Raw genomic sequence first — 54,924 nt, forward strand, 5'->3', positions numbered from 1 at the left:
CACTACCAAAGTGTTGGAAAAACATGTCTATTTGTCAAACCTCAAAAAACCAGTATCTGGTTAATCAACAGGCGTGATCATTTATATCACCTCAAGCTAATTGTACCTTATTTCTTTATTCAATGAATGTTAATCTATACAGATCACACCAGCTTCGCGCAATTCATTTAGCATCGCATCGTCTTTGTCATCATCATGACCAATTTCCTCCGGCAGATGAGCCAGTTCCCAATCAATCGTTTTTTTCAATCCTTCCTGAAAGGAGAACATTTCTCGGTAGCCCAGTTCCTCCCGAATTCGCTTGGATTCGACGATGATATTTTGTTCTGTGCGCAAGGGGATACCTAGCTCATCTGGAAGGTGACCGGGAGGAACTTGGATGACTTTACCTTGCCAATTCAGCTGGTCGCCAATAGCCTGAATGAAATCTAGCATCGTTCTCGTCTGAAGCTCTGCTATGTTGTAGAGGCGTCCTGCTGCACGCTCATTTGTTATCGCTAATGCAATGCCATAAGCGACATCCTCCACATATCCGTGAGTCCAGAGCCAATTTGAATAACCTTCATCCAGCAAAATAACTGGTCTGCCATCATGCAATGGCTTCAATTTGAAATAATGAAATAGTCTATGCTGTGGATCATTTGGTCCGTAAACCGCGGGCAGGCGTACAACAGTTGCTGTTAGGTAAGGGTCGTTCATGACCATCTCTTCCAGAGGAATTTTGTCATAACGATTGCACCAATCATCGGGATGCTTGGCGGGGTCTTGGTAAGGGTAACGATTGTTTCTAACCGCAGAAGCTTCCGAAATCGGCAATGGCTCTAACGGCCCGTTGTCAGCCCGTCGTACGACACCATAGGCGCGATAAACATCGTGACTGCTGATCATCACAAGCCGATTTGTAATGCCGCGGAATGTATGCAATACGGGCACGATGTCTGTTTCTGTGTATGCAATCATATCCACTACAACGTCGGGAGACAAGGATTGAAATGCCGCCTTGTGTTGCTCCAAGTGCATTTTGTCCCCGTATATGTGCTTTACGGTGGAAGGCAAGTCGATTTCAGTCTTGCCACGATGGAACAAGGTAATATCATGATAGCCCATGGCATGAAGATGGCGAATCACGTATGGTCCGATAAAGTTAGTTCCTCCAATAATGAGAATTTTCATTCTGGACACCTTCCAATGATTTTTTTATTAGAACGTTTTCGCAGAACGCTGAGCTTACGGCATCGTGCGGCCCCGTGAGGCGACGTAGAGCGTGTACCATTCTTCCCTCGTAAGCGTGACCCGCTCCGCTTCGCCGCAAGCCCGGATGCGATCGGGACGCACGGTGCCGATCACCGGCTGGATGCCTGCGGGGTGGCGCAGCAGAAATGCGAGCACGATCGCTTCCGGCGATACGTCCTTCTGCTCGGCCATACGGCTGACCAAGGCTGCGGTGGCCCGGACGGATTCCGGCTGCCCCGACAAGTCGCCGCCTGTGAACAGGCCCCGCGCGAGCGGACTCCATGACTGGATCTGGATATGTTCCATCTGGCAAAATTCCATCGTCCCTTCCGGGAACGAGACGCCGGTGCCCTGCGGCTGGTTTAAATGTACGCCTGCATCCAGCCAGTCCAGCTTGAGCAGACTCATTTCCAGTTGATTCGCGATGAGCGGTCGCCGGATCGTAGACTGCAGGAAGCGGATTTGCGCCGCGCTCATGTTCGAAACGCCGAACGCTCTCACTTTCCCCGCTTCGTGCAGCCGCTGGAACGCTTCCGCCACTTCTTCCGGTTCCATCAGCGGATCGGGCCGGTGCAGCAGCAAAATATCCAGCGTCTCGATGCCGAGCCGGCTTAAAATCCCGTCGACACTCGCTTCAATATGCTCCTTCGAGAAATCGTACCGCCCCGGAACCCCCTCTTCCTCGAAGCGGATGCCGCATTTGGATTGAATGATGATCCGCTCCCGCAGTTCGGGACGCTCCTTCAACACTTGACCGAACACTTGCTCGGCCTTGCCTTTGGTGTAAATATTCGCGTGATCGAACATATTGATGCCTGCGGAGAGCGCCGCCTCGACCGCTTCGTGCGCCTGCTTGACGTGTTCCGCCGTGTACGGCTCCCGGTCCCAGCTTCCGCCAAGCCCCATGCAGCCGAGCACAATCCGGCTGGCGGGAAATCCGTGTTTATGTAATGGAATGGGTTTGTTCATTGGTAGTTACGCTCCTCTGTCTTGTTCTCGCGAGTCTGTCGTTATTATATGTCATGCTCGTGAACCGCTGCAATGGTGCGCCGGACTTAGGGAGCAAGAAACCGTTCCAGGATGTCGTCGATGCGGCCGGCTTCGATTGTCTCTTTGGTTTTAGTCGGGCCGTCGACCACGGTCAAGGAATGATCGAACAGCGTCATCCGGCCTGCCTCCGTCACTTTCATCAAAAAATACACTTTGTTGAACGGCGATTCCGGGGCGTACTGCGTCACGTCGCACACCTCGGCAAAATCCTCGAGCTGCTTCGGTTCCAGATCAAACCTGTACAGGATGTTCCAATCCCGCTCCTCCTTCTTTTCCAAAATATATCCGTTCCGCAGCTCGGGATACGGACTGATCCGATAGAAGCCGTCTGCGTCCTGAATCTCCTCCCCGGTTATGGGCACCGGACGGCGCGGGGAGTTGCCGCCAAAGCCGACGTCAACCAAATAGGGTCGCCCTTCCAAACGAACGAGATTGGTGGCATGCGAGCCTTCCGTCCCCCATTTCCCTTCTCCCTGATAGACGGTTGCGGCAATCATATGAGTCTCGAACCCGGTCCGGCGCAGCAGCTCGCTGAACAGCCCGTTTAACTCGTAGCAGACGCCTCCCCTGCGCCGGTTAACCAGTTTATCGAAGAGGTCGCCGGTCCGAAGCGCGATCGGAATGCCGTGCAAAATATCTAAATTTTCAAAAGGAACCCGGGTCACATGCCGCTTTTGCAGCTGCGTCAAGCCTTCCAAGGTCTGTTGAACAGGCTCTGCTACTTCGATGCGCTGCAAGTAAAGACGTGTATCCATGTTCATTATCCCCCTTTTCTTATTTTTGGAATCCATGCTGCGTTCGTCGCGACGCACGCGGGAAGTATCGTGTCGAACCTATCGTTTCGATCTAGTATATGTCGAAGCGCCGATCGGTTCAACCACGAAAATGCGGCTCCAAACCGCGGCGCATGAAAAAACAGCCGCCCGCAAACAGCTGTTTTCCTACACTTGGCTATGTCCCTACCGGCTGTCCCGATTCCACGTGCTTTAACAGCCGCTCCAGCAGTGCCGGCTCTCTTTCCTTAAACGCCTCCAGCTTGGCGGGCATCTTCGCGAAAATCCGCTCATCGCCCTTCGTTTCCGCGATAGCCAGCTGATCGCGCAGCAGCTTCGCCTTGTTCGCAAGCTCTTCGAACGAACGCAGCAGTTCTTCGTCCTGTTCGATGATGCCGTGCTGCGCAAAGTACCGGATTCGGTCCGCCATCACCTTTTTGTGCTCCCAGAGCAAATGCAGATGCCTTACGCCGTTGGGCGACACCAACGAAGGATACTGCTCCGCTGCGGCTCTGAAGTACATCTGGAGATACTCGTATGTCGCCAGACCGAACACTTCGCCGTCCGGGTTATAGTTGATCCGGTTCAAATGAGTCTCGCTGTTCAAATAATCGCGCAGCTGATCCGCGACCGCCACCGGATCGAACGCAAAGGGATGCTCCCCGTTGAACCGGTAAAAAAACGTATGGTGATCCGCCGTAAGCCCGCTTTCGATAAGCCGCTTCATCGATTCGCAGGCGCTTATGAAATCCTCGAACGGAATTTTGAGGGTCCGGTACACCAGATGGCCATCGAACATCGAGACGTCGAACGTTTGTTCCTTTAGATCGTATCCGGAGAGCATCAGATGATGGGGAAAGGCGTCGCCCCCATAGGCGGGGCCGATCGTAATTTTCGATTCGTCGATGAAGACGATCGCATAATAGCCTTGGCGAATGCGCCCAACCATAAACTCGACAAGCTCATCCGGCCGAAAGCCGGACAGCAGCTCATAATTGACCGCGCAGGTCAAAAGAAACGGATTGTTGAAATTCAGCTCGTTCGGCTTGCCCCGGAAAAAATCGAAAAAAAACTGCTGCCGTTTCTCAAGAAAATGCTTCGTGCACGATATTTGGATGAAATTGGTATAGTACCAAGGCAGCGTCTCCGCGTAATTGTGCGTAATCGATAACGTGTACGCCCAACGCAAGAAGCCTTTGATCGGCGGCGGCTGCAGCGGCAATTGATACCGACTCATAACATAAACTCCCCCCTTGCCTTCCTCAAGTAGATGCGGTTGTTTTCGCTTGCGGGGTTATCCGGTAGCTGCTTCTTTGCCGTACAGCTTGGCAATGCTTTCTTCAAGCGGGAGGTCCGCCACCGTGAAATCGACGACCGGAAACCGGTCGAGCAGCATCCGGGATACCGGCTTCAACTGCTCCTTCGGCAGCTCGATGACCGCATGATACGAGTCGCGCTTCGTGACGCGGCCGAGCGTTCTCAGATTTTCTTCCGGCACCGGCTCGGAAAACTGAACGTTCAGCACCTTGACTTCGTTGAACATCTCGTTGATTTTCTTGAAATCGCCGTCGTACAAAATACGGCCTTCGTTAATGACAATCGTACGCTTGCAGACGTCCTCGATATCCTTCATATAATGGCTGGTCAACATCAAGGTTGCCTTGAATTGTTCGTTGTAATAGGTCAGAAACTCCCGGATCTTCTTCTGCGAGATCAGATCGAGGCCGATTGTCGGCTCGTCCAGAAACAACAATTTGGGACTGTGGATGAGCGCAGCGATCAGCTCCATCTTCATCCGTTCGCCGAGCGACAGCCGCCGGACCTGCACATGCAGCAAATGCTTCACATCCAGCATCTCCGACAGCTCGGCAAGCATCCGCTCGTAGGCGTCATCCGGAATCTGGTAAATGCATTTGTTCAGGTAAATCGACTCGATGGCGGGCAAATCGACCCACAGCTGATTTTTTTGCCCCATCACGAGCGAGAAGATGCGCTTGAATTCTTTTTTGCGCTCCCATGGCGTATGCCCGAATACCGAGGCTTCCCCGCCGGTCGGATGAAGAATCCCGGAAAGCATCTTCAGCGTCGTCGTCTTCCCGGCTCCATTCGGCCCGATGAAGCCGACGCATTCCCCGGAAGCGATCTCGAACGAAATGGACTTGACCGCTTCCTTCGTCAATGTTTTGCGGGCAAACAAATTTTTCAAGGAATGCCGGAGCCCCGCTTCCTTCGTGTAATAATCGTAGGCTTTGTGCAGTCCGCTCACCCGGATCATCCGTTCCATGGCGTCCTCCTGATTGTAGAATGGTTTAGACATAACGCTCGTTTGGAGCCGTATCCCATTCCCTTCCGTAGTGGCAGGCTGTACTGCGCTGCTTTCGCAGCCGTTCGTGGCAGGCCTGCAAAGACGCGGCCGGAAATCCGGCCTCCTCCCAATCGTCATAGCCGATGCCGAATCCGCACCGCTTCCAAAAGGCGGCATTGCTCTCCTCGTGATATCCGAACGGCTCCAGCAGCAGCAGCGGCGTGGCGTATCCCAGCGAATCGTTCAAGGTAGCGCCCCCCGGCTTGCTGATAATCGCCCGGCTTAAGCGAACGAGCTCCAAATAGGAAGCGTAGTCCGGCAGCCTGCGCCGTTCGATCGTCCCCTGCCGCCTCACAAGCTCCAGCATCGGGGGATACGTGTATGCTCCCCCCGTTTCCTTGATCCACGGACTCCACTCGGAATCCACCATAAAATAGCGGGTTTCCCCGTCATCCTCCTGTACTTCGCTCTCATCATACGCAATGATATCCAGCCGGCAGCCGCCGCTCCGCAGCCGCTCGATTTTGTCCCGGTAGGTACCGATCCCCCAGCCGCCGCCATGAATCAGAAACCGGTCGTTCCGTTCCTCGAAGGACGCGGCCTCTGCGTCCGGCGGCGCGATCCAATAACTGGGGCTGCCGAGCCCGGGATCGTAAAACTGCACATGGCGGTACGCTTGGTAGGAAGACTTATACACCTTATACGAAGGGGTATCGCAAGCATCCATATGAATCCATTCGATATGGACGGGAAAGCCCACAACCTCCTTGTAGGCTTCCAGAATAGGCAGCCAAAACCCCGTAAATGCAATAAACATCGCGCAGCCCGTTTGCCGCCAATACGCGTGAAGCCCGCGGACCTCCGAATCGTCGAGATTCGGACTGATGTCCTTGGCCATCCGATGCCCGGTCAAGGCGACGGAAAAATTGTTGTGAAACGCTTTTTTATACCCGTTGATTTTGCTGCGGGTCTCCTCGCGATAGAGCGTTTCAAGCACCTGTACTTCCGCCCGGATATGTTGGCGCGCAAGGGTTTCCCGAAGATGTATCGCAGGAATATAGGCGCCGAGCGAATTGCCCGAGGCCAACAGCGTGATCGTGTCCTTGGTCATGGACAGCCCCCTGTCCTTCCGTTAATGGAATACTGTCACCGAGAGGTCATGCAGCACTTGCTTCAACCGCTCCAACGCCACTTCCCGGGTCTCCTCCGTCTGTTTGATCACCGACACGTACAACCGCCCTTTCGGCTTCGCCGAAGACCGCCCGCCCGGGCCGCCGTTCACAGTTAACGTCCCGGAGGATAGCGGCATGATGCCGCTTGGCCGCAGCGGGGTAAACAATAGCTGCTCATCCTCCAGCGCTTGAAGCAGCCGGTCGAAGCGGAATCCATCCGGCAGAGCGACGGACAGATAGGTAAGCCAGCCCTTGAGGCTCCAGCCTGCAAGCAGCCGGTCCAGATGCGCATTGATGAGCCCCATCGACATCCGGGCGTTAACCTCGACGATCGGGACAAGCTCTCCGTCCTCCAGCACCATCGAATCGAAGCAAACGTAGCCGAAATAGCCGTCGAGATGCAGCTCGCGCAGCGCCGCCTCCAGCATCCGGAAGTACCCTTTTTGTTCGAGGGAGTTCACAAAGGCGGCTTCCGTCGTGACGGAGCCGCCGTAATTTTGCTGGCGGTTTATCATCCGCTGCACAGAAATCAGTTCTCGGGAGCCGTCCGGCTCAAGCAGCCATTGACTGGAGAAGTCGGCTGCCTTGGGCAACAGCGGTTCGAGCAAAAAGAGCGTCTGAGAGCCGGCTTCTTCTTGCTTCCGCAAGTGCGAAACGATCCGTTTCAGCAGCGACGGGCTTTCGATCAGCAAATTGCCTTTGCCAGATACGCCGAACGGGTCCTTGATCAGAAAAGCGCCTTTACGCAGCAGCTCGGTGCCGTATTGCTCCACTTCCTCCGCACTCATGGCCGGTGTACCGTAAGCGTGCAGTCCCGTGTCCTCCAGCAGCCGATGGTGGTACAGCTTGGAGTTCACACGCTTCACCACAGCCAAATCCGGCAGAGGGTTGGCGAAAACCACCTTTCCCGCATACTCTTGCGCCTCCTCGGTTATCGCGTACGGCGCAAGCGCATACGGCTTGTCCGCATTGCAGCCGGGGATTCCGTCTTGGGGAGCGAGCTTAAAGATGCACGACGCGAAATCCTGCGAGCGCAGCGCTTCTTCGGCTTCCGGCGAAGTCAAGTCCACGACGCCGCGGTGGTGAAACGAAACGCCCAGCCTGGCGAAATAATCCAGCAGCGCTTCGTCGATCCGGCAGCGGGTATACAATATATCGTTAGGTCCGCACAGCGGAAAAAGCAGTTCATCCATACAAAGAACGATCCGGTCCCTTTCCGGGTCGGGAATCCGGGGCAGCATCGACAGCAAAGGATCTCTCCAACGCGTTTCCGGGTCAAATGTGCCCATGACCGTTTTGCGCACAGCGACGGCAGATTTACTCGACAGCATGATTAATGCCCGCCACCGGAACACACCGGTTTAAGAAATCGATAAACATGCCGATGGAACGAAGACGAAAATCGTTGTTCAAATCCGTAAACACATCAATTCCCTCCTCTTGGCATATAAGGTACTTTAGGCTCATTCCTTTTCATTATGGCATACCGGTACGGCGATGACGAGGGATAAATTTCCACTATTATGGGATACAATCCATTTTGTTTTACGGGTTAAGGGGGAATCATTTGCACGAAGGATGTTGCAAGTGAGAGGCGTATAGGCCGAAAGACCTCGTTGATTTTCGTCCATCCTCCCAAGGGACGGGGACCGTGCCCGTACCAAAGCGAGCCGGGGCAAAGCTTCTTTTGTCATGGTATACACGGGTATGGTATAATTCAATCGAATATAGCGAATGCGACGAGGTGAACCCATTGTTTCGACGTACAACAGTAATTCTGGCTTTAACCGCCCTTCTGCTGATCCTGAGCGCTTGCGGCGGCTCCAAGGCGGCGAAGGAGTCTCATGTTCTGCATAAGACGCCAAGCGGCGATTTGCAAGAGAAGACGGCTTCGCTGACCACGCTGCCCTCCTTCTTGGACAAGCAGCCGGAGCAGATGAAGAAAGTGTATATGATCGCGGCCCAAACGAAGGACCTGCTGCGCAATATTCCCTGTTATTGCGGCTGCGGCGAGAACGCAGGGCATCAAAGCAACACGAACTGCTTCATTAAAGAAACCGCCTCCGACGGTTCGGTCGTGTGGGACGATCACGCCACCCGCTGCGGCGTATGTCTGGAAACTGCCGTCAAATCGGCGCAGTTGCAGCAGCAGGGCCAATCGGCCAAACACATCCGCGAGCAGATCGACAAGCAGTATCAAAAAGGCTTCGCCAAACCGACGCCGACTCCCCTGCCCTCCTAAATTGCACGCAAGTCAGAAAAACGCCGCTGCTTGAACTTGAAATTCAAGCAGACGGCGTTTTTTGCATCGGCGATTGCCGGGAAGAAAAAACATCCCGCCAAATTGACAGACCTGTTCCTGCTCTCCCATAATAAATTAAGAACCCGGAAATATTCAGGATCTCGCTCAATAAGTTTACATAATTTTTATTATGTAAACAAAATGCGTAGTGTCGACTATTCCTTGGACAATTTCATTACATAATATTTATTATGTAAACTAATATGCATATGGAGGCGGTTCGCATGAATATTATTAAAATCAAAGACCGCAGCGAGCTGGAGAAAAAATTGCCCTCCATGCCGTGGTATGTAGAGAAATTCATCAACTATAAGCTGCCCGACCTCTCCCCTTCCTCGCTGCTCGAATATGTGCGGGACTACGATACCTTCTTATCCTGGCTGCTTGCGGAAGGCTTGTCGTCCGCGCCAACGGTAAAGGACGTGCCGCTCATCGACCTGGAACGGCTGCATATGGACAGCATCGACAATTTCAAAATGTTCCTCGCCACGCGCAAAGAAAATTCGAACGGCAAGACGACGATTGCCCGCAAGCTATCCTCGCTGCGGTCGCTGTTCCATTACTTGAGCCAAATTGCCGAGGACGAGAACTTCTATCCGCTGCTGAAGCGCAACGTGATGGCCAAAGTCGAGATCAAGCGCACGCACAAGCCGAAGGATACCGCGGCCAAGCTGGAGGGGAAGCTGCTGCAGGAGTCGGAAATTGCGGAGTTTATCGAGTACGTACAAACCGGCTATCCGGTCGATGTCGCCAAAAACAAGCAAGCGCTGTACTCCTACGAGCTCAACAAGGTTCGCGACGTCTGCATCATCAGCCTTATTCTTAATTCAGGCCTCCGCGTATCCGAGGTTTTTAATCTCAATGTCGAAGACATCGACTTGAAGAAAAAGCTGACGTATGTATACCGTAAAGGTAAAAACGACGATACGTTCAAGACGCCGGTTTATTTCCGGCAGGAAGCCGTCGATTCCTTGTCCGCGTATTTGGAGCAGCGCCAGCTGAGATACAAAGCGCCCAAACGGGAAAAAGCCCTCTTCCTTGCCGTCGCCAACGGCAAAAAAGAAGGCGAACGCATGACCAAGCGCGCCATGCAAGAGATGGTGATCAAATACGCCAAACGGTTCGGCAAGCCTTATTTGTCCGTGCATAAGCTGCGCCACTCGTTCGCGACCGACTATTATCTGCGCAACGATCTGTACAAAACGCAGGAGCAATTGGGACACGCGTCACCGGAAACGACGCAGCTCTACGCCCACCTGACCGATAAAACGATGGCCGTAGCGATCGACAAGCCTTCGGAATAACGCCTGCAAGCCGGTCCCCGTCTCGCTCGGGGCCGGCTTGTTTATTGCTGCTTTCCTTTGCTTACCCAATATTTGATCTCGGTGCCTTTGGGGACCTGCGTATGGGCATCCGGCTCCTGCTTGAACACCGTGCCTTCCCCGCGTTCGTTTACCACGATGGCGAATTCGAACCGCAGTCCGGCCGCTATGGCCTGCTTGCCGGCTGTATCGTTCTGCAGCCCGATCAAATTAGGCACGATCACCATTTTGTCATCCGCTTGTTTTTGATTTGGGTCACTTACAACTTCAGGCCCGGCCGGCTTGTCGTAGGTATGATGCGACGGCTGCACGGGAGCGCGATGCTCGGTTTGGACCGGCGAGACGCCTTTGCCCGAAGGCTCCTCTTGATCCTTCCCCAGCCATACAAAAGCTGCGGCCCCTCCCAAGCAGGCAATGGCCGTTCCGACCAGAAGCTTACTGCCTGCCCGCCCCAAGCTTCTCCTTGGCGGTGCCTCCTCCTCTTCGGCCGGATCTTCCTCTTCATACGCTCTCTCCGGTTCTGTCTTTTCCCGGACTTGTCTATCCCGCACCGGCTCGGACACCTCCTGCCTGATGGCCGTGTCCTGCCGCAAGCTCTGCAGCACGAGCATAAACGAAGCCAGCGTCTCCTGATCGTTCCACACCCGGCGCAGCGTGGCAATCAGCAGCTCCTGTTCTACGCTCGGAATCGCCGCAAGCGCCTCGCGAAGGCCGTGCTCTATCGTATCGAACGAAGCCGGGATTGATTCGGAACGGGTCAGGATCTGGTACAGCAGGCAGCCGAGACCTTGAACGCCGCGCTGCGCGTCTGTCCCTTTTTCCCAATAATTAATGATCTTGAGTTGACCGTCATCGTTGAGCCACAGGTTCGCCGCATGTACGGAACAGCCCGATATCCCTTCCTCTAACGCATCCATCAGGCCTTTGCCAAGATCGAGCACGTTGGAGACCGCTTCCTCCGGGGTAAAACGATGCCCCTTCAGCTCTTGGATAAACGGCTTGCCGTCGAACGTCTTCAGCACGGCAAAAATATAATTTGGCTCCATCCCTACATCAAGAATATGTAAAAAACGATTGTCGCTAAGCGGCGCAACCTCCCGCAGTTTGCGGATATACGCCTCTTTGGCGGCTTCGTCCGTGCTTTCCACGACGAAAAAAACGACGTCTCTTCGTAAAGGCAAATCTTTCCCACTGTATAGCATTCCGCTTAACATCGGTAGAATCGGCTCGGTAAGCACGTAACGTTGATTGATGGATTTCTCCATGGAAACCTCCTTCAAACGTTATCATTATAGTATTCGGTGGCCGAATGATTTTTTCGAGGCATTTTTATGACAAAGAGCATAAACGTGTCGAAATTTATTATAAATGCAACTAAATATTAATGACATTTATAATCAATCAGATTAATTGTCAGTGTTGCCCGTTATGCAGATCAATCCTCTTCTCATTCTTCCGCCGTGACGACAAGCATGGCCTCCGCCCCCCACGGTTTTTAAATTTCCTGCTATTATAACATATTTGACCAGCAACTTGCTTGTACCTTTGAAGTAAACATAATATTTATTATGTAAACCAAATCCGCCCGAAAGTTAATGTCATTAAAAAAGCGGCTGCAACCCCGTATTTCAACCGGAACGCGAAGCAGTACCAGAAGAAAGCGGATTATGTCACCTCTTCTCTTGTCAATGTCAAAAGAAAAAGCATCCCTAACCACAATCGCGGTTAGAAATGCTCCTTCGCGAGCCCCAAAAGCCCATAAACGCGGGAGTGTAAACTCCCCGCGTTCATCGGGTCCCGTTCTCTCTAGCGCGGACGGAGGACAAGTGTCCCTTTCGTATGAGCCGTGACATCCGCCTCATCGAAATACATCGTTTTGTAGCGGCCGGCGAGCCACATGGAGGTTTGATCCGCATAATGCGCGCTGCCGAGCTGACCGGAGGCTCCCATAATCATGATTTCCTCCGATGCGTTTATATTGGAAAGATCGGCCGTGAAGCGCCACGGAGCCCCGGCAACCACCTTATAAGGCCATTGCTTTCGCGAAAAAGAAGCGGCGCCAACGGTAACGTTGCTTCCTCCGTACGGGTGCGGACCGTCGTTAAGCATCAGATTGAGCGGTTTTATGGCTCCGAGCGGATGCTCAAACGTCACCGTATGCATGGCCCCCCACAGCCATTTTTCCTGCCTGTCGCCAAACTGCTGCTTCAAGAGGCGAAGAGCCTCCTCAAAGCCGTCGAGCAGCGCCTGCTCCACCGTGCCGCCGGTGCCCTCCAGCCATTTCTTGTTTTTGCCCGTGAACAGTTCGTTTACCGAGGTAAGGCTCAGTCCGGTTGTCTGGAAATCGGCATAGAGATCCGGTCCAAGCTGAGGCTCAAACAGCTTCTGCATCGTCTTGTCCAGCGTTATGTGGAATATGGACGGACCGACCAGATCGGGGGCGTCGACCGGATGATCCCGCATCCATTCCTCCAACGTGTGCAGCGCCTGCTGCTGAGCTGCGTTCCAGGAGCCGCGTTTCAAAATGGGCAGCCAGATATCCCGATATTGGACGGCCTGCAAATTTTTCCAATCCCCTTGCATGCGCTGCATGTCTTGGAGCGTCAACTTCGCTTTCTCCCGCAGCATCTCCTGAATCCGATCGGCGCGGTACGATTCCGACCAGTTGTAGGTGATAAAGTGCGGGTACTTGTCATCGACCACACGGTTGTTGGCGGTAGCGATGTAACCTTCCGGAGGATTCCAAGCGTGCGGCAGCTCCTCCCATGGAATATACGACTTCCACTCGTATTCGTCGGTCCAGCCGGGCACCGGCTGCATGCCGTTGCCCTTGCTGCGGATCGGAATCCGTCCGTTTGCCCGCCAGCCAATGTTCCCCTGATCGTCCGCATAGACAATGTTCTGGGCGGGCGCGGCAAATTGACGCATCGCTAGTTCAAACTCGTCGCGGTTTTTGGCTTTGTTCATCATGAGCCAAGCCGTGATTTCGTTGCCGTGTCCGGTGTCATAGGCGGTCCATCGGAGGGCCAAAGGCTGGTCGGACTGTTCCGACAAACCGATCTCCTTGACGATGTCCGTAATAATGGGGCCGTGCCGGGTAATTACCGTCTCGCCCCGAACGGGCTCGGCCCTTCCCTTGACGCGAAACGTTTCCTTAATGACGGTGGCGTCCTCGTAACGGCCCGCATATTCGAACTGGTGCGGATTATTAGGATTCGGCTTCTCCATGTACAGGTCCTGCACGTCAGGGTTCAAATTGGTAAAGCCCCAGGCGATATGCTCGTTATGTCCGGCTACGACACCGGGCAGTCCCGGGAAGATCACGCCGGTTACGCTGTACTGCCCGGAGACGCTCAGGTGGTTTTGGTAGAAAATCGAAGGCGCGCCCAACTGCAGATGCATATCGTTGGCGAGCAGCGGCTTGCCGGTTGCGCTCTTGCTTCCCGCCACGACCCAGTTGTTGCTGCCGAGCCCCTCGCCGGGAATGCCGTATCGGCGCGACGCGTGCATCAGGTCGGCAAGCTTCCGCGCGTCCCCGTCCTTCAGCGAGACGGTTCCCCCTTCCACCAGCTTGACCCCCGGGACGAGCGATTCCGTTTTTTCGACACCGAGCTTCTTCAAGGACGAAGCCATGAACAGCTCGGTGATCGCGTTATCGCCCAGATACCATGCCATGTTCTTGCCGACGGCGATCGAATCGTTGATCTGCCATGGCTCGAAAGGAGCGCCGGTCAGCGTATACTCGATCGGCAGCGGACCCGTTTCCCGAAACGCATTGACACCGTCCGCATAAGACTGCAGCGCTTCCTTGGTTCGTTCATCCAGCTTCGCAACCAGTTGATCGGCCATTCGCTTGAAACCGATCGTACGGTTAAACCGGTCTCGCGGCAGCAAGGCTTCTCCGAACACTTCGGCCAGCGTTCCGCTGACGGAACGACGCGCCAGCTCCATTTGCCAGAGGCGGTCCTGAGCATGGACATACCCTTGCGCAAACATTAAATCGCGCTCGTTCGAAGCGTAAATGTGCGGAATCCCATAATCGTCCCGCACGATGGACACCGGCTTGGATACGCCCAAGATCAGTTCGCCGTCGGTCTTCGCGAGCGAATGGCGGACAAACCAATAGCTGCCTCCGCTTGCGATGACCCCTAACGCCAAAACACCGGATAAAGAGAACAGCAGTATTTTTTTAGCTTTGGACAAGGTAACCTCCCCCTTTAATGATGAATGATCAGTCCTCCAAATAGGCCGACACAAATACTATATATTCCCATTAGATGTGTATATTTCCTCCTTTCTCTGTGCATTTTCTTTTTTTCTTTTCATTGCAATACGCAACCTTAACGATAAATACTTTGCCAACCCTCCGTTCATACTAAATTTCAAACGCTGGAAAAAAGAAGACGATTGGCATGATTTCGCTGCCTTGATAGCAAGGAGTACGAAAACACAACGTCGAATAAAAAGAATAGGTTAGTCTCTTCATACCTGATTTTCTGTCTAAGATACGAATGTTCTTGATTGTCAGCTGACGAAAAATTGAAGAGGAGTGTTTCTTGATGACAACTAGTAGAATGAATCCTAAAGTTGACGAATTTTTAAGCAAAGCTAAAAAGTGGAAGGAAGAATATGAGAAGTTGAGACAGATCGTTCTTGACTGCGAGTTGACCGAAGAATTTAAGTGGATGCATCCTTGTTACACGTTTGAGGAAAAAAACATCGTTTTAATCCATGGATTTAAAGACTATTGTGCGCTTCTGTTTCACAAAGGCGCCTTGTTGCAGGATACCCATGGGTTTCTAATCCAACAAACGGAGAATGTACAGGCGGCGCGCCAGATTCGGTTCACCCATGTTCAAGAAATCGTTGAAATGGAGCCCATCTTGAAAGCCTATATTCATAAAGCCATTGAAGTTGAAAAAGCCGGTTTGGAAGTGAATTTTAAACAGAATGCAGAATTAGTCATTCCTGAGGAACTTCAAAATAAATTCGAAGAAAACCCTGCCTTGAAAAATGCTTTTGAAGCATTGACGCCGGGACGGCAAAGAGCATACCTTCTTTATTTTTCTCAACCCAAACAATCCAAAACCAGAGAGTCAAGGATTGATAAATACATGCAGCAAATTCTCGATGGAAAGGGATTAAATGACTAATATATTGATTTAGAACTCCTTTTTGGATCGCGGCAATCTTATGAAAGTGCGCCGTGATCGCGCACGCAAAAAAGCCGGGGATGAATCGTCCGTTAAGGACGCCCCGGCTCCTCTTACGTTTTGCCCTCCCCAACAGATCGGCACGCCGTCACAGGCTCGCCCCCTCCCGGTCTTACCGTCTGAGGAGCGCATACTTGGCGGGCCCCGCTTCTTCGACGCATTCCTCCGACTCCACAAGAGGGTCCGCTACCCGAAGAGAGACCGGGTACGCATGCATGCGCTCGGGCGCGTAAGGCCGGAGCAGCGATTGCAGCCTGTCCGTTTCTCCGTTCATGGCCGGATCGAGCCACGTCTCGACGTCCCGTTCGTCCAAAATGACCGGCATCCGTTCGTCGTAATCGAACACCAACCGGTTCGACCTCGTCGTCATGACCGTGCAGGTGCGGGTTTCTCCGCCCCGTGAATCCTTCCAAATCTCATACAGCCCGGCCATGGCGAAAGCGCCCCGGTCCTTCATGACGATGCGAATCGGCCGTCTTGTTTTACCCTCCGTTTGCCAGACATAAAAGCCGTTGCCAGGGATAATGCAGCGCTGCCTGCCGAACAGCTTGCGATACGCCGGTTTTTCGTGCACAACTGCGCTGTCGGCATTCACGGCGTCCTTCCCCCAGAACGGGATGAGCCCCCACCGGTGCTCCTCCAGCATCCGGCTTTCCGCCCCCCGGACAATTACGGCCACCTGCTGTGTCGGCGCGATGTTATATCGCGGCTTGTAAGCGCAGGTCACCCGGCCGATCCGATAACGCTCCGACAGCTCCGGCAGCTCAGCCGTCAACGAAAAACGTTCGCACATAAAGAACACCTCTTGTTTTTTAATTCCAGTATCTTCATGTGTGGAATTATTATGCATGACGGAACGGCGACTTGCCGGTAATTTCGGATTTTCGTCATGTGCGCAAAGCGTCCTCGTAGAACAAACGCCGATCGTTATGGTAAAATAAGGGGAGACAAGAAAGGAGACGGACCATGAAACCATACGAAATCCGAACTTACCAAGATTCCTGCGAGATTTACGAGTTGATCGAGCACAGCACCCGTTCGTGGTTCAAAATCGCCCCGGAACGCGGCGGAATTGTCATCAGCTTCGGGACCAAAGGTCAGGAATTGCTTTACTTGGACAAAGCGACGTTCGACGATCCGAACGCCAATATCCGCGGCGGCATTCCGGTGCTGTTCCCGATTTCCGGGCAGCTCGCGGAAGGCGCCTATGAATGGAACGGACAGCGCTATAGCATGAAAAATCACGGCGTCGCCCGCGTCCGCCCTTGGCGTGTCGAATCGACGGATACCAGCGACGGCGCCGCCATTACGTTGACGCTCGCCAGCGACGCGGAAACGCGGGAATCGTACCCGTTCGACTTCGAGCTTCGCTTTACCTACCGGTTGCGAGACGGTCAATTGACCATTGAGCAGGAATACCGGAACGGCTCGGCAGAACCGATGCCGATGTACCCCGGATTTCATCCGTATTTTGTCGCCGACCGCAAAGCGCTCGCATACGAAACCGACGCGACGAAATACTTCGACTACAACGACGGTACGGAAAAAAGCTATGACGGCCGGGTCATTGATCTCGATAAGCTGCCGGAATCGGTCGTTTTCCTGAACGCGCAGCGACGGGACATTACCTTCAGCCCGGCGGAGCGCTTGGTCGTGCGGATGACGTACGGCGAGCCGTTCAAATATGTCGTGCTGTGGTCCGTAAGCGGCAAAAGCTTCGTCTGCGTCGAGCCGTGGATGGCCAAGACCGACGAGTTGAACCGGAAACAAGAGCTGGTGGAAGTGCCGGCGGGCGACGTGCATCGGACGTTCTTGACCATCAGCCGTGTGTCCGTATAACAGATAAAAAAGCGGGTATCCCCATCCATGCGACCTTCCTATGGAATGTCGATGATGACGGCGTTACCCGCTTTTTCTGCAATACAACTGTCGAAAAAGTCTGAAAAATCGAAAAACGAATCGAGTTGTGCGCTTACCCGGGAAATATGCCGTTCATTTCCCAGCTCTGCTTCATTTCCCAATTGTCTGTTATTGCCCCACTCCCCCACTCTTGGTCATCCGAATGCGGATGGGCGCTCCAGGATCAAAGAGCGGATTGTCCAATCCGGTCTATCGCCTTCAGCACCAGCTCATAATAAGCCCCCGGATGCGGAACGAAATCCGCAGGTCCGACCGTCCGCTCGACCGGCACCAGCACACCGTTCTCATCCGGTGCGATGCCTTCGATCCGGATCGGCTCCGATAATGTGCCTTGAGCCAGCTTCCGTACTTGCTCAAGCGGAACCTGGTATAAGCCCGTGACCTCCTCCGGCTGTAAGCGATACCGGGTGAGCGGCTGCCGATTCACATGTACAAACACATGGCAGAACTCGCGGTCGATGCACGCTGCGGAGATGACGTCCTCCTCGGCAAACAAGCCGCAGGGAACCAATGTATCGAACGGAATGCTTAGTCCAAGCTCTTCTTCCAGTTCCCGCACACCGTCTTCGACTCCTTCGCCTGACAACAGATGACCGGCGCAGGACGTATCGAGCAATGACGGAAACGTATCTTTGCCCGGGTGCCGCTCTTGAAACAGCAGTACCGCGCCCCCATCCGCAGGGTCCACAATCCAGCAATGAAACGTTTGGTGCCACAGCCCCCAAGCATGAACCTCGGAGCGGGAAGCCCGTCCCAACGGATTCATACGTTCGTCAAAAATGTCAAAGATTTCTTCGCTTGGCGTCATACGTTGTTCCTCCTCAGCGGGCTAAAACTCGTTGCATCCTTCCGTATCACGGCAACCGATTCCTACCCACGTACCGGGTCCACCCGATTCGCAAGCTCCCGTTCTTATTTTCAAATAACGTTTCTATCATAACCGCTCGGCGAAAGTGCTGTAAATCGCTGTGCAGTGCCTATTTTTTCCACTTGCCTCCTCCGCTCTGTGAAGAGTGGCGCAAAATGCCGTTCCTCCCGTCTCTATTAAGCCTGCTTGCCGGATACGTGGAAGTACATCGTCATTTGTTTTTGCGGCATTGTCACGCCAAGCCCCTTATAGTATCATAAATTTTATCCAATTCCGGTCTGCTAAAGGAGCTGCTAATCTTGAAGAATGTCCATGAAGCCATCACAAACCATACCCGTAAACAAAACGCGCACTTGGAACGTTTTCTTGAACTGGAAAACGAACGGGAAACTGCGATTGAAGAAGCGATCGCCTTGTGCATCGCCGGCGAACCGTTCAACGTCGATGCCATTAACGCGGCGACGGACCGCATCAACCGGCACGCCCGGAACGGCATTTCCCCGACCCGGGTTCATGTCACCCCGGATATGGTGCGCGAAGCCGCCCGTAAACAGATGAAATAATATCAACAAGTCGCCTGCAAAGCCCGGAACCTTTCGATGAATCGATAGGTATTCGGGCTTTTTGTGACCAGTTTTTTCCTTGTCTTGACATGAAACCTTTTGGTTTCATATAATACGGATGTTCGCACCCACTCACATCGGAGGAATGAATCATATGGAAAACAATATGCAAAATACGCTGCCGGAAATTCGCAGAACCGCCCTGCTCAAAGCGCCGATTCAAAAAGTATGGGACGCCGTCGCCACGTCGGAAGGCATTGCCGCGTGGTTCATGCCCAACGATTTTCAGCCTGTCCTCGGTTATGAATTCCAATTGAACGCCGGCCCGTTCGGCATGTCCCCCTGCAAAGTAACGGAGCTCGATCCTCCGAACCGCCTTTCGTTCCGTTGGGGGAAAGATTGGACAATTGTGTTCGAGCTGACGGAGAAGGACGGACAGACGGAATTTACGCTCATTCACTCCGGCTGGGACGCCGACAAGGTTACCGAATTCGGGCAACCGCATCAAGCCGTACGCGACACAATGGACAAAGGCTGGGGCGGCATTGTGCAGAAGCTCGTTACCTTCGTCGAGGGCTGACATGGCTGACCCTTCGCGCAAGCCTGATGTCTTTCAGGCGATAGCCGACCCGACGCGCCGCCAGCTGCTCAGCATGCTGGGAGAGCGGGAAATGCCCGTTACCGTGATCAGCGGCCACTTTCCGATGAGCCGGACGGCCGTATCCAAGCATCTGCGCATTTTGGCTGATGCCGGACTGGTCAAAGAAAGAAAAGTCGGCCGCGAAACGCGGTACCGGCTGGAGCCCGAGCCGCTGCTCGAATTGAAGCGGTGGCTGGCCTATTACGAAAGATACTGGGACAACAAGCTGCTGGCGCTGCAGCGTTTTGTCGAAGGCGACGAAACGGATGGCACGATCGCCCTCGTTGCTCCGGAAGAAGACGGTACCCGCACGGCAGAATAAGGTTTCACGAGAAAGAGAGGCGCTTCCGCAGCCTCTCTTTGCTTTTTCGCAATGCCGTGTAAACTAGACTTATGATGTTGCATGTTCATCAAAACGTTCAGAAACTTGCGGGTCATACAAAGGACAACCATATTTCAGTAAAATATCTATTAGTTTATTCATATCGTCGCCAGATACACCATAACAATCAACTCTCACAAATTGTTCTGTTGTGAATAGTTGAAATGCACCTTTACCGTCTTTTTCAAAATCATGGTTAGTGATTGTCCAATCGCTAAACTCTTCTTTAATATCCTTAATAATTTGAGATATTGGCAAAATCTCTAATCCATCAACAAAGTCGCCATCGCTTAATTTTTCGTATACTTGTTGATTATCGAGATAAATACCTTCTTTGTATTTCCAAAAGTCTAAATCATAACTCATATCCACGCCTCCAGATATTTAAAGTTGCTACGATAAATAATAGCCCTTACCTCCACCAATTTAAAAAATTTAGCATAGCCACATGAAACTAAGAAAATTTAATCGTTTTTTAGGTAATCCCAATAAACTGCATTATTGATTGCCTCATCACATGCAATGCCTTGCTCAGCCAAATCAAATATAAATTCTTTAAAATTGCTTGCAATGATTTCTAAATCATCAATAGTCTCCACATAAGAATCATGTGGCAAAATAGCAATTTTACCAGTTTTTTTTATGATGCAAACTGTACTCCCGTCACCTAACCCGCCGATAGGAAAAACATTATCTTCTGAAATATTGATTTCTTCTTCATCTGAATACTCTGCTATAAATCCAGGATATGCCCATGTTAATTCCTCTAAAGTGTAAACCCAGGGGTCAACAAAATGACAGCCACCAAACTCCTTTAATAAATAGCGATAATCCGCAGGGATTAGATTAAATTTATTTTCAAAATCAGTTAATTCCTTTTCAGATTCAGGGCGATACTTATGGTGAGGGTCAATAATAGTGCCGTATGCTTTTTTTAATAAATTTATCTCGTCTATTGATAATTCCATTAGTGCTACTCCTGTTCAAACTATAAATTTTCCCTAAATATAACATAGTTTTGCTTTTGCGTACAAAACAATTCTAATGAACAATTGCTTATAGCAGCCGTATTCGACTGGTTTGACGGCGAATGTCTGCATTCGCATTGGTCCTTTCCCCCGCCGCAAAAATATACGCATCCGGATTCTCCGTTTTTCCGTTTCCGGCAGCTGTCTGTCGAAGAACGGCTACGTTCGCTGGATTGTATCTTTTCGTTCCACGTAGATGTGGAAGCGAGCGGTTATGTCGCTGTCGATTTTTATGACGGCAGCATCTTGTACGATTTCAAAAATAACGTGACGAAAATTTGCGATATTGACTTTTACCAGAAAAAGCCTTTTATCAATACGATGGGCCGGTTATGGGGCTCCTCCCGCTTCATGTCGCCCGAGGAATTTGAGCTCGGCGCAGACATTGACAAACGAACCAATGTTTTTAACATGGGAGCGATCGCGTTCGGCCTGCTTGGCGGGGAACGGGATCGCTCCTATTCGAAATGGGAAGCGGGCGAGAAGCTGTACGAAACGGCTCTGCGCGCCGTTCGTCCGGACCGGAACGAACGCTACGCTTCGGTTGCCGAGTTTTACGCCGCTTGGAATGCTGCTCGGGTATAGGCGGAAAATGTTAAGGAAACCCTAACCGTGTTCAAGCAACCGGAGGTGATTCCCCATGACCAAACTAACGTTGGCTCCGCATGAAATGATGGAGGTTCACGAGTTGTTTAATTTTAAAACGATCTGTCTGGCCAAATCGAAAATGATGCAGGGACTCGTTTTTGACCAAGAGCTGAAAGCCTTAATGCAAAAGGACGTCGAGCATTCCGTCAAAGCGCTCCAGGATCTGCAAAGCCTTTATCCTGCAACCCCAATTCAATAAAACGGCGGTGAACGATACGATGAATAAAGACGACTTGGACCCGATCAATGCCGAAGGCATGCCGAACTTGGCCGACTCCGCGCTTGCGCTCGATTTCTTAATGTCGGCGAAGACCGGCGTTCGCAACTGCGCGATCGCCTTGTCCGAAACGGCAACAGCCGAGGTAAGAACGCTGCTGCGCCGTCTTTTATCCGAAGCTCTGGATTTGCATGAAGAAATTTCGCAGCTGATGATCCGCAAAAAATGGCTGTACCCCAATCGGGTTAACGAACAGTTCAAGCTGGATCTGACATCAGCGAAGACGACGATGCAGATCGCGGAAATGCAGCTTTTCCCGAAAGATACTTCCCGCTTAGGCTTGTTCGCGACCCCGGAAAAATAATCTTTGGAGGAGCCCACACCATGAAAGCCGTTACGTATCAAGGCATCAAGAACGTGCAGGTCAAGCAGGTACAAGACCCGAAGCTCGAAAAAGCGGACGACATTATCGTCAAGCTGACCACCACGGCGGTCTGCGGATCGGACCTGCACCTCATCCATGGCATGATTCCCAATCTCCCCACGGATTATATCATCGGCCATGAGCCGATGGGCATTGTGGAAGAGGTCGGTCCCGAAGTGACGAAGGTAAAAAAAGGCGACCGGGTCGTCATCCCGTTTAATGTAAGTTGCGGCGAATGCTACTATTGTAAAAATCAACTGGAAAGCCAATGCGACAATTCGAATCCGAATGGGGACATGGGCGGCTTTTTTGGCTACTCCGAAACGACCGGCGGTTACCCCGGAGGGCAAGCCGAATATATGCGGGTTCCTTATGCCAACTTCGTCCCCTTCCGTCTTCCGGAAAACTGCGAAGTAGAAGACGAGAAGCTGTGTCTGATCGCCGATGCCATGCCAACGGCCTTTTGGAGCGTCGACAATGCCGGAGTGAAGAGCGGGGATACGGTCATCGTGCTGGGGTGCGGCCCGGTCGGGCTCCTGGCGCAAAAATTCGCTTGGCTCAAAGGAGCGAAACGCGTCATCGCCGTCGATTACGTGGATTACCGGCTGGAGCATGCGAAACGGCACAATCAAGCGGAAACCGTCAATTTCGAGCAGGAGGAACATATCGGCAGCCATTTGAAAGAAATAACCCACGGCGGAGCCGATGTCGTCATCGACTGCGTAGGGATGGACGGAAAGATGACCCCGCTGGAGTTTCTAGCGTCTGGCCTCAAGCTTCAAGGCGGTTCGCTGGGAGCCGTCGTCATCGCCTCCCAAGCCGTTCGCAAAGGCGGAATGATCCAAATTACCGGCGTTTACGGAGCCCGCTACAACGCTTTCCCGCTGGGGGACATTTTCCAACGGAACGTAAACATTCGTTCGGGTCAAGCGCCGGTCATCCATTATATGCCGCATATGTACAATTTAATTGCGGAAGGTAAGGTCGATCCCGGGGACCTAATTACTCACGTGCTGCCGCTGGATCAAGCGAAGGACGGCTACGAGGTATTCGACACGAAGACGGACGGCTGCATCAAAGTCGTTCTGAAGCCCTGAATCATTCCGAACTGAACGTGGAGGGGAACCCATCATGAAAAAAACGTACGGCCTGCACGAAACGTTGGATCTGCACGAAATCGCGGCCTTCAAGACGATTTGCATGACCAAATCGGCGACGATGCGGGGTCTTGTTTCGGACGAAGACTTGAGGCAGCTTTTGGAGCAGGACGTCCAGCTGTCGACCCGGCAGCTGCAAGAGCTGGACGCATTGCTGGCCAATGTCAACGTATAGAAAAGGAGCGGACGCATGAACACGCTGATCAAAAATTTAACCGGCATGGGCACGATGACTGATCAGGTTATTGCTATGGATTTCTTAATCGCCGCCAAAACCGGCATTCAAAATTACGCCATCGCGCTGACGGAAACCGCCAGTCCGGACATCAAAACGGTCCTGCGCAGGCAGCTGGACGAGGCGATCTCGACCCACGAGCAGATCACGAACTACATGATGCGCAAAGAGTATTACCGTCCGTATCATATTCCGGAACAAATCGAGCTGGATCGGAAAAATATTCAAACGGCGTTAAATCTGCCGACTTAATCTCCTTACCGCTAACAAAAAGAGGATTCCCATGGGACTTCACGGGTATCCTCTTTCACCTTCTTTGTAGCAATCTTGGCAGATCAGCGCGCCAAGGCCGAAGACGCTTCGCGTTTCATACGACAGCGGTTACTTGTTTTCGAGCAGCTCCCGCAGCTCCGGCACGACATTCGGCGGATGCCCGCCGGTCAGCGCGGCGACGAGATTGCGCGCGGCGAGCATCGCCATATCGAGCCTGGTCTTGGCTGTGGCCGAGCCGATATGCGGCAGTGTGACCACGTTCGGCATATGCAGCAGCGGATTGTCCGGGCTCGGCGGCTCCGGATCGAACACATCTAGTCCCGCGCCCCGGATGAGTCCGGTTTGCAGAGCTTGAATCAGCGCCGGCTCGTCCACCGTCTGCCCGCGGGAAGCATTGATGAAGAACGCCGTCGGCTTCATCATTTCGAAGTGCTCCAGACGGATCATGCGCTCCGTTTCCGGCGTCAGCGGCGTCATCATCACGACGAAGTCCGACTCCCGCAGCAGCTCGTCCAAGCTGCAATAGCGGGCGCCAAACCGCTCTTCCGCCTCCGGCTTCCGGCTGCGGTTATGATAAAGCAGGCTCATGTCGAAGCCGTCCACCGCTCGCTTGGCAATCGCTTCGCCGATCCGGCCCATCCCGATGATGCCGAGCGTCTGATGGTGCACGTCCATGCCGAAGAAATATTCGTCGGTCAGCCCTTTGCCCCGCTGCCAGCGTCCCTGCTTCACGAACGCATCCAGCTCCGGGATACGCCGTGCCGCGGACAGCATAAGCGACAGCACCAGGTCCGCTACCGTCTCGTCCAGCACGTGCGGCGTATTCGTTCCGATAACCCGGCGGGCTTTCATCGCTTCCAGATCGAAGTGATTGTACCCGACCGAAATGCTGCTGACCGCCCGCAGTTTAGGGGCATGGTCCAGCAGCTCCCGGTTGACCGGACCTCCGGTCGTTAGCAGCCCCTCCACATCGTGAAGCTCTGCGAGAAGCCCTTGTCGGGATGCGGCGCCTTGTCCGTCCCACATCCGGCACTCGCAATGCTGCTCCAGATAAGCAAACGCCGGTTCCGGGATCGCTTTGGAAATATAAATTTTCGGTTTGCTCATCGAATCGGCTCCTCTCCAAACCTACGCCTGCGCTGCCGCTTGAACCGACTGCTCCTGCGGCGCAAGCACTTCGTTCAAGCTGCCCGAACGGTACCCTTTCAAGTCCATCGTCACGTAGGCATAGCCGATCTCCTTCAGCTTTGCATGAACCGTCTCGGCGACGGCCAGCACGTCGGCCAGCTCCGATGCGGGCACCTCGATCCGGGCCAGCAAATCATGCTGACGCACGCGCACCTGGCGGAAACCGAGCTGAATCAGGAAATCTTCCGCCCGGTCGATCATGGACAGCTTTTCCGCCGTGATCGCTTCCCCGTACGGAATACGCGAAGACAAACAGGCGAACGACGGCTTATCCCACGTGGCCAGCCCGAATTTGCGGGACAGATGGCGTATTTCCGATTTCTTGATACCTGCTTCCAGAAGCGGCGCGCGAACGCCCCGTTCATGGGCGGCCTGTAGCCCCGGGCGGTGCTCCCCGAGGTCGTCGGCGATGGCGCCGAACACGACATGCTCGAAGCCGCGCGCATGGGCGATCGGAATCAAATGATCGAACAGCGAGTTTTTGCAAAAATAACACCGGTTCGTCGGATTTTCCGCATACCCGGGAATATCCAGCTCGCTCGTGTGAATGACCTCATGCGGTGCGCCTAAGCTCGCGGCAAGCGCGATCGCCTCCAGCTTTTCCCGTTCGGGATACGTCTCCGAATCGGCCGTAAGGGCAAGCACCCGGTCCTTGCCCATAAATTCAAGCGCCGCCTTGAGCAGAAAAGCGCTGTCCACCCCGCCGGAGAACGCGACGACGACTTTGTTCATCGACTGCAAAATTTCCCCCAGCTTGGCGTACTTGTGATCTATCACTTGCTCTATCGTTGCCATAGGTCCAGCCTCCCTTTTGCGCAAGCCACGGCGTCCGTAGATCTGGTTGCACACGTTTGCAATCTACGGCTATGTACCGCTTGATACCAGTCTATTATAGACCTTTTTTCCTTTCGGAAAAAGGGCTCAAAACCGAAATCAATTCTTCACGAACTAAGCTGGGGCTAAAAAAATGAATGCAATCGCCATCGAATGTCCAATTAACTGTCAAGCACTGATCTTAAGAAGCCTAGAACTTCCCATAGATCATCTCCAGCAGATGTTTAATAGGAAGATGGATCTTAATGATCCACTCCAGCGGATTCGGAACTGGAAGATGGCGCGCCTGGGCTATGCCGAGGGTGAGGCCGATTAGTAAAAATAAGAAATAAACGGTCATTTCCTTCCATTCCTTGCGTTTCCATATACCGGGAAAATCAATCGCCATGACCGCGGCAGCCGCCGCTATGACCGTCAGTCCAAAAAGCATCGGAGGCAGCCGCCTTTCCTAGGAATGATTGGGCTTCATCCACTTTGTTCGAAGCCAGCCGGCGAGCAGCAGGAAGACGGGAATGCCAATCCCGAAAGGAATGGAATAGGGCAGCCAATATTTCATGCTCCACTCGTCCATAAACGTTCTGTTCGGGTTGATGACCCGCCCCAGCAGGACCATTGCGAAGCCAATCGGCAGCACAATCACCCTGTGGTCCCTGATACGACATAGCTTCGCAAAACCTTGGGTCGTTGCTGTCAAGAAGAGATAAGCTTTGAAATACAAGGTCGTGAGCCAGATGACGGTCACAACGATTTCAAAGCGCTCAAAGATGTTGACGATGCTGATTTTCTTGGCTAGCCTATAGGTCGGATAAGCATTCCTTAAGACCGTATCCGCGCCGAGAACGAGGATAGCTATCGTAGAGATCAGAATGATGCAGCCTCCTCCTATGACCGTTCCTGCATACAAGGACCGTACGGCAGCTTTCGGCTCCTGCACAAGCGGGAAGAACAACAGCAGCACGAATGCATCAAGATAAAAAGCCACCAGTACCCGGCTCGCCTTGACGACGGGAAAAAAACCGCGGGCCAGCACTGGCTGGACATGATCCAAGTCGATATTCGGACTAAGAGCAACTATCATAAGTAGAAACAACACGACGATGCCGGGAAAGACGATTTCCGATGTACGGGCGGTCGCCTCTACTCCCAAACGCACAGCGATTACCAGAATGAACATGAACAGCGCGAGGATCACGTACACCGGAGTCCGGGGAAATACCTGACTGCTCATAAAATCTCCGACCTCCATCAGCAGCAAGCATACATCGATAAAGCAAAAGGCTGCGAAATAAAGAAGCAGCGCCTTGCCAACCCAGCGACCAGGCACACTTTCCATATAATCCAGAAATGGAACCCCGGGGTACCGGACAGCCAGCCTGGCGTACAGGAAGGCAACGGCTAGCATCTGGATGACGGATAAGATCGAGGCTATCCAGACATCGCGCTCGGCATCCACGGTAAAATGAGCCGGCAGATATAAAATAGCGTCGCCTATCGTATACAAAGCGACAAGAATGGTAAACTGTCGGGGGGATATTTGTTCCTTCCTATGCATCGTCTCATCTCCATGTGACAACATGACTGTCGGCGTTCCTACTTATTCCAAATTATCCAGGTAGCTCTTGTTCGTTTGGCCGCTGCTTCGGAGCTTGACCTTGACGCTGACCTCTACCGGCATACGGGGGAATAATTCATCCCACTGCTTCTGAATGGCTTTCCACTTTTTCGGAGCGGAGCGGTGGATTGCCTCACCGAATCCAAATACATCGGCGTTCAGATCTTTTTGGCTCTTCATTAGAGCGCTGGTCAAGTATTGCTTGATTTTCTGCCCGGTCGCTTCCTCCAGTGACGCCAAGACATCAGACTTTGAGACGTCTTTTGGGCACGCCAGTTCCTCGATATTTCCTTCTGCTTTCAGGTCGATAGAACCGCGGGGCTTGCCGGCATCGAGCTGCCCTTGGATACTAGCTTTGGCGTGCAGTATATTCACGGCCATCTCCCGCCTATTCCCGCAAGGCACATGGACCGCCGTATTCTTAATCTCATTGACCGCGAAGGCAAAGCCGATGCTTTCCTTCTCATTCAGCCAGCCCCTCAGCTTGTCCTTCTTGAAAACCGCCATACCATTCAGTTCGATTTGCGCGGGAGCCAGACTGTTCTGGATATTCACGAGGCCTCGACCGACTTCACCGTCTCCGGCCAACCGGAGGCCGGGCAGCACTGCCGAAGTCGTCTTGCTCTGCATTTTCGAAATAAATTCGTCAATGGAGATCTCCTGAAAAGCTCCCCAGTTCTTAGCCGCAGAGCGAATAGAGGAATAGATGCTGTTGCCGGGGATTTTCTCGATCTGTGTCAGGGTACTTAACAGATTTACAATATCGCTGTCACGCGAGACCAAGATATTGAAGTCTGTCCGGAACCCTGCTGAACGGGAAAAAAGCTCTAGCGCTTCGCCAACCCCCTCCCTCGCCAGCGACTCGCTCAGGACGATGAACCGCAGGTGGGAGATGTAAATTTCCCTCGGCGAGACGGCGGTCATTTTTTTGAGCGCTTCAAAGACCGTCACGCCACTGGACTGGAAGACGGCCATCGGGGCGATGGCGCCTGGGGCGCCTTTTTTGCCTATTTCCCCTGCGTTCTCGATCTGTACGGTGATGACATACCGTCCGTCCGACTTCGCGATCCCGATACCGGAGGCAATCGCCAAATTATTCAGTTCCTTATGGTCCCAGCAACCTGTAAGCGGAAGCAGCAGGGCTGCTAGCAGAGGCAGCATCAGCACGGCTTTGAGGTTCATCATCTCACCTTTTGGGTTGTTGTGTCGTGGATCGCCGCGACCAGAGAGGGAGGCGGATCAGGCTATCCTTGATATCCTCTCGGCGAAGCGGAGCAATCGGCGACATATAAGGTACGCCGAAGGAGCGAAGACCGGACAAGTGAAGCAGCATCGCCATGACGGCCACATACAAGCCATACATGCCCATGAAAGCGGCAGCAGCCATAAAGGCGTACCGCAGCAGCCGGATAGGCACCGCAGCCTCAATGGAAGGAATGACAAAGTTGGAGATCGCAGTGCTTGATACAATAATGACCATGGCCGCCGACACGAATCCGGCTTCGACCGCCGCCTGACCCAATACGATTGCGCCGACGATCGAGATGGCCGATCCGATGGCCCGTGGCATTCGAACGCCGGCCTCATTCAGCAGCTCGAAAGCCGCGATCATGATTAGCGCTTCGAAAAAAGCGGGAAACGGAACCCCTTCGCGCTGAGCCGACAGGCTGATCAGCAAGGGCGGGGGCAGCACTTCGTGATGAAAGGTCGTGATGGCAATATACAAAGCTGGGGCCAGCAAGGAATAGTAATAAGAGACAAAACGCATCGGCCTCGTCAATACATAAGTCCACCGCTGGTAATGATCCTCTGCCGAATGCAGGAACGTATTGAACAGGCACGGAACCATCAGCACAAACGGACTGCCATCCACAAGAATGACGACCTTTCCTTCCAGCAGCCCGGCTACCGTCGTGTCAGGACGCTCCGTATTTGATACGGTGGGAAAAGGAGAATACTTGGAATCCTGTATAAACTCTTCAATATAGGCTCCTTCCAGCACCCCGTCCAGATCAATCCGCCCGAGCCGCCGGTACACTTCTTGAACCACATCGCAGTCCGCCGTATCCTTTAGATAAACAACTGCCGCCTTTGTCTTGGTAACATGGCCCAGCTCCTGCTTGGTGACGATCAAATCTGCACTAGACAACCGTTTCCGGATCAGGGCAAGATTCGTCTGCAACGTTTCAGTGAAGCCTTCCTGGGGACCGCGGATCACCGTCTGGCTGGTCGGCTTCTCAATCCCTCGGTCCTCGATATCCCCCGTATCTGCGGCGAAGCCGGTTTGCCAGCCGTCCAGCAATATGACCGCTTGACCTCTGAGGATTGAACCTGTCAGGGTCTGAATATCTTGGACTAGCAGCAAGGAGGCTACAGGTAGCGGAAGCTGGGGGCAGTTGGATGAATCCGTCCAAGTGACATTCTCATAGTCGGCCATTCGGAACATAAGCGTATGTATAATACGTTCGTTAATCTCGGCGATATTGACAAGTCCTTCGATAAATAGGACGGCTACACGCTTTTTTTCTCCCATATCAGCAGCGAATTGTCGGACGATCAGATCGGCGCTGTGATGAAGAGCGGCTAGTACAGCTTGCACATTTTCCTCTAAGTTCGATGAAAGAGGTTTTTGGGAGTGGTTCACCGCCAGCATACCTCCCTTAGGTTGTTAGTACAAATAGTGCCCCACAGACTCATTCTTTACTCTTCTCCCCCCGCATGAACGACAAAAACAGCCTGTCCCGGTGCGGAACAGACTGCTCGCTCTACGTTTTATTCACTTAACAGCTTTTGTATGTCTTCCTCGATGGCCGCCGGTTCCGTGCGCGCAGCGTACTGCTTGACGACCTCGCCTTGGCGGTTGACCAGAAACTTCACGAAGTTCCATTCGATATCCCCGGTCCGGTAAGGCTCGGGTACGTTGGAGACCAAGTATTGGTAAAGCGGATGCGCGTGCTCTCCCTTGACGTCGATTTTGGCAAACAGCGGGAACGTCACGTTATAACGCGTTTCGCAGAACTGTGCGATCTCGGCCTCCGTCCCGGGCTCCTGTCCGGCAAATTGGTTGCACGGAAAGCCGAGCACGACCAGACCTTGGTCCTTATACGTTTCGTACAGCTTCTGAAGTCCTTCGTAATGCGGCGTTAAGCCGCAGGCGCTCGCCGTGTTGACGATCAGCAGCACGTTGCCCCGGTAGTCCGACAGCGGCTTGTCCGCCCCTTGAATTGTTGTGGCCGAAAAATCGTAAACCGACATATCCCATCGCTCCTTTTTTTTCCACGAATGCCCTGATCTTTATTGTAGCACGAAGCGGTTTGGATTGAAAAATCCATGCCAATTATTAGAGAATAGGGGTAGGGGGAAATTCCCCCTACCCCTATTGCTTAACGTGCCGCTTCGGTCGCCTGCTTGGCCTTGCTTTGATCGATGGCGATATCTCCCTTCCAGCTCCCCTTTGTTTTGCCGATGCGGTCGATATCTACATTGAGCTTAATCGTTTGAGGCAATGAAGCGCCGCTCGTCACGAAGGCGATTACCCCTTCCGGCTTATCCTTGTCCGCAATGCCTGTATTGATTTCTTTGCCCGCCGCATCGGTCAGGCGAAACGGAAGATGGTCTTTCCGTCCTGTACCGATAAAGCTCAGCTGGCTGAAACCTTCCATACCCAGTTCCTGGTAGGTCGGATTTTCCACCTGCTTGCCGTCTTTTTTCCCGTCGGAAATGATCTGCAGCCCGGTCGTGTCGAATTCCCAAGGAACGAGCGCGCCATCCTGCTTCTCGATCCGGTAGTGAACCAGCACCTTGGCATCCTCGACATATACTTCTTTAAAATGAATCGTGATGCCTTGATCCGTGATTTTGCGGTCGATCGGCACCGACAGCCCTTCGGACAGCGCGCGTTTTACCCCGCTGTCGACCACTCCGTTGATGTTCGCCTGATCCTTGACAAAATAAGAGCTGCTGAGCGAATAAGCTCCTGTCGGGATCAGTACGGCCGCCGCAATGCTGAAAGCGATGATTGTTTTTTTCATTTTCTTGTTCTCCTTTTTCTCATGAAATTGTACGAAGGATTGTCTTATCCGCTGATCGACGTCTTCCGGAACTTGCGTCTTGTCAAATTGCTCTGTCAGCGATTGTTTAATTTCGTCCGAGATTGACATGTTCGGAACTAGCCTCCTTATTTGCTTGGGTGTCCAACCATTGGCGCAGCTGCTTCAAGGCCAGATGATTTCTGGATTTGACCGTGCCGAGCGGAATTTGCAGCAGCTCCGCCACCTGCTCCTGCGAAAAATCATAATAAAACCGGTATATAATCACGATGCGCAGCTTAAACGGCAGTTGATTGATCAGGCGCTGCATTTCTCTTTGCGATTCGTTCTCCAGCAGCGGTTCCTCCGGCCGTTCCACATGCGGCTCCACGCTCAAACGGTTTTTTTTCTCAAGCAAACGGAATCTTCTCCAAAGCTGCCGCCTCCAGCTGCTTATTTGCCGAAGGACGATCCCGTTTAACCAGAACAGAAAAGGACGCGTGCGGTCGTAGCTCGGCAAGGCCCGCCATAGCTGATAATAAATCTCGCTCACAATGTCGTTGACATCGGCGGGATGAGCTACCAAAGCCGCCACGGTTGCATACACTTTGTTCTTGGTCATGCCGTAAATCACTTCAAAAGCGTCCGGGTTCCCGTCGATCAGCCGGTCAAGCCAGACGTTCAGTTGTTCGTTATCCATTGGAGGCCTCCCGAAATTGTATACACGATGTATTGGCTCCGTCGCCCCATAAGGTTCACTGAAAATGAAAAAAATAATTTCGCTCTAAATCATTTATTATACCGCAAATAACCGGTATCCGATGTCGGGGGTAAGTTTGGAAATGCTGGGGTTGTCAGAAGGGTTTTTCTCTTTCAGGGGATAAGAAGGTGAAGAGGTTCGTCCAAGAACGCACATTCGCCTGCAAATCCACACACAGCTCCAGGAGCTACGTACGAATCGCAGGCGAAGAATTATTCCTAATATTTGGCAATTCCACAAAATTAATAATCCAAATTAGCCAGCTCGTAAATCGCTCTGGCATAAATGACGGTCGCTTTGAGCAAATCCTCGATCTCGATATATTCGTCCGTCTGATGAGCGACGTTTTCTTTTCCCGGAAACAACGCGCCGAACGCGACGCCGTTATCCAGGAAGCTGGCATACGTGCCTCCGCCCGTCGTAAGCAGCTCGGGCTCCAGCGAAGTTTCTTCATGGTAGACGGCCTGAAGCACTGCAATCATCGGATGATCCTTTGCCACATGATGCGGCTTTTTCAGAATCGGCGGTTCTACGACAAAAAGGTACTTCCCGACCTTGTCGCGAATAGTCTCGACGTGCCGCAGCTCATCCGCCACAAGCGGGAACCTGATATTAAGGTAAGCAAACGAAGGCTCCGGCGAAGCCTCATACTGCATAATCCCGACATTCACCGTCAGAGGCCCCATAATCTCGTCTTCGCAATCGATCCCGATGCGCCGCCCCGCAGGATCGTCGTAAAAATATTCGTCCAGACAGGCGATAAAATGCCGCGCATCGGGCTGAAAATCGTACTCCCTCAGAAAATGAACAAGCTTGAGCCCGGCGTTTACGCCTACTTGCGGCTCCATGCCGTGCGCCGCCTTCCCTTGCAAAGTCAAGACAAGCGTCCCATCCTGAACGGCTGCCGTCCCTTTCAGACGATTTCCACTGCAATACTCGTTAAATTGACCGGCCATGGCCGTGAGAAGCAAAAGCTCTCCGGTGACCGCAGCTACCGCCGATTCGGGAACCATATTCGCCGCACTCCCGGAATGGAAGGAAACCAGTTCCACATTCCCTTGTCTCGTCCCCTCTTGCTTGCCGGTATCGTCGTTCTTCTGCAGAACGATTCTCGTATTGATCTGCCCCTTTTCCGCATGAATGATCGGAAAATCCGCATCCGGCGCAAACCCGGCTACCGGCATCTTCTCGACGCGACGGTAATATTCCATGCAGCTCATCGTATGCTCCTCGTCCGTGCCGAAGATGATCCGTACCCGATGCTTCAGCGGAAGGCCCAGCTCCTTAACGATTTTCATCGCATAAAACGCCGCCATCGTTGGCCCTTTATCGTCGATCGCTCCGCGCGCGTACAATTTTCCGTCGCGCACCTCCGGTTCAAAGGGCGGAGAAGTCCATGGTCCGGGCGCCGGGACCACATCCAGATGACACAGCACGCCGATATAATCGGCGCTCTCGGCCGGACCGTACTCCGCATAGCCCGCATAGCCGTCCAAGCTGCATGTCCGCCACTGTTCGCGCTCGGCAAGTCCCAGCATCAACTCCAACGCCCCGGCAATCTCCCGCCCCATCGGCTTGCCCGCTTCGCTGGTGCTCAAATCTTTGACGCTCGGAATTTTCAGCAGCTCCGCGAGGTCGCCCAGCAGCGCTTCTTTCCTTGCCCACACTTCCTCGGTCCAGTTGATGACTTTCATCTTTACCTATTCCCCCTTCATGGTCTTGCGCCTTGCAAACCATTCATCGCGCGGCACTTCCCGCCACACCTTGCGGCGGCTGAATACGCGGAGCTCTTTCGTCCAACAGCCAGCAAGCGGCCTGATGCGTTTCCGTGATCGCCGTCGTTCTCGGCGGCAGGGCCCGGCACACTTCCATAACATAAGGACACCGGGCGGCAAAAGCGCACCCGGCCGGCATACGGATCAGATCGGGCGGCGTTCCGGGGATGCTCAGCAGCGCTTCGGTATGCTCGTGGATTTTCGGCATGGAGGAGAGCAGGCCCCAAGTATACGGATGCTTCGGGTCAACGAAGATTTCGTCCGCCGTTCCGGTCTCGATAATTTGCCCGGCATACATGACGGCCACCCGGTGAGCGATGTTGGCGACGACTCCCAAATCATGCGTAATCAGAATGATGGACGTCCCTTTTTCCCGTTGCAGCTCCTTCAATAAGTCCAAAATTTGCGCTTGAATCGTCACGTCCAGCGCCGTGGTGGGCTCATCCGCAATCAGCACCTTCGGGTTGCAGGCAAGCGCAATGGCAATCACCACACGCTGCCGCATCCCCCCGGAAAATTGGTGCGGGTATTGCTTCATCCGCACTTGCGGGTTCGGGACGCCGACCTGCCTTAGCAGCTCCAGCGCGATCTCCGCGGCTTCCGTTTTGCCGAGCTTCCGGTGCTGCCTTAAGCCTTCCATGAGTTGACTTCCTACCGTCATCGTCGGATTGAGCGACGTCATCGGGTCTTGGAAGATCATCGAAATTTCGGCCCCGCGAATGTCCCGCATTTGCTTATCCGAGCGCTTCATCAAATCTTCGCCCGCTAACAGAAGCTTCCCGTTCTTGATCTTCCCGTACGGATGCGGCAGCAAACGCATGATGCCTTTGGACGTGACCGACTTCCCCGAGCCCGATTCCCCGACGATGGCCAAAGTCTCCCCTTTTGCCAGGTCGAAGCTGACCCCGCGGACGGCTTGAATTTCCCCCTTGTAGGTTTGGAACGAAATTTCCAGGTCCTTCACTTCCAGAATGTTCTCCATCCTCGTATCGCTCCTTGTTCTCTCGTTCACAAGTCCATGACATGATGCTTCAGGCTATTTGCGCATTCTCGGGTCCAGCGCATCCCGCAATCCGTCGGCCAACATATTGAAGCCCACCATAATCGCAATAATGATCAAAGCCGGAAACAACAGCAAATAATAGTTCGTGTTTAGTGATTGATACCCCGTATTAATGAGCACGCCGAGCGAAGCCATAGGCTCCTGCAGCCCCAGACCGATAAAGCTGAGGAACGCCTCTGTAAAAATCGCCGTGGGAATCGTGAACATCGTATTGATGACAATGACGCCGACCGTGTTCGGAACCAGATGCGTCAAGATCAGGCGCGAGTTGCTTGCCCCCAGCGTACGGGCGGCCAGCACGAACTCCTGCTCTTTCAGCTTCAATATTTGCGCACGCACCAAGCGGGCCATGTTGACCCAGCCGGTAATGACCATCGCCACAATGATTGTGAAAATGCCCGGCTTCATCGCCATCATCAGCAGAATGACGACAATCAGGCTCGGCACGCTGACCAAAATTTCGATGATCCGCTGCATGATCGTATCCGTTCTGCCGCCAAGCAGCGCCGAGACGGCCCCATACGCAACGCCGATGCACAGATCCAGTGCCGCCGCCAGCAGGGCGATAAATAGCGAGATGCGCGTGCCCTGCCAAATTCGGACCCACTGGTCGCGTCCGAATTTATCCGTGCCGAGCCAATGATCGGCGTTCGGCCCTTGGTAAGCGGCGCTGTAATTCGTATCGAAGTACGTATAATGGCTCATCCAAGGGCCAACCACGGACATGAGACCAAGGAAAAGAAGAAGGTACAGACTGACAAGCGCTCCGCGGTTTTGGCGCAGCCGCCGCCAGCTTTCCTGAAACGCGTTCAAGGGAGGACCGGATACGCTCTCGCTCTCTTGAGGATCGACGGTGGTCGGGACGAACAAGCGGTCCAGCTCCCGAGATTCGTAATTCAGCATAGTCACTTCTCCCCTCCCGCCAGACGGATTCTCGGGTCAATGACCCGGTACAGCAGATCGACGATCAGCACAATCAGCACAAAAAACGCGCTGTAAAAGATCGTTACGCCCATAATCGTCGTGTAATCGTTCATTTTGATGGCATCGACAAACAAACTGCCGATCCCCGGCACGCTAAATATGCTTTCAATGACCAGCGAGCCGGTCAAAATATTCACGGTAATAGGACCCAGAATCGTAACGACGGGAATCAGCGCATTGCGGATCGCATGCTTCCATACGATGGCGAATGGGCTAAGCCCCTTGGCTTTCGCCAGTACGATATAGTCCTGCTGCAACACTTCCAGCATTTCGTTGCGGACAAACCGGGCGATCAGCGCAATGACAATCAGCGATAACGCAATGGAGGGCATGACGGAGCTGGAGTAGCTTTTCCAAAAAGCGACCGGCAGCAGTCCCCACTTCATCCCGACATAATATTGCAGCAATGCGGCAAAGACGAAGTTGGGAATCGATACGCCGATCACCGCAATGAACATCGCGAACGCATCCCACATCGTATTATGGCGGAGCGCTGCGACCACGCCGAGGATCAGACCAAGCGCAACGCCGAGCACAATCGCCTGGACGCCGATAAGCGCGGACGGAACAAGGCGGTTCACGATAATGTCCAGCACCGGCTGGCCTTTATAAAAAAAGGAAGTGCCCAAGTCAGCCCGCGCCAAATTACTCATGTAATTCACATATTGCTTCCATACCGGCTGATCCAGGCTATATTTGGCATAGATTTCCGCTTTCGCCGCAGCCGGCAGCAAAGCCAATTTTTCTTCGTCAAACGGCGATCCCGGCAGCTGCTTCATGAGAAAAAACGTCAGCGTCGCAATGATCCACAGCGTAATCAAGATGTAGACAGCCCGAATGGCGATATATTTTTTCATTCCTGCACCTCTTTGTACCGTTCTTCACACCTTCACGCCACGTTGGCCTACAGAAAAGGAGAGAAAGAACCCGCTTCCTCTCCCGATCCTCATGATTCAACGTTATTTTTTGGCCGCGTATTTGAAATCCCACGACGCGCCGTAGGGATGATAAACAAGTCCCTCGATATTTTTTTTCTGGAGGAAGGCGTAGCCTTTATAAAATAACGGCGCCACGACAGCATCCTCGCCGACCAGCAATTTCTCCGCCTGCAGCAGCATTTCCGCTCGCTTCGCTTCGTCGGCTTCCTTCTTCGCTTCCACAATCAGACGGTCGTACTTCGGATTGTTGTAGTTCCCGCGGTAAGGCGTGTGGTTGATCCAGAGATCCAGATACGTCATAGCGTCGTCGTAATCGGCTCCCCAAGCGGTGACGGCCATCTGATAGCTGCTGTCGTCCATCAGCTTGTTGCGGGCCTTCTTCGGCATCGACTCGATCACGATCTCCGCTCCGAGATTTTTCTTGAATTCGCTTTGCAGGAACGTGCCGACATCTTTATTCACCGTGTCATCCATGACGAGCAGCTTGATTTTCGGCGCGTGACCGAGTTCCTTCATCCCTAGAGCCCACAGCTCCTTGGCTTTGGCGATGTCCGGCGCAGTCACCTTTCCCTGCATGTCGCGGAACGACTTGCCGCCCGCTCCGTTCATAAGATCGGGGATCAATCCCACGGCTCCCTTCGACCCGTTATTCAAAAGCTGCTCCAGCACCTTGCTGTCATAAGCCAATTGAAGTGCTTTCCGGATGTTCGGATTGGATACGTCGTCCGCTTTCAAATTAAATTGTAGATAAGTCGTCGCAAATTCGATGTCGGAGCCGAATTCGGGACTCGTTTTGTTAGCGCTCACATCGGCCGACGACAGATTCACCCGATCCAGCTCCCCGACCTTAAACAAATTCAAGGCTGTGTTCATTTCTTTCACCACTTTAATATTGACTTTATCCAGCTTCACCGAGCCGTTGTCCCAGTAGTTCTGGTTTTTCTCCAATAACGCGCCGCCGGCCGGATCGAATTGGGTGAGCACGAAAGGCCCGTTGTACAGCATATTTTCCGGCTTCAGCGCGAATTCTTTTCCTTTTTCCTTCACGAATTTTTCGTTCAACGGATAATACGGAATAAAGGATACTAAGCGGAGGAAAAAGGGCGTCGGATTTTTCAGCTTGACCGCGAGCGTCTTGTCATCCTTCACCACAATACCGGAGACATCGGCCGCTTTGCCTGCGGCGTACTCCGCCCCGCCTTCAATATAATCCGTCAAAATAAAGGCGTACCCGCTAAGCGACGTTTCCGGCTTCATCGAGCCGAGCCACGCAAATTTGAAATCCGCCGCCGTCACCGGGCTGCCGTTGCTCCATTTTACGCCATCGCGCAGCGTAAAGGTGTACGTTAATCCGTCTTTGGAAATATCGACCCCTTTGGCCATCGCCGGCTGCGGCTCGTTTTTTGGGTCCAGACGGTACAGCCCTTCGTTAACATTGTTCAGGATGGCGAAGGAAACATTGTCGGATGCGGAAAACTGGTTCAAATCCGTAATTTCCGTTTCCATAGATAAGGTGATTGCTTTCCCGCCGGCCGTTTGATCCCCATCCTTCGAGGCGGCTTGGCCGCTTGACGATTCCGCGCCTTGGGGAGCATCGCCGGTAAAATTACAGCCGGACAAAATCATACTGAACATTAACAATAAGCTAACGAAACAAAAAGTCCATTTTTTCATGCAAAACGCCTCCGGATTGATCATTTGATCATTTTCGTGTTTGCCGCTTCCAAACTAAAATTGACCTATGCCTGCTCCTTTCTCTTTATTTTCTCCACTGTCGTTAATAAAAGAATAGGAAAACCGCGTTTCTAAATAAGTAAACCTCATAAAACAAGTAATTAAGCGATTACATTTCGTTCTTTTATTACCCCCGTGTTAGTAAAGAAGATATTACCATCGATTTCCGCTTGAAGTCAATCGTTTTTCTATGGTTGCGGACCGCTTGCCGTGAAGCGCCGCACATTACCGTGTGACCAAGCTCATTAAAAAAGCTGACGCCGGTTCGTGACCGCGTCAGCCCTGATTCATGCTTCCCTCTTCCCTTTTTGGTCCAAGCTTATCTTGCCACGGAACGGCCCGCGCAAAGCCCTTTCGTTTACGCATACATCCCTTCGCGTTCTTCCTCCGCCGCTTTCCGCTTGAGCCGCTCCATCAGCGATTCCAGCGGTTCCGGAGCCAGCAGCTCCACCGGCGAAATTCCCCGGTCGAATTGCAAATCGCCCTCCAACACAACGACGTAACGGTCGCCAAGCTTGGCGATATGCAGCCGGTCGCCGAAATCGGCCAGCAAGGCGCGAACAGACATGTTGCCGAGCTTGAGCTTCATTTCGAGGTCGGGCTTTTGCTCGACCATGACGGACGTCGCTTCCATCACCTGCGATTGATCCCATTTCTCTTGCAATTCGCGCTGTTCGCCGCATGCCCACAGCTCCATCGCCTCAAGCTCCCGCTCCTTGGCCTCCGGATGGTCTTCGAATACCTCCTCGACGTACTGCTGCACGAAGCCGAACACCTGCTCGTTCATCAGCTCGGGCACGGACTTTTCATATTCGACGTATTTCAAAAAATCTTCAAAATACCGGGCATGCGACGACTGGTGGATTTTCAGCTCCCACAGCTCCGTCATCCCCGGCTCCGGCATATAGGGATACATGATCGACTTCATATTTTTGGCGTTGATCGCCATCTCAACTTTATTGAGCAAACTCCGCTCGTCCGTAATGCGCGCGATCTTTTGCTCGAAGTCGCATTTGAACACGAACAAGAACGGCTCGTCGGAGTATTGACTGAGCCTTGCGCGCACGATAAACATGGCCCCGCCGCGAATCGCGCTGGCATCCATGTAGGTCGTGACGAGCTCGTCCGCATGGCCCTTGAAATGCTCAAGCGTCTCGGCGGCGCGCAATCTGGCGAACAAGTTGTAATTCGGGTTGCTGTCCAGGTCGTACCCGGGCTCGACCGCGAAACGGCCGATTTTGGTCGGCACCTGTTCGGCTTTGGCATGACGCTCGGCCTTGCGCTTCGCCGTCTTGGCGAACTCGCCGTCCAGAAATCCGCTCAGCTCGCACGCCGCGTAATCGTCACCGTCCATGGTGACGTAGTGCTTGCTGCGCTTGCCCGGCGCTCCGTCTTCCCCGTCCACTTGAATGACAAAAAACGAAATATAGTCAACGTCAAATCTCATCTTGAGCGTCCTTTCTATCGTATCTGGATCAAGCCGTAAAAGGCCGAATTTTAGTATACTACAAGCCCGCCCCCTGTCATAGAGGCAAAAAGTTCGAACCTGGTTCCCGCCGCCAGCCGAGTCCCCTTGTTACGATCATTCATTCAGAAATCCTTCCGAATTGTATTTTGCTTGGAAAATCTAATATGATAAAAGGAGTACAGAGATAAGGGGAGATAGAGATGAACCTATTGCATGTCGTCCAGCAATTGTTTGAGCAGTACGGATATTTCGTATTACTGATCGGTATACCGTTGGATTTTATTGCGCTGCCGATTCCTCCGGGAAACAGCACCTTGGCCTATACCGGTTTTTTGTCGTTCAAAGGCGTGCTCACTTCGCTCCCGGCCTTTGCTGCTGCGCTGACGGGAGCGCTCATTGGCGTGACCGTGACTTATTGGATCGGGTACAAGGTCGGCATGCCGCTGATCGAACGGTTCGGCAAATGGCTGTCCCTAAAACCGACCATCATAGAGAAGACGCGCCGTTACTACGATAAGTACGGGGACAAGCTGCTGCTTATCGCCTTTTTCATTCCCGGCATCCGGCAGTTCATCGGGTATTTTATCGGCATCATCCGCATCCCTTATCGTAATGTTATCATCTACGCGTATAGCGGCACCGCGTTATGGGTCACTTCGTTTTTTTTGGTAGGCTATGTTTTCGGAGAGCAGTGGGAGCAAATGTTTATGCTTATCGAACGAAATTTGAAGGTGTTCTTTATCGTATTGGGCTGCGCCGCGGTAGTCTTTCTCCTGTTTCGGTGGTTTAAACGCGCGCGTAATAAAGCATGAATGCAAAAAAAGCGAATCGACGGAACGCTTCGCCGCCGACTCGCCGCTTGGTTAACGGACCACGCCGCAGCCGATGCGCCCGCCCGCATTGCCGGCGGGGTCCGACTTAAGATCGTCCGCCTTCTCATGAATGACGAACGCCGTACCGCCAGACTTGCGGAGCGAATTCGGCTGCCCCGGCTCCAGCGTCAGCTGTTTGGCGACGAAATCCGCCTTGACCTTGCCTTGTTGATCCGCTTCTAGATTCGGAAGGTCGCCCGTATGCGGTCCTTCCGGATTGTTTAAGCCGTGCTTCCGGGCCTCGGGATTGAAGTGCGCTCCGGCCGTAGTAAAGTCAGGCGCCTCGCATTTGCCGGTCTCATGCACGTGGAAGCCGTGCGGTCCCGGAGACAAGGACGCGGCTTCCAGTTCAATCCGCACGCCGCCTCCCGACCCGGCCGGTGTCAGCTTGGCCGTTCCGATCATCGTTCCCTGCTTGCCCAGGATGTTCACCTGAACGGCTTCCTTCGCTTCATTCGCCATTACGGCGGCGCTGTCTTCCGACTGCTTCGGCTCATGCCGCTGCTGCGGCTTCTCCGTTTGTCCGAACCAAGCCCGCAGGTCGTGCTGACAGCCGCTAAGCATAAGCAGCGACACCGTGGAAATCGCCGCCGTTTTCCATCTCGTTCCCAAAGATTGCACCCTCCTTAACGTTCCACAAGCTACAGTAGACCATTGTTTACCAAAACCGGAGGCCATAAACGTCCTGAGGCTAGTTCAGTTCGAGGAGCGACATGACTCGTACGGAATGAAAGCGGCGGAGCCTGAGCAATGGAACTGCGAACGCAAAGGAGACCTTGCCGCGCTTGTGCGGAAAGGTCTTGGCGAGCCTTGGAGTATCGTTCACGGGCTGCCGAGCGGGCTAACGACTTCATCCCGCCGGTCAGACCGTTTCTTGCCGCTTCGCGCTGAGAAACGGATTGCGCCACTCCATCAGCATCGCGTAATTCAGGGATTCTTCATCTTCCAAATAATCGGAAACTAATTTCACCGGCGTTCGGCCGCACCGCAGAAGGAACGTCAGCACCGGGTCTTTCCGCTCTCCTTCCAGCACGCTGCGCACGTAGTCTTCGGCAGTCATCTCCCCGGATACCCGGTGATACCCGGGCAGCCGGCCGCCGCCGAGCAGCCGCTCCAGCTTCAGCTCGACGACCACCTCGTACATGGAGAGCATCAGCCATTTGCCGAGGCCAAGCTTCCGGTAAGCCGGACGCGCGCAGATGTCCACGATATACAGCGTGTTGCCGGACGGGTTATGGTTGCGGATATACCCTCCGTCGGTAATCCCCTCCCATGTATGATCGGCATGCGCGGGATCGAAATCGACCCGCAGACCCGTCACCGATGCGGCCAATTCGCCGCCGATCTCCACACAGAGCGCGCCTTCGGGAAACCGTTCGACGTGATTCCTGAGCTGCTCCTCGCTCCACCACAGCTCCGAAGGAAACGGCGGCGGAAAGCTTTCCTGCTGAATCCGAATCAAGCCGGCGAAGTCCCGTTCGGTGTAAGAGCGGATCGTCGCCTTAACGGGACGGTCTCCGTCGAATACGTACATGTCTTTCCGGTACGAGCCCACAGCCGTTCCTCCCTTACTTCCAATCCGGATACAGATCGGTGCGCCGGTCTCTCCAGGTCGTAACGGAGCCCTTTTCCCGCACCTCGTACAGCAACGCAAGGTCCAAATCCCCGGTAATGATCATATCGTCGTTGACTTCCCCGGCCGTCATCAAACCGCCCGGCGGGAACGGCACATCGTTCGGCGTAATGATCGCAGCCTGCCCGAAATTGCCCCGCATAAAATCGACCGTCGGCAGCGAACCGACCGTACCGGTCGCCACGACGTAAATTTGATTCTCGATCGTCCGGGCATGGCACGTATAGCGTACCCGGTGGAAAGCGTGCCGGTCATCCGTACACGACGGGCAGAAAATAACGTCCGCCCCGCGAGCCCGGGCCATCCGGACGATCTCCGGAAACTCCATATCATAGCAAACGAGGATCGCGATCCGTCCTTTATCCGTGTCGAATAGTTGAAGTGCATCGCCCGCCGCCATGTTCCATCCTTTTACTTCCCACGGGGTAATGTGCAGCTTGCGCTGCTCGGCGATCCGGCCGTCCGGATAGAACAAAAACGCCGTATTGTACAACCGGCCGGTTTCTTCAATAATGTGCGTTCCTCCGATCAGATGCATGCCGGTTTCGCGGGCCAAGCCCTGGAACAGCTCCTTATACTGCCGCGTATATTGCGGCAGCTCCCCGATCTGGAGCGCTTCGCCGCTCCCGTCTCCCCGGCCTATGGACATGAGCTGGGTCGTGAACAGCTCGGGGAACAGCACGAAGTCCGATTCGAACTCCTCCGCCGTCCTGACATAGCTCGTCACCTGCGCAGCAAATTGTTCAAAGCTGCCAATCGTATGCAAATGGTATTGTACCGCCGAAACCCTCAGCTTCATTGAAGTCATCCTCCCGTTCCTGTTTCGTCCGTTTCTCCGGTCCCCTCCGGCAATCGTTCTTCCGACCGTTCTTCGATCGGATCGAAAAATAAAATATGCGGCTTCTTCAAGCACCAGGTCGTCATGCACCGCAGGTTCTCCACGTTCACCGTCTTCAGCGGCTCCACCTGTAAAGCATGATGCTTTTCCGCCGTGCGCTCCAGCAGCCCGGAGTCGGCCAGAAACCGCTCGCTACCGTCCGGCAGCACATAGCGGCCGCCGCCAAGCGGACGGATGCGGTCCTCCAGGCCTTCGCCCGAAGCGAGACGCGCGAACAAGAGGCCTCCTGGCTTCAACACCCGCCAAAGCTCCGATACCATCTGCTGAAAATGGGTTTCGCTTTCGGCAAAATGAAGCACCGCACAAGAGATGACGACGTCAAACGTATCGTTGGCGAAGCTCATTTTCTCCACCGGCTCCACACGAAAACGCTCTTCCGGCGGAATACGCTCCCCGTCCGGCGCAAACTCGCGAGCCAAAGCGCGGACCGCTTTCACCGCTTCGGCCGACCGGTCCACGGCCCACAGGTCGTAGCCTTCGCGCAGAAAATGGACCAGATTGCGTCCATTCCCGCAGCCTGCATCGAGCAACCGCATCCCGGGAGCGATTCTCCCTTTCAGCAGCTGGTCGAACAAATAAATATCAATATTTCCGAACTGCTCCCGCACGTTCATGCTTTGCGCTTCACTCGCTTCCAAATGGTGGCGTTTGTCCGATCATTATATCACAATCTCGCACCGGACGGCATCCGGCAATGCGGTGGACGAACCCGCTGCGGCACATTCCGGTAAATAAAGCAAACCGGAACGTTACCGTTCCGGCGGAAGGAAAAAATGAAGTCTTACCCGGCGACTTTGTCCGCCACGAACTTCACGTCCGTGCCGTCGATCACGCCGTCATTGTACAAATCGTACATCCTGTCGTACCCCGGCTGTCCGACACGCGTTGTGAAGCCAGCGTTCAAAAAGCCGGGCCAGGCCTGCAAGCGGAATGCCTCCGTCGTTCCTTGAGCCGCTTTCGTCTTCACCGTTGTCGCCGGATTATTCGGGCTGACATTGCCTGCCGCATCCACAGCTTCGACGGAAAATGTATACGTCGTGTCCGACTGCAATCCCCCTATGTCATAGGAATAGACGCTGCCGTAAACGGAGCTCGCGACGCTGCTGTCTCGGTAAATCCGGTACCCGGTCGCTCCTTGTGCCGTCGTCCAGTTCAAAGTCAGCGACGACGACGTTACGTTCGACGCGCTTAGCGTGCTGCCCTCGGGCCATACCGGCCCGCTCGGCGCAGGTGCAACAGTGAAATTGGTGATATAACTTGATTGTAGCCCCACGTGATCCCATGCCAAAATTTCCAACTTATGCTTGCCAATGCTCAGCCCTGAGGTCGGTGCTGTCACGGTATTCGTCTCCGCATTGTAGTTTGAGTTAAGCCTTCATCACGGAACTTGACAACAACGCCCGGCTCGATGGATAGTGTGACGTCACCATAGATGAGAACAGTTGTCGTCACGATGTAGGGACTGCCGGCTTTAGTCCATACCGTATCTTGGCCGATATTGCCAGATATTTGCGTGCCTGTTCCGGATGAAGCTTGGGGCGGCTGAAGTTCTTCCGCCGATCCAGGGGAAGCAAAAGCAACCAGTGCGAGCAAAAACAAAAACAATGCGCTGATCGATAGCTTTTTCATGAAGATCCTCCTCTTGGTTTTGGATTTTCCGTCTGAACCAAGATGCGCGAATCTAGCTAACTCCGGCAACGCTTAAGCGATGAAAATCTCCGCACCCCCTTTACTTCACTATTCCCCCAAATAATACCACTCGTTTCTTCCAGAGATAAATAGTTTTTTGCTAAAGAATTCTAAATATTTCAACAAAAATCGCCGCAAAAAAAGAATAGCGCTCCCGCCCCCGGCGAAAACGCTATACGAACAGTCTATGTCGATTTTCCGGACGAGCTGGAACAGCTGACGATGAAGGAAATCGCCGAACGCGCCGGATATCCGAGCGTCAGCTACTATAACAAGCGACCGGCAGCTCTACTTGCGCCGCTAGTCCCGGCGCTCTCCGGTCGGTTCCCCGGCTGATAGCTTTCGCTTCGGTTTCGTCCCTCCTGCTTAGCCCGGTACAGCGCCTTGTCCGCCATGCCGACCAATTCGAGCGGCGAGAGCCCCGCATACGGAATGGACGAAGCAGTACCAACGCTGACGGTGACGTACTCGGACGCCGACGATCCGATATGCCGGATGCGAAGCGCTTCCACTTCCCGGCGGATGCTCTCCGCCACGCCGGCGGCTTGCAGCCCTCTGCATGCCGTCAGAATGACCACAAACTCCTCTCCGCCATAGCGGGCAGCGAGACCGTCCATGTTGCCGACGACTCGTTGCAGAGCGCCTGCAACCTGTTTCAGACAAGCGTCTCCGCCTTGATGGCCGTACGTATCGTTATACGCTTTGAAGCAATCGATGTCGAGCATAATGACGGATAGCGACTGCGAATACATCGCCGCTTTGACCCAGGCCGCATCAAGAAATTCGTCGAACGCCCGGCGGTTAGCTACTCCGGTCAGCCCGTCGCGGCGCGACAACTGCTCCAGCATGCGGTTAGCCTGCATCATGGTCTCTTCAGCCCGCTTCGACTCCGTCCTGTCGACGATGATCGCCAAATAGCCAAGCAAGCGGTCCCCGCGTTCTCTCACTTCGCTGAGCATCAAGTGGACGTGAAAGCGTTCTCCGCCCCACCGGACGAAGGTCCATTCCTGTTCATGGCCTTTCCCTTCGGACAAGCCTGCCACGAACACCTCCAGATCATCTACCGTTCGTCCTAAACGACGCTGCAGCTCCTGTTTTTTCAGCGCAAACTCCTCAGGCTCCACGATCGTGCCTGGAACCCGCCGTCCGATGGCTTCGTCGGCAGGAATTCCGAACATTCGTTCCGCTCCGGGATTGAACACTTTGGCGACACCGGCCGGGTCGGTGAAAATAATCGCAACGCCGGTCGCTGAGCGAAAAATCGCTTCCTGCAGCGTAAACGACCGCCGGTAGTTGGCTTCGCTTTCCTCCAATTGATAGACGAGACGGTTGGCATCGGTCAAATAGCGGATCAGGTAGGCAACGAACAGACCACCGGACAAAATGACCGCGACAAAATAAAGGTTTACCTTCCAGCTTTGCCATCCGAGCAAGAAGAACAAGCTGGAGGTGACGACTCCAATGCTTGCCGCGATGGAAAACAGCCATTTTTTCCAATAATCCGTAATACGCTTCGCTAGGATGCCGCTGATCAGGCCGAGAAGCACGGCTGTCGTGGCTGCCGTCAGAGAAGACGGAGTCACCCCGAACATCGCAATCCGGCCGATGGCGATGATCACACCCGTCACGGCCGAAGCGTAGATCCCTCCGAAATGCGCCGCGATAATGGCAATCTGCCGAAAATCAAGAATCGTCGTCCCGTCGAACCTGACGCTGAAGAACATCAGTAAAATGCCAAAAAACCCGTGCGCCCCTCCGATAGCGAAACGCAGCTTAGCGGGTAAAAACGGCTTCCGTTCATGGTTGCGCAGGAGGCGGCTTGACAAAAACATAAATGCAGTTAATAATGCCAAATTAGCGATGAATAATTGGAACACAGGCCGCACCCCCTCTATTTCTCTGTGCTGTCGATCATAGCAGACGCGTATTAAAAAAGTGTTAGGACTTTCGTGCTATTTTCGTGCTATTATGTTATGACTAAACGACCCCCGTTGAAAGGAGCTTGTTATGAAATCACTCGTATTAGCGGAGAAGCCGAGCGTCGCCAAGGAAATCGCGCGCGTTCTGGGCTGCCAGCAGAAGCATAAGCATTATATGGAGGGCCCCGGTTATGTGGTGACCTGGGCATTAGGGCATTTGGTCACGCTGGCCGAGCCCGAGGAATACGATCCAAAGTATAAAAACTGGAATTTGGAGGATTTGCCTTTGCTCCCCTCGCGGATGAAGCTGAAAATCATTCGTGAAACTACGCCGCAATATAAGGCCATCGCGCAGCTTGCGAAGCGCGGCGATCTGGAGCAGCTCATCATTGCAACCGACGCCGGACGCGAGGGCGAGCTGGTCGCCCGCTGGATCATGGAGATGATTCGTTGGAAAAAACCGTTCAAGCGGCTCTGGATTTCCTCGCAAACGGACAAGGCGATCCGCGACGGCTTCGCCTCGCTGAAACCGGGGCAAGCGTACGATCCGCTGTACCGTTCCGCCGTTTGCCGTGCGGAAGCGGATTGGCTGATCGGACTCAACATTACGCGCGCCTTAACCTGCAAACATAACGCCCAACTGGCAGCTGGACGCGTGCAGACGCCGACGCTGGCAGCGATGATGGACCGCGAGCGCGAGATCAAATCGTTTCAGGCGAAGGACTATTGGATGCTGCGAGCGCAGTTTGGCTCGTTCCAGGCCTTATGGCGGAGCCAGGCTCATCCGGACGGACGCCTGTTCGATAAAGCCGCAGCCGACGCGCTGCTCGAACGCTTGAATAAGGCGCGGTCAGCCAAGGTTGCGCAGCTTAAAGTTACAGAGAAGAGCGAGCCCCATCCGCTCGCCTACGACTTGACCGAGCTGCAGCGCGATGCCAACAAGCGGCACGGCTTTACCGCGAAGCAGACGTCAAACGTACTCCAGCGGCTGTATGAGCAGCACAAGCTCGTCACGTACCCGCGCACCGATTCGCGGCACTTGTCCTCGGACATGGTCTCTACGCTTCCCGACCGGCTCAAGGCTTTGAACGTCCAGCCTTACGCGGCTTGGATCAAACCGCTGCTCTCGAAGCCGCTTCCGGTCTCCAAGCGCGTCGTCGACGATAGCAAAATATCGGACCACCATGCGATCATTCCGACGGACGAACACCCGCAGCTGCACAATTTGACAGCCGAGGAGCGCAAGCTGTACGACCTGATCGTGCGCCGGTTCATCGCGTTATTCACTCCGGCATTCCGCTATGACGAGACATCGGTGACGCTGGAGATCGGAGGAGAGCATTTCCACGCCAAAGGGCGCATCGTGAAAGAAGCGGGCTGGAAGGCGCTGTATGAGGCAGGCGCATCGACCGGAGCGGACGAGGACGACGAGGCGGCCGAAGACGAACCGGCCTCCCGGCAAACGCTGCCCCCGCTTCAGCAAGGGATGGAGCTGAAGGAGTTCCGGCTCGGCCAGCACAAGCAGACAACCAAGCCGCCGGGCCGTTTCACCGAGGCAGCGCTGCTTGCGGTGATGGAAAAACACAATCTCGGTACGCCGGCAACCCGCGCCGATATTATCGAGAAGCTGCTGCAGACCGATACGATCGAACGCCGCATGAATACGCTCCAGCCGACCGGCAAAGGCGCCCAGTTGATCGAGCTCGTCGTGCCCGAGCTGCGTTCCCCGGAGCTGACAGCCGCCTGGGAGCAGGAACTGGAGCGCATCTCCAAAGGCAAAGGCGACGCCGGCAAGTTCATAGAGAGCATTCGCAAGCAAACCGAGGCCATTGTCCGCGAGGTTAAGGCGAGCGAGGCGGAATACAAGCCGCATAATCTGACCCATTCCCGCTGCCCCGAGTGCGGCAAGCCGCTGCAAGAGATCAAGAGCAAGCGGGGCAAACTGCTCGTGTGCAGCGACCGGGAATGCTCATATAAACGGGCCGCGGAGCCTGCGCTTTCGAACAAGCGTTGTCCGCAGTGCCATAAGCGGATGGAGATCCAAACGGGCAAAGCGGGCAAATACGCGCAGTGTCGGTCATGCAACGTGATCGAGATGCTCGGCGAATCCGGCGGCGGACGCGCGGCCAAGCGGCAGCAAGCCCAGCTTGCCAAGCAGTACAGCGATAACGTTTCGCTCGGCTCCAGCCTGGAAGAAGCGCTGAAGGCCGCGATGTCGAAAAATAAAAAAGATTGAAGCCGCATTTGGCTTCAATCTTTTTTTTAGCGCATATGTTCCACCATCAGCCGAACTTCCCGCTCATAATATACTCGCAGCTGCGCTTTTTCCTGCTCCGTAAACTGGTACTCGCAGTCTCTTCCTTCGTCCTGCGGAACGATTTCGACGATGTCTCCCCGGCGCGTACAGACGATGAGCGCTCCCAGTTCAACGATCCCTTCCGGCGCCTCGCTGTCCTCCGCCAGCTCCATACTTACTTCCACATCGATCCACTGCTCGCCGCGCACCTCCGCCCGGGAATGAAACCGCGCGAACCGCAGCTCGCGGATGTCCGGGTTGCCGTATTCGATCATCTCGCGTTCATCCTTTCTTGCCGGACCGTACCAGATTTTCGAGCGCATGATCGATCACCGGATAGTTATACCGAAATCCGAGGTCGGTGACGACTTTCGGAAATACTTTCTGACCCTTCAACAAAGGCTCGGACAATTCGCCGAACAACGCTTTCAGCACAAATGCCGGAACCGGAAACCAGTACGGCCGGCGGAGCGCCTTGGCCAAGCTGCGTCCGAACTGGTCGTTCGTCACCGGAATCGGCGCCGTCCCATTGACCGGCCCCTCGATCTCTTCATGCTCGATGCAGAACTCAATCATCCGGCACAGGTCTTCAATATGAATCCACGACAAGATTTGCCGGCCGCTGCCGACCCGTCCGCCGACACCGAGCTTAAACGGCAAGCTCATCTTCGGAAAGGCGCCTCCGTCGTTGCCGAGCACAAGTCCGATCCGCAGCAGAACGACGCGCGTATCAGGGATATGCTCCGCCAGCATCTCCCATTGGTCGACGACGCCGGACAAAAAGTCCTCCACACGCAGTTCGCTTTCCTCTATGAACGACTCTGTCTCCGACGTGCCATAGATCGATATCCCGGACGCATTTACCAACACAGGCTTTTTATCCAGCTGTTCGATAAGGGCTTGGACGCGGTTAACCGCGTCCAAGCGCGATTCCAGAATCCGCTTCTTGGCTTCCTCCGTCCAGCGCTGGTTGATCGTTTCCCCGGCCAGATTGACGATCGCGTCGACACCCTCCAACGGTTTTATGTTACTTTCCAGTTCATCCCATGTCATATGGCGAATCAACGGATGATCCGAACGTCGCTTTTTCCGTGAGATGAGGATTACCGTATCTTTTTTTTGTAAAAACAACTGGGTCAAATGTTTGCCGACAAAGCCGGTCCCCCCAGTAATCGCGACCTTCATGAATGTTCCTCCGCTTACACTGATATCTTATTGACATTCATTATATCGGAAATCGCTTCGTGAAGCCATGCCGCGCCGAAAATATTCACTTCCCCTTCTACTCCTGCGAAAATTTACCGCGGCGAAGAGCCGGGCACACCAAAGCCCGCCTGTCTCCGGCGATGAAATGATCCATTTCATCCACCGAAGACGGCGGGCTTTTCGGCGGCGCCGATTCTCAAACCGTCGTGGTGTGCTTTGGCGCCGATCCGGCAAAATAACGTTCGATGAAGCGGAGCGCCTTAGGCAGGTGCCCTCCGAAGTACTCCCAGTTATGATCCCCTTCGAATTCCATATACTCGTGCGGGTAGCCAATTTGCTCCAGCAGCGCCCCATAAGCGGAGTTGAGCGGGAATAACGAGTCCGAAGTCCCGCAGTTGAAATGAAGCGCGGGCCGGACTTCCTCCTTCACCCTTCGTGCAGCCAGCACATGCAAATCCAGCTCTTGCGCATAAGGCCCGTGCACGGGTCCGATCATCCGGCACACTTCCGTACGAAGGAACGCTTCCGACATAAGGCCGACCGACATGAGCGCGCCCGCGATACTGGCTGCCGCCCCGAAGAGATGCGGATTGCGCAGCGCCAGCACGAACGAGCCGTAGCCGCCCATAGACAGGCCGCAGAGAGCTCGATGGGAAGAAGCTGCAATCGTGCGGAACTCGCGGTCAATTGCCGGAATAAGATCGTACAGGAAATAATCCTCGAAGCGTCCCGAGCCGTCAAACCAATTGACGTAAAACGTGCCGTGGCCGTAACCTCCGTCGCTGACCATCACTACGATGCTCTCGCGAAGGTCTCCGGATGCCATGAGCTGTCCGATCGTTTGCTCGGCGTTTCCTTTCACGCTCCAGCTCGTTTCGTTCCCGTTTAGCCCGTGAAGCAAATAGATAACCGGGTAGCGGGTGTCCTCAGACTCGTTATAGCTCGGAGGAAGATAGACGTAGCATAGTTTGCGCGCAAACAACGCGCCGGAAAAAAACGCTAGCGGCGTCACTCCCATTGCGGTCGCTCCCCTTTCCTTAGCCTTAGCTTACGGCCTTAGTTCAACGCGGCAGTCATGCGTTTTTCGTTAATATTCCAATGCGAAGCGTCCCAGACCACTTCTTTGTTCTTGATATATAACAGTTGCGGCGAAACGTGCCTCAATCCCGTATCCTCGGCAATTTGGTTGGACACCGGACGGGACTCGATGACCTTGACCAACACATACTCGACATCCGGGTTCGGCGTTTTGCTGAGATAAGCTTCGGATTCCTCCAGCGCGATGAAACTGATCGAGCATGCCGTGCTATGCTTGAGCACAACGATCGGTTGTTCCGTCGTCGCCGCAAAAAGCTGTTCCCATTCTTCATTGGTTGTAATTTCTTTCCACTGTGCCATGCCGCTTCCTCCGTCTCCTGAATCAATTGGTTTTGTCAAAAAAATAATGGTCAGCCTCCACCCGGTCCCCGAGCTGAAGGATACCGTAGGAATACCGGGGCTGCCGGCGCTTGTCGGTCGGCGATCCGGGATTGAACAGCAGCATGCCTCCGCGTTCTTCCTTATAAGGGATATGCGAGTGGCCGAACAGCACGATGTCCGCCGTCCCTTTCCCTTCCGCTTCTCGGAAGGATTCGTAAGCCGTATCGGGCGTAGAACGACCGCCGTGCCCGTGTACCATCCCTATGCGGTACCCGCCGAGCTCAAGGAGCTTGCGGCGGCCGAAGCGTCTAACGATGTCCATGCCGTCGTTGTTGCCGGCAATCCCGTCAACCGGGGCCAACGCCTCAAACAGATCGCACACGGCCTCGTCCACCCAATCTCCCGCGTGCAGGATCAGATCGACCCCCTGCAAGCCTTGAACAAGCGGCTCCGGCAGCGCCCTGGCCCGACTGAACATATGAGTATCGGATACGATTCCGATGCGCATGGCAGCTCCCGCCTTCCAATGACATTGATTTCTTCATTTTACCATACAACCAGGGGAAAAGAAAAAAAGCACCACGAGGGTGCTTGCCGTATCGAACCTGGAAACCCGCGAACAATCGAGGTCCACGGGTCGTTCGAACAGTCCGCCGGTTTAAGCTTGCGGAGTACCCGCCAACTCAAGCGCTTGAGACGAAATCTTTTCTTTGAACTTGGACATGCAGTTGCACAAAAAGTCTTTGCGGCAAATTGGGCAAGGCTCTTTCAGCAGCCGGTTAATATGGGTTGGCGTGACGTTGCCTGCCGTATCCTGTTCGTAAATAAGACGGCAAACCGTCCGATCCTTCAATTGTGCTACGATTTCGAACAATCCGTTTTTCGAATTGTGACTGACGATTTTGGCATCGATGACCTGTGGTTGGTACGCCATCTACAGCACCTCTTTCAACGATATAGTGAGCGGCAAAAATTATCGTACTATCGATCATATCGTTTTTTAACGGTCGCCGTCAAGCAGTTTCCCGACGCCGCCCAAAATGCTGCCCTCCTCCTTGCGTCCGCCCGTCCGCGCCGCGCTCATCACCCGATCCGCCAACCGGCTGAACGGCAGCGACTGAATCCACACCCGGCCCGGTCCGCGCAGCGTGGCGAAGAACAGCCCTTCGCCGCCGAAGATCGCCGTCTTGATGCCTTTGACGAATTCGATGTCGTAATCCACATCCTGCGTCATCGCGACCAGACAACCGGTATCCACACGGATCATTTCGCCCGGGCCCAGCACTCGCTCATAAATCGCCCCGCCCGCGTGAACGAACGCCAGACCGTCGCCTTCAATCTTCTGCATGATGAAGCCTTCCCCGCCGAAAAATCCGGCGCCTAGCTTGCGCTGAAACTCGATGCCGACCGAAACGCCCTTCGCCGCGCACAGAAACGCATCCTTTTGGCAGATCAGCTTGCCGTTCAGCTCCATCAGATCCATCGGCAAGATGCGGCCTGGATAAGGGGAGGCAAAGCTGACGCATTCCTTGCCTGTGCCCCGATTCGTAAACGCGGTCATGAACAAGCTCTCACCCGAAAGCAGCCGCTTGCCCGCGCCGAACAGCTTTCCGACGAAGCCTTTGTTCTGGTCGCTGCCGTCGCCGAAAATCGTCTCCATCTGAATGTTCTGGTCCATCATCATCATCGATCCGGCTTCGGCAAAAACAGTTTCTCCCGGGTCAAGCTCGATCTCGACAAACTGCATTTCCGAACCTATAATCCGGTAATCTACTTCATGTGCATTCATGGACGATCTCTCCTTTTAGAGGGCTTGTACCTGTTTCAAAATGATGGACTACAGTATCATTTTTTTCGCGTTCGTCGACAACGGTGCACCGTACATGGAAGGTTCCTCCTGAATGATGGTATGATTTTCATGAAAGTCCTATCGCTGTTATACTTTACTTTATTCGATTTTTCAACTCTATTTTGCGACAAAAAACGACAAAAACAAAAAACTTACTTTTGTCAAGTAACTTATGCTAAAATGAACAGTAAGAAGAGGTGAAAACGATGACAGATCATCCGCATCATTTATGTCCCAAGTTCGAAGCCGCCTTTGAAATTTTAGGCAAGCGCTGGACCGGTCTGATTATCCGAGCATTATTGGGAGGGCCGTGCCGCTTTAAAGATATCTCCGAGATGATTCCCGGGATGAGTGACCGCATGCTTGCCGAACGCTTCAAAGAGCTGGAAGCCGCCGGATTAATCAGCCGGCACGTCTATCCAGAGACGCCAGTCCGGATCGAGTACGAATTAACAGATAAGGGAAAAGCACTGGAACCGGTCATGAATGCCGTTCAAAAGTGGGGAGAAACGTGGGTCAAATGACCCCGTTTCTTGTCATTCTCTCTCATGCTACAATGGAAGAGGCGTTAATCGTGGTGGACAGGCTCGGCCTTCAGGTGGCCGGGGAATAGAACATACGGTGCCCGCACTGCGGGCATTTGATTTTCATATCCAGCGAGGCACATAGCAAGCAAGATGAGCTCGTCTAGCTCCATGCTTTTATGTACGACTCCGGATCGGTCAACAAGCAGCCTTGGCCGGCGACCAAAGCGCGTTTCGTTCGTCGATGCAGCTGCGACTGCGGCGTTCCAACTGTGCATGGATTAGCATCAGCATACCTCCATGGCATTGTTCGCAAGAACGAACAGTTATCCGTTTCCGTGCCGGTTTCTCCGCATCTTAAGGCTTTCTACGATTTCGATTATGAAGGACATTCATTTAAAAAGTAGCAGCTGCGTATTTGATTTTTATTAAGTTTCTGTAACTATTCAGGTATCTTATAAACGCCCAAAATCTCTGCTGTACGCGGCGGAGATTTTTTTGTAAACTTGT

Annotated in this window: 58 protein-coding genes and 1 pseudogene; 16 read left to right on the forward strand and 43 right to left on the reverse strand. The window is 53.8% G+C overall.

What is annotated here, in order from left to right; genetic code table 11:
• Positions 1 to 129: 129 nt before the first annotated feature.
• The 7 genes from NLX71_RS20145 to NLX71_RS20175 all read right to left on the reverse strand — a co-directional run bounded on the left by NLX71_RS20145 (position 130) and on the right by NLX71_RS20175 (position 7,864).
• On the reverse strand, positions 130 to 1,173 hold the full coding sequence (locus tag NLX71_RS20145; protein ID WP_254365558.1) for an NAD-dependent epimerase/dehydratase family protein: 1,044 nt from the start codon (positions 1,171 to 1,173) through the stop codon (positions 130 to 132).
• 54 nt (positions 1,174 to 1,227) lie between these two features.
• Positions 1,228 to 2,202, reverse strand: a complete 975-nt coding sequence (locus tag NLX71_RS20150) for an aldo/keto reductase (RefSeq protein ID WP_254365559.1) — start codon at positions 2,200 to 2,202, stop codon at positions 1,228 to 1,230.
• A gap of 86 nt (positions 2,203 to 2,288) precedes the next feature.
• Positions 2,289 to 3,038: an arylamine N-acetyltransferase family protein gene (locus NLX71_RS20155; RefSeq protein WP_254365560.1), complete on the reverse strand. Its 750-nt coding sequence runs from the start codon at positions 3,036 to 3,038 to the stop codon at positions 2,289 to 2,291.
• 196 nt (positions 3,039 to 3,234) lie between these two features.
• On the reverse strand, positions 3,235 to 4,293 hold the full coding sequence (locus tag NLX71_RS20160; RefSeq protein WP_254365561.1) for a hypothetical protein: 1,059 nt from the start codon (positions 4,291 to 4,293) through the stop codon (positions 3,235 to 3,237).
• A 57-nt stretch (positions 4,294 to 4,350) separates the two neighbouring features.
• Positions 4,351 to 5,340, reverse strand: coding sequence for an ABC transporter ATP-binding protein (locus NLX71_RS20165; protein ID WP_254365562.1), 990 nt, complete (start codon positions 5,338 to 5,340; stop codon positions 4,351 to 4,353).
• Positions 5,341 to 5,365: 25 nt separating this feature from the next.
• The gene (locus tag NLX71_RS20170; RefSeq protein ID WP_254365563.1) at positions 5,366 to 6,472 is read right to left on the reverse strand and encodes a glycosyltransferase family protein; all 1,107 of its coding nucleotides are present in this window, start codon (positions 6,470 to 6,472) and stop codon (positions 5,366 to 5,368) included.
• A 21-nt stretch (positions 6,473 to 6,493) separates the two neighbouring features.
• Positions 6,494 to 7,864, reverse strand: a complete 1,371-nt coding sequence (locus NLX71_RS20175; RefSeq protein WP_254365564.1) for an ATP-grasp domain-containing protein — start codon at positions 7,862 to 7,864, stop codon at positions 6,494 to 6,496.
• 422 nt (positions 7,865 to 8,286) lie between these two features.
• Here NLX71_RS20175 and NLX71_RS20180 point away from each other — a divergent pair, with 422 nt between their 5' ends.
• Positions 8,287 to 8,775, forward strand: coding sequence for a PCYCGC domain-containing protein (locus NLX71_RS20180; protein ID WP_254365565.1), 489 nt, complete (start codon positions 8,287 to 8,289; stop codon positions 8,773 to 8,775).
• 284 nt (positions 8,776 to 9,059) lie between these two features.
• The gene (xerS, locus tag NLX71_RS20185; protein ID WP_254365566.1) at positions 9,060 to 10,139 is read left to right on the forward strand and encodes a tyrosine recombinase XerS; all 1,080 of its coding nucleotides are present in this window, start codon (positions 9,060 to 9,062) and stop codon (positions 10,137 to 10,139) included.
• 41 nt (positions 10,140 to 10,180) lie between these two features.
• Here xerS and NLX71_RS20190 read toward each other — a convergent pair whose 3' ends face one another.
• A complete protein-coding gene (locus NLX71_RS20190) occupies positions 10,181 to 11,422 on the reverse strand; it encodes a Stk1 family PASTA domain-containing Ser/Thr kinase (RefSeq protein WP_254365567.1) in 1,242 nt (413 codons plus the stop codon).
• Between the two features lie 541 nt (positions 11,423 to 11,963).
• Complete coding sequence (locus tag NLX71_RS20195; RefSeq protein ID WP_254365568.1) at positions 11,964 to 14,360, reverse strand: penicillin acylase family protein; 2,397 nt, start codon at positions 14,358 to 14,360, stop codon at positions 11,964 to 11,966.
• 356 nt (positions 14,361 to 14,716) lie between these two features.
• On the opposite strand from NLX71_RS20195, the gene NLX71_RS20200 reads away from it, so the two are divergent.
• The gene (locus tag NLX71_RS20200; RefSeq protein ID WP_254365569.1) at positions 14,717 to 15,310 is read left to right on the forward strand and encodes a YdeI/OmpD-associated family protein; all 594 of its coding nucleotides are present in this window, start codon (positions 14,717 to 14,719) and stop codon (positions 15,308 to 15,310) included.
• A gap of 172 nt (positions 15,311 to 15,482) precedes the next feature.
• On the opposite strand, the gene NLX71_RS20205 is transcribed toward NLX71_RS20200, so the two are convergent.
• Positions 15,483 to 16,163 (reverse strand): SOS response-associated peptidase, encoded by a 681-nt coding sequence (locus tag NLX71_RS20205; RefSeq protein WP_254365570.1) that lies wholly within the window; start codon positions 16,161 to 16,163, stop codon positions 15,483 to 15,485.
• 173 nt (positions 16,164 to 16,336) lie between these two features.
• On the opposite strand from NLX71_RS20205, the gene NLX71_RS20210 reads away from it, so the two are divergent.
• Complete coding sequence (locus NLX71_RS20210; RefSeq protein ID WP_254365571.1) at positions 16,337 to 17,209, forward strand: aldose epimerase family protein; 873 nt, start codon at positions 16,337 to 16,339, stop codon at positions 17,207 to 17,209.
• Between the two features lie 38 nt (positions 17,210 to 17,247).
• On the opposite strand, the gene NLX71_RS20215 is transcribed toward NLX71_RS20210, so the two are convergent.
• Both NLX71_RS20215 and NLX71_RS20220 read right to left on the reverse strand, forming a co-directional pair.
• On the reverse strand, positions 17,248 to 17,418 hold the full coding sequence (locus NLX71_RS20215) for a hypothetical protein (RefSeq protein WP_254365572.1): 171 nt from the start codon (positions 17,416 to 17,418) through the stop codon (positions 17,248 to 17,250).
• A gap of 35 nt (positions 17,419 to 17,453) precedes the next feature.
• A complete protein-coding gene (locus NLX71_RS20220) occupies positions 17,454 to 18,098 on the reverse strand; it encodes an NUDIX hydrolase (protein WP_254365573.1) in 645 nt (214 codons plus the stop codon).
• A gap of 359 nt (positions 18,099 to 18,457) precedes the next feature.
• Between NLX71_RS20220 and NLX71_RS20225 the strand changes: the two genes are divergently transcribed.
• From NLX71_RS20225 to NLX71_RS20235, 3 genes are all read left to right on the forward strand, one after another.
• A complete protein-coding gene (locus tag NLX71_RS20225; RefSeq protein WP_254365574.1) occupies positions 18,458 to 18,721 on the forward strand; it encodes a DUF2533 family protein in 264 nt (87 codons plus the stop codon).
• 154 nt (positions 18,722 to 18,875) lie between these two features.
• Positions 18,876 to 19,301: an SRPBCC family protein gene (locus NLX71_RS20230; protein WP_254365575.1), complete on the forward strand. Its 426-nt coding sequence runs from the start codon at positions 18,876 to 18,878 to the stop codon at positions 19,299 to 19,301.
• A 1-nt stretch (position 19,302) separates the two neighbouring features.
• Positions 19,303 to 19,683: an ArsR/SmtB family transcription factor gene (locus NLX71_RS20235; protein WP_254365576.1), complete on the forward strand. Its 381-nt coding sequence runs from the start codon at positions 19,303 to 19,305 to the stop codon at positions 19,681 to 19,683.
• 69 nt (positions 19,684 to 19,752) lie between these two features.
• On the opposite strand, the gene NLX71_RS20240 is transcribed toward NLX71_RS20235, so the two are convergent.
• Both NLX71_RS20240 and NLX71_RS20245 read right to left on the reverse strand, forming a co-directional pair.
• Positions 19,753 to 20,109, reverse strand: a complete 357-nt coding sequence (locus NLX71_RS20240) for a hypothetical protein (RefSeq protein WP_254365577.1) — start codon at positions 20,107 to 20,109, stop codon at positions 19,753 to 19,755.
• A gap of 98 nt (positions 20,110 to 20,207) precedes the next feature.
• On the reverse strand, positions 20,208 to 20,711 hold the full coding sequence (locus tag NLX71_RS20245) for an SMI1/KNR4 family protein (RefSeq protein ID WP_254365578.1): 504 nt from the start codon (positions 20,709 to 20,711) through the stop codon (positions 20,208 to 20,210).
• 99 nt (positions 20,712 to 20,810) lie between these two features.
• Here NLX71_RS20245 and NLX71_RS20250 point away from each other — a divergent pair.
• The 6 genes and pseudogenes from NLX71_RS20250 to NLX71_RS20275 all read left to right on the forward strand — a co-directional run.
• Positions 20,811 to 21,356 (forward strand): annotated as a pseudogene (locus tag NLX71_RS20250) (serine/threonine protein kinase); the annotation flags it as partial.
• Between the two features lie 55 nt (positions 21,357 to 21,411).
• Positions 21,412 to 21,618 (forward strand): spore coat protein, encoded by a 207-nt coding sequence (locus NLX71_RS20255; RefSeq protein WP_254365579.1) that lies wholly within the window; start codon positions 21,412 to 21,414, stop codon positions 21,616 to 21,618.
• Between the two features lie 19 nt (positions 21,619 to 21,637).
• Positions 21,638 to 22,000: a spore coat protein gene (locus NLX71_RS20260; RefSeq protein WP_254365580.1), complete on the forward strand. Its 363-nt coding sequence runs from the start codon at positions 21,638 to 21,640 to the stop codon at positions 21,998 to 22,000.
• Between the two features lie 20 nt (positions 22,001 to 22,020).
• The gene (locus tag NLX71_RS20265; protein ID WP_254365581.1) at positions 22,021 to 23,157 is read left to right on the forward strand and encodes a zinc-dependent alcohol dehydrogenase; all 1,137 of its coding nucleotides are present in this window, start codon (positions 22,021 to 22,023) and stop codon (positions 23,155 to 23,157) included.
• 34 nt (positions 23,158 to 23,191) lie between these two features.
• Positions 23,192 to 23,392, forward strand: a complete 201-nt coding sequence (locus NLX71_RS20270; protein ID WP_010495475.1) for a type III PLP-dependent enzyme domain-containing protein — start codon at positions 23,192 to 23,194, stop codon at positions 23,390 to 23,392.
• 15 nt (positions 23,393 to 23,407) lie between these two features.
• On the forward strand, positions 23,408 to 23,704 hold the full coding sequence (locus NLX71_RS20275) for a spore coat protein (protein ID WP_254365582.1): 297 nt from the start codon (positions 23,408 to 23,410) through the stop codon (positions 23,702 to 23,704).
• A 129-nt stretch (positions 23,705 to 23,833) separates the two neighbouring features.
• Here NLX71_RS20275 and NLX71_RS20280 read toward each other — a convergent pair whose 3' ends face one another.
• From NLX71_RS20280 to NLX71_RS20350, 15 genes are all read right to left on the reverse strand, one after another.
• The gene (locus NLX71_RS20280; RefSeq protein WP_254365583.1) at positions 23,834 to 24,832 is read right to left on the reverse strand and encodes a 2-hydroxyacid dehydrogenase; all 999 of its coding nucleotides are present in this window, start codon (positions 24,830 to 24,832) and stop codon (positions 23,834 to 23,836) included.
• Positions 24,833 to 24,853: 21 nt separating this feature from the next.
• Entirely contained in the window at positions 24,854 to 25,708 is an 855-nt protein-coding gene (gene larE, locus NLX71_RS20285) for an ATP-dependent sacrificial sulfur transferase LarE (protein WP_254365584.1), read from the reverse strand.
• A 229-nt stretch (positions 25,709 to 25,937) separates the two neighbouring features.
• The gene (locus NLX71_RS20290; RefSeq protein WP_254365585.1) at positions 25,938 to 26,177 is read right to left on the reverse strand and encodes a hypothetical protein; all 240 of its coding nucleotides are present in this window, start codon (positions 26,175 to 26,177) and stop codon (positions 25,938 to 25,940) included.
• 18 nt (positions 26,178 to 26,195) lie between these two features.
• Positions 26,196 to 27,299: a GerAB/ArcD/ProY family transporter gene (locus NLX71_RS20295; RefSeq protein ID WP_254365586.1), complete on the reverse strand. Its 1,104-nt coding sequence runs from the start codon at positions 27,297 to 27,299 to the stop codon at positions 26,196 to 26,198.
• A 42-nt stretch (positions 27,300 to 27,341) separates the two neighbouring features.
• The gene (locus NLX71_RS20300) at positions 27,342 to 28,544 is read right to left on the reverse strand and encodes a Ger(x)C family spore germination protein (protein WP_254365587.1); all 1,203 of its coding nucleotides are present in this window, start codon (positions 28,542 to 28,544) and stop codon (positions 27,342 to 27,344) included.
• A 1-nt stretch (position 28,545) separates the two neighbouring features.
• A complete protein-coding gene (locus tag NLX71_RS20305) occupies positions 28,546 to 29,958 on the reverse strand; it encodes a spore germination protein (RefSeq protein ID WP_254365588.1) in 1,413 nt (470 codons plus the stop codon).
• Positions 29,959 to 30,131: 173 nt separating this feature from the next.
• Positions 30,132 to 30,614, reverse strand: a complete 483-nt coding sequence (locus NLX71_RS20310) for a glutathione peroxidase (RefSeq protein ID WP_254365589.1) — start codon at positions 30,612 to 30,614, stop codon at positions 30,132 to 30,134.
• A gap of 128 nt (positions 30,615 to 30,742) precedes the next feature.
• Positions 30,743 to 31,519, reverse strand: a complete 777-nt coding sequence (locus NLX71_RS20315; RefSeq protein ID WP_254365590.1) for a DUF4179 domain-containing protein — start codon at positions 31,517 to 31,519, stop codon at positions 30,743 to 30,745.
• Positions 31,497 to 32,087 carry a sigma-70 family RNA polymerase sigma factor gene (locus tag NLX71_RS20320; RefSeq protein WP_254365591.1) on the reverse strand — a complete coding sequence of 197 codons (591 nt, stop codon included), beginning with the start codon at positions 32,085 to 32,087 and terminating at the stop codon, positions 31,497 to 31,499. Before NLX71_RS20320 ends, NLX71_RS20315 begins: the two co-directional genes overlap by 23 nt.
• A 302-nt stretch (positions 32,088 to 32,389) precedes the next feature.
• Positions 32,390 to 33,841, reverse strand: a complete 1,452-nt coding sequence (gene pepV, locus NLX71_RS20325) for a dipeptidase PepV (protein WP_254365592.1) — start codon at positions 33,839 to 33,841, stop codon at positions 32,390 to 32,392.
• 43 nt (positions 33,842 to 33,884) lie between these two features.
• Positions 33,885 to 34,904: an ABC transporter ATP-binding protein gene (locus tag NLX71_RS20330; RefSeq protein WP_254365593.1), complete on the reverse strand. Its 1,020-nt coding sequence runs from the start codon at positions 34,902 to 34,904 to the stop codon at positions 33,885 to 33,887.
• A 54-nt stretch (positions 34,905 to 34,958) separates the two neighbouring features.
• A complete protein-coding gene (locus tag NLX71_RS20335; RefSeq protein WP_254365613.1) occupies positions 34,959 to 35,888 on the reverse strand; it encodes an ABC transporter permease in 930 nt (309 codons plus the stop codon).
• A 2-nt stretch (positions 35,889 to 35,890) separates the two neighbouring features.
• A complete protein-coding gene (locus tag NLX71_RS20340; RefSeq protein WP_254365594.1) occupies positions 35,891 to 36,826 on the reverse strand; it encodes an ABC transporter permease in 936 nt (311 codons plus the stop codon).
• Between the two features lie 102 nt (positions 36,827 to 36,928).
• Positions 36,929 to 38,581: a peptide ABC transporter substrate-binding protein gene (locus NLX71_RS20345; RefSeq protein ID WP_254365595.1), complete on the reverse strand. Its 1,653-nt coding sequence runs from the start codon at positions 38,579 to 38,581 to the stop codon at positions 36,929 to 36,931.
• A gap of 418 nt (positions 38,582 to 38,999) precedes the next feature.
• The gene (locus NLX71_RS20350; protein WP_254365596.1) at positions 39,000 to 40,088 is read right to left on the reverse strand and encodes a DUF3900 domain-containing protein; all 1,089 of its coding nucleotides are present in this window, start codon (positions 40,086 to 40,088) and stop codon (positions 39,000 to 39,002) included.
• 221 nt (positions 40,089 to 40,309) lie between these two features.
• Here NLX71_RS20350 and NLX71_RS20355 point away from each other — a divergent pair, with 221 nt between their 5' ends.
• A complete protein-coding gene (locus tag NLX71_RS20355; protein WP_254365597.1) occupies positions 40,310 to 40,921 on the forward strand; it encodes a DedA family protein in 612 nt (203 codons plus the stop codon).
• Between the two features lie 51 nt (positions 40,922 to 40,972).
• Here NLX71_RS20355 and NLX71_RS20360 read toward each other — a convergent pair whose 3' ends face one another.
• The 7 genes from NLX71_RS20360 to NLX71_RS20390 all read right to left on the reverse strand — a co-directional run bounded on the left by NLX71_RS20360 (position 40,973) and on the right by NLX71_RS20390 (position 47,078).
• On the reverse strand, positions 40,973 to 41,593 hold the full coding sequence (locus tag NLX71_RS20360) for a superoxide dismutase family protein (protein WP_302058365.1): 621 nt from the start codon (positions 41,591 to 41,593) through the stop codon (positions 40,973 to 40,975).
• Positions 41,594 to 41,843: 250 nt separating this feature from the next.
• Positions 41,844 to 42,515 (reverse strand): GNAT family N-acetyltransferase, encoded by a 672-nt coding sequence (locus tag NLX71_RS20365; protein ID WP_254365614.1) that lies wholly within the window; start codon positions 42,513 to 42,515, stop codon positions 41,844 to 41,846.
• A gap of 34 nt (positions 42,516 to 42,549) precedes the next feature.
• On the reverse strand, positions 42,550 to 43,413 hold the full coding sequence (locus NLX71_RS20370; protein ID WP_254365599.1) for a carbon-nitrogen hydrolase family protein: 864 nt from the start codon (positions 43,411 to 43,413) through the stop codon (positions 42,550 to 42,552).
• A 5-nt stretch (positions 43,414 to 43,418) separates the two neighbouring features.
• On the reverse strand, positions 43,419 to 44,150 hold the full coding sequence (locus tag NLX71_RS20375; protein WP_254365600.1) for a class I SAM-dependent methyltransferase: 732 nt from the start codon (positions 44,148 to 44,150) through the stop codon (positions 43,419 to 43,421).
• A 143-nt stretch (positions 44,151 to 44,293) separates the two neighbouring features.
• Positions 44,294 to 44,851 (reverse strand): fibronectin type III domain-containing protein, encoded by a 558-nt coding sequence (locus NLX71_RS20380; protein ID WP_254365601.1) that lies wholly within the window; start codon positions 44,849 to 44,851, stop codon positions 44,294 to 44,296.
• Positions 44,848 to 45,141 carry a hypothetical protein gene (locus NLX71_RS20385; protein WP_254365602.1) on the reverse strand — a complete coding sequence of 98 codons (294 nt, stop codon included), beginning with the start codon at positions 45,139 to 45,141 and terminating at the stop codon, positions 44,848 to 44,850. The genes NLX71_RS20380 and NLX71_RS20385 overlap by 4 nt, the downstream gene beginning before the upstream one ends.
• 326 nt (positions 45,142 to 45,467) lie before the next feature.
• Positions 45,468 to 47,078 carry a diguanylate cyclase domain-containing protein gene (locus NLX71_RS20390; RefSeq protein ID WP_254365603.1) on the reverse strand — a complete coding sequence of 537 codons (1,611 nt, stop codon included), beginning with the start codon at positions 47,076 to 47,078 and terminating at the stop codon, positions 45,468 to 45,470.
• 130 nt (positions 47,079 to 47,208) lie between these two features.
• Between NLX71_RS20390 and NLX71_RS20395 the strand changes: the two genes are divergently transcribed.
• Positions 47,209 to 49,356 (forward strand): DNA topoisomerase III, encoded by a 2,148-nt coding sequence (locus NLX71_RS20395; protein WP_254365604.1) that lies wholly within the window; start codon positions 47,209 to 47,211, stop codon positions 49,354 to 49,356.
• A gap of 26 nt (positions 49,357 to 49,382) precedes the next feature.
• On the opposite strand, the gene NLX71_RS20400 is transcribed toward NLX71_RS20395, so the two are convergent.
• From NLX71_RS20400 to NLX71_RS20430, 7 genes are all read right to left on the reverse strand, one after another.
• Positions 49,383 to 49,739, reverse strand: a complete 357-nt coding sequence (locus NLX71_RS20400; RefSeq protein WP_254365605.1) for a hypothetical protein — start codon at positions 49,737 to 49,739, stop codon at positions 49,383 to 49,385.
• Positions 49,699 to 50,601: a TIGR01777 family oxidoreductase gene (locus NLX71_RS20405; RefSeq protein ID WP_254365606.1), complete on the reverse strand. Its 903-nt coding sequence runs from the start codon at positions 50,599 to 50,601 to the stop codon at positions 49,699 to 49,701. The genes NLX71_RS20400 and NLX71_RS20405 overlap by 41 nt, the downstream gene beginning before the upstream one ends.
• 217 nt (positions 50,602 to 50,818) lie before the next feature.
• Positions 50,819 to 51,640, reverse strand: coding sequence for an alpha/beta hydrolase (locus tag NLX71_RS20410; RefSeq protein ID WP_254365607.1), 822 nt, complete (start codon positions 51,638 to 51,640; stop codon positions 50,819 to 50,821).
• A 38-nt stretch (positions 51,641 to 51,678) separates the two neighbouring features.
• Positions 51,679 to 52,020, reverse strand: a complete 342-nt coding sequence (ytxJ, locus tag NLX71_RS20415; RefSeq protein WP_254365608.1) for a bacillithiol system redox-active protein YtxJ — start codon at positions 52,018 to 52,020, stop codon at positions 51,679 to 51,681.
• Positions 52,021 to 52,042: 22 nt separating this feature from the next.
• Positions 52,043 to 52,549, reverse strand: coding sequence for a metallophosphoesterase family protein (locus NLX71_RS20420; protein ID WP_254365609.1), 507 nt, complete (start codon positions 52,547 to 52,549; stop codon positions 52,043 to 52,045).
• A gap of 150 nt (positions 52,550 to 52,699) precedes the next feature.
• On the reverse strand, positions 52,700 to 52,975 hold the full coding sequence (locus NLX71_RS20425; protein WP_254365610.1) for a hypothetical protein: 276 nt from the start codon (positions 52,973 to 52,975) through the stop codon (positions 52,700 to 52,702).
• A 66-nt stretch (positions 52,976 to 53,041) separates the two neighbouring features.
• On the reverse strand, positions 53,042 to 53,830 hold the full coding sequence (locus tag NLX71_RS20430) for a TIGR00266 family protein (protein WP_254365611.1): 789 nt from the start codon (positions 53,828 to 53,830) through the stop codon (positions 53,042 to 53,044).
• Positions 53,831 to 54,096: 266 nt separating this feature from the next.
• On the opposite strand from NLX71_RS20430, the gene NLX71_RS20435 reads away from it, so the two are divergent.
• Positions 54,097 to 54,414, forward strand: a complete 318-nt coding sequence (locus tag NLX71_RS20435; RefSeq protein WP_254365612.1) for a winged helix-turn-helix transcriptional regulator — start codon at positions 54,097 to 54,099, stop codon at positions 54,412 to 54,414.
• The last annotated feature ends 510 nt before the right edge of the window (positions 54,415 to 54,924 follow it).

The organism is Paenibacillus sp. MZ04-78.2, assembly GCF_024213375.1.
GTDB lineage: Bacteria > Bacillota > Bacilli > Paenibacillales > NBRC-103111 > Paenibacillus_G.

Coding starts and splice junctions, on each gene's coding strand:
- NLX71_RS20145 (WP_254365558.1), bottom strand. CDS start 1,173: ATGAAAATTCTCATTATTGGAGGAACTAACTTTATCGGACCATACGTG.
- NLX71_RS20150 (WP_254365559.1), bottom strand. CDS start 2,202: ATGAACAAACCCATTCCATTACATAAACACGGATTTCCCGCCAGCCGG.
- NLX71_RS20155 (WP_254365560.1), bottom strand. CDS start 3,038: ATGGATACACGTCTTTACTTGCAGCGCATCGAAGTAGCAGAGCCTGTT.
- NLX71_RS20160 (WP_254365561.1), bottom strand. CDS start 4,293: ATGAGTCGGTATCAATTGCCGCTGCAGCCGCCGCCGATCAAAGGCTTC.
- NLX71_RS20165 (WP_254365562.1), bottom strand. CDS start 5,340: ATGGAACGGATGATCCGGGTGAGCGGACTGCACAAAGCCTACGATTAT.
- NLX71_RS20170 (WP_254365563.1), bottom strand. CDS start 6,472: ATGACCAAGGACACGATCACGCTGTTGGCCTCGGGCAATTCGCTCGGC.
- NLX71_RS20175 (WP_254365564.1), bottom strand. CDS start 7,864: ATGCTGTCGAGTAAATCTGCCGTCGCTGTGCGCAAAACGGTCATGGGC.
- xerS (WP_254365566.1), top strand. CDS start 9,060: ATGAATATTATTAAAATCAAAGACCGCAGCGAGCTGGAGAAAAAATTG.
- NLX71_RS20190 (WP_254365567.1), bottom strand. CDS start 11,422: ATGGAGAAATCCATCAATCAACGTTACGTGCTTACCGAGCCGATTCTA.
- NLX71_RS20200 (WP_254365569.1), top strand. CDS start 14,717: ATGACAACTAGTAGAATGAATCCTAAAGTTGACGAATTTTTAAGCAAA.
- NLX71_RS20205 (WP_254365570.1), bottom strand. CDS start 16,163: ATGTGCGAACGTTTTTCGTTGACGGCTGAGCTGCCGGAGCTGTCGGAG.
- NLX71_RS20210 (WP_254365571.1), top strand. CDS start 16,337: ATGAAACCATACGAAATCCGAACTTACCAAGATTCCTGCGAGATTTAC.
- NLX71_RS20220 (WP_254365573.1), bottom strand. CDS start 18,098: ATGACGCCAAGCGAAGAAATCTTTGACATTTTTGACGAACGTATGAAT.
- NLX71_RS20230 (WP_254365575.1), top strand. CDS start 18,876: ATGGAAAACAATATGCAAAATACGCTGCCGGAAATTCGCAGAACCGCC.
- NLX71_RS20235 (WP_254365576.1), top strand. CDS start 19,303: ATGGCTGACCCTTCGCGCAAGCCTGATGTCTTTCAGGCGATAGCCGAC.
- NLX71_RS20240 (WP_254365577.1), bottom strand. CDS start 20,109: ATGAGTTATGATTTAGACTTTTGGAAATACAAAGAAGGTATTTATCTC.
- NLX71_RS20245 (WP_254365578.1), bottom strand. CDS start 20,711: ATGGAATTATCAATAGACGAGATAAATTTATTAAAAAAAGCATACGGC.
- NLX71_RS20255 (WP_254365579.1), top strand. CDS start 21,412: ATGACCAAACTAACGTTGGCTCCGCATGAAATGATGGAGGTTCACGAG.
- NLX71_RS20260 (WP_254365580.1), top strand. CDS start 21,638: ATGAATAAAGACGACTTGGACCCGATCAATGCCGAAGGCATGCCGAAC.
- NLX71_RS20265 (WP_254365581.1), top strand. CDS start 22,021: ATGAAAGCCGTTACGTATCAAGGCATCAAGAACGTGCAGGTCAAGCAG.
- NLX71_RS20270 (WP_010495475.1), top strand. CDS start 23,192: ATGAAAAAAACGTACGGCCTGCACGAAACGTTGGATCTGCACGAAATC.
- NLX71_RS20275 (WP_254365582.1), top strand. CDS start 23,408: ATGAACACGCTGATCAAAAATTTAACCGGCATGGGCACGATGACTGAT.
- NLX71_RS20280 (WP_254365583.1), bottom strand. CDS start 24,832: ATGAGCAAACCGAAAATTTATATTTCCAAAGCGATCCCGGAACCGGCG.
- larE (WP_254365584.1), bottom strand. CDS start 25,708: ATGGCAACGATAGAGCAAGTGATAGATCACAAGTACGCCAAGCTGGGG.
- NLX71_RS20290 (WP_254365585.1), bottom strand. CDS start 26,177: ATGCTTTTTGGACTGACGGTCATAGCGGCGGCTGCCGCGGTCATGGCG.
- NLX71_RS20295 (WP_254365586.1), bottom strand. CDS start 27,299: ATGCATAGGAAGGAACAAATATCCCCCCGACAGTTTACCATTCTTGTC.
- NLX71_RS20300 (WP_254365587.1), bottom strand. CDS start 28,544: ATGATGAACCTCAAAGCCGTGCTGATGCTGCCTCTGCTAGCAGCCCTG.
- NLX71_RS20310 (WP_254365589.1), bottom strand. CDS start 30,614: ATGTCGGTTTACGATTTTTCGGCCACAACAATTCAAGGGGCGGACAAG.
- NLX71_RS20315 (WP_254365590.1), bottom strand. CDS start 31,519: ATGTCAATCTCGGACGAAATTAAACAATCGCTGACAGAGCAATTTGAC.
- NLX71_RS20320 (WP_254365591.1), bottom strand. CDS start 32,087: ATGGATAACGAACAACTGAACGTCTGGCTTGACCGGCTGATCGACGGG.
- pepV (WP_254365592.1), bottom strand. CDS start 33,841: ATGAAAGTCATCAACTGGACCGAGGAAGTGTGGGCAAGGAAAGAAGCG.
- NLX71_RS20330 (WP_254365593.1), bottom strand. CDS start 34,904: ATGGAGAACATTCTGGAAGTGAAGGACCTGGAAATTTCGTTCCAAACC.
- NLX71_RS20335 (WP_254365613.1), bottom strand. CDS start 35,888: ATGCTGAATTACGAATCTCGGGAGCTGGACCGCTTGTTCGTCCCGACC.
- NLX71_RS20340 (WP_254365594.1), bottom strand. CDS start 36,826: ATGAAAAAATATATCGCCATTCGGGCTGTCTACATCTTGATTACGCTG.
- NLX71_RS20345 (WP_254365595.1), bottom strand. CDS start 38,581: ATGAAAAAATGGACTTTTTGTTTCGTTAGCTTATTGTTAATGTTCAGT.
- NLX71_RS20350 (WP_254365596.1), bottom strand. CDS start 40,088: ATGAGATTTGACGTTGACTATATTTCGTTTTTTGTCATTCAAGTGGAC.
- NLX71_RS20355 (WP_254365597.1), top strand. CDS start 40,310: ATGAACCTATTGCATGTCGTCCAGCAATTGTTTGAGCAGTACGGATAT.
- NLX71_RS20365 (WP_254365614.1), bottom strand. CDS start 42,515: ATGTACGTATTCGACGGAGACCGTCCCGTTAAGGCGACGATCCGCTCT.
- NLX71_RS20370 (WP_254365599.1), bottom strand. CDS start 43,413: ATGAAGCTGAGGGTTTCGGCGGTACAATACCATTTGCATACGATTGGC.
- NLX71_RS20385 (WP_254365602.1), bottom strand. CDS start 45,141: ATGAAAAAGCTATCGATCAGCGCATTGTTTTTGTTTTTGCTCGCACTG.
- NLX71_RS20395 (WP_254365604.1), top strand. CDS start 47,209: ATGAAATCACTCGTATTAGCGGAGAAGCCGAGCGTCGCCAAGGAAATC.
- NLX71_RS20400 (WP_254365605.1), bottom strand. CDS start 49,739: ATGCGCTCGAAAATCTGGTACGGTCCGGCAAGAAAGGATGAACGCGAG.
- NLX71_RS20405 (WP_254365606.1), bottom strand. CDS start 50,601: ATGAAGGTCGCGATTACTGGGGGGACCGGCTTTGTCGGCAAACATTTG.
- NLX71_RS20410 (WP_254365607.1), bottom strand. CDS start 51,640: ATGGGAGTGACGCCGCTAGCGTTTTTTTCCGGCGCGTTGTTTGCGCGC.
- ytxJ (WP_254365608.1), bottom strand. CDS start 52,020: ATGGCACAGTGGAAAGAAATTACAACCAATGAAGAATGGGAACAGCTT.
- NLX71_RS20420 (WP_254365609.1), bottom strand. CDS start 52,549: ATGCGCATCGGAATCGTATCCGATACTCATATGTTCAGTCGGGCCAGG.
- NLX71_RS20425 (WP_254365610.1), bottom strand. CDS start 52,975: ATGGCGTACCAACCACAGGTCATCGATGCCAAAATCGTCAGTCACAAT.
- NLX71_RS20430 (WP_254365611.1), bottom strand. CDS start 53,830: ATGAATGCACATGAAGTAGATTACCGGATTATAGGTTCGGAAATGCAG.
- NLX71_RS20435 (WP_254365612.1), top strand. CDS start 54,097: ATGACAGATCATCCGCATCATTTATGTCCCAAGTTCGAAGCCGCCTTT.